The sequence below is a fragment of the Haemophilus sp. UMB1048 genome (assembly GCF_030218125.1).
Classification (GTDB): Bacteria; Pseudomonadota; Gammaproteobacteria; order Enterobacterales; family Pasteurellaceae; genus Haemophilus_D.
In genome coordinates, this window is record NZ_JASOPB010000005.1 from 1 (window position 1) to 57,671 (window position 57,671).

Consider the following 57,671-nt stretch of genomic DNA (forward strand, 5'->3'; position numbering starts at 1 on the left):
GCACGAAACTTGCCAAGAGATGAGTTCTCCCAGATTTAAAATCTGTAAGGGTTGTTTAAGACTAAGACGTAGATAGGCATGGTGTGTAAGCGGTGCGAGCCGTTGAGCTAACATGTACTAATTGCCCGAGAGGCTTAACTATACAACGCTCAAGGGTTTTGGGTGTTGAGAAGACGAAACAAACTCAGAGAAGAAAGAGAAGAAGAAAGTTTTGAAGGTTATCAGCTTGTTTGGTTGTGAGCGCTAGAGATAGTGTGAGAGCAGAAAGAGAGAAAAGTTATTAAAGGAATAATCCTGGCGGCGATAGAGCGGTGGTCCCACCTGACCCCATACCGAACTCAGAAGTGAAACGCCGATGCGCCGATGGTAGTGTGGGGCTTCCCCATGTAAGAGTAGGACACCGCCAGGTACTGAATGTAGAACCCCGAGCTGAATGGCTTGGGGTTTTTGTTTATGGATTTTTATTAAAAACTCTATAGAATGATCTCAATTTTTATTTCTCAATATAAACAATGAAAAATTTTAGATATTTTGCACAACGCTATGTTGACTGGGTTATTCGATTAGGTCGAGTTCGCTTCTCTTTACTTGGCATCGCTATTCTTGCGATTTTGGCTCTTTGTATACAAATCTTATTAAGTACGCTTTTTAGTGATGGTATTCACTGGAGTGATATTGTTCGCTCGATTACTTTTGGTTTATTTACTGCTCCTTTTGTTATTTATTTCTTTACGCTACTTGTTGAGCGATTAGAGCGTTCCCGTTTAGAGCTATCTAAAACACTTGCTCGATTAGAAAAAAATAATCGCGATAAAAGTACCTTACTGGCTACCATTAGCCATGAGTTACGTACCCCATTAAATGGAATCATTGGCTTAAGTCGAATTTTATTAGATGATAAATTAACGGAACAACAACAGAATTATCTGAATACGATTAATCTAAGTGCGGTAAGTTTAGGTCATATTTTTAGTGATATTATTGATTTAGATAAGATCGACTCTAAACGGATTGAATTAAATATTCAACCTTGCGATTTCCATTCACTACTTAATGATTTCTATAATTTTGGTACCTTAATGGCAGAACAAAAGGGGCTAAAGTTTTCTTTAAACCAGGATGAGAATTTACCTAATTGGCTTTATCTCGATCGTGCTCGCATCAGCCAAATTCTTTGGAATCTAATTGGTAATGCGGTGAAGTTTACTGATAAAGGTGAAGTTACCCTAACAGTACAGCAAATCCAAGATAATCAATATCAATTTAGTGTTGCAGATACAGGGGCAGGTATTGCTTCTTGCGAATTGGATAAGATTTTTACCATGTATTATCAGGTTAAAGATAATATTCACCGTTCCGCAGGAAGTGGCATCGGTCTTGCGATTTCTAAGAATCTTGCTCAGTTAATGCAAGGGGATTTAACTGTTGAAAGTGAATTGGATAAAGGTTCTACTTTTTATTTAACGATTATTGCGGATAAAGCCCAAGCTAATGAGATGAATGCTGAAACAGCCATGCAGCATCTTTCTATTTTATTAGTTGAAGATGTTGAATTGAATGTGGTTGTAGCTAAAAGTATTCTTGAAAAGCAGGGGCATTATGTTGATGTTGCCATGAATGGCGAACAGGCGATCCGATTATTTGAGAAAAATACCTATGATATTGTTTTTCTTGATATTAAATTACCAGATATGTCAGGTTTTGATATCGCCCACTATCTACGGAAAAACTACGAAGAAGGGATTTACGATTTTCTCCCGCCTTTAATTGCCTTTACAGCGAACGTGATGCACAGTGAAGAAGAATATCAAGAACAGGGTATGGATGGGGTATTACGCAAGCCACTTTCTTTGGTTGAATTACGTCAGTGCTTTAAAACCTTTTTAGGCGATGATATTGAATGTATCTCTGATGAAGAAGAACTTCCTCAGGTTCAAGAAGGCATCAATATTTCACTTATTGAGTTAATCGGAAAATCTCAAGCTAAAGCTAATGTTGATTTATTTAAACAATGGATGCCGATTTATTTAGATGAATTAGAAACAGCGTATGACGATTATCTTGCAAACTCAGATATGCAACAAACGGTGTCAGATGTCGCACATAAAATTAAAGGTGCAGCCGCGTCGGTAGGACTTGTTAATGTTCAAAATATCGCAAAACAGGCTCAAGATACCTCATTACCAAATTGGACATCCAATATTGCTTCATGGATAAAGCAACTCAGTAATGAATGGCCTCAAAATTTAGCTGAATTAGAAGCCTATTTAGAAAAGTAATTCATGACACGTCATTTTCAAATTTTAGTCAGTGAGAATATGCCGTCTAATTTGCCGGCAAATACCTTGATCATTAATGAGTTTTCTAAAATTCAAAATCTTCTTGGACAAGAGTTTAAGACGATCTTGTTTGATGCGCGGGAAGGTATCTATTTAGAGGCACTAGCCATTGCGGCCGGTACATTGAAAATGAGTGGCGCCTTAATTATCTTGCTATCAAATTGGGGGGAGTTTTATTCTCAAATAGATGAAGATAGTCTTCGTTGGTCAGGTTCGATTGAGGCAATTGCTACGCCAAGATTTATGACATATTTTAAGTATTGTATTCATAAATATGGTTTTCCCGTCCTTTATCATCAAAATGATTTAAAATTTGACCGCACTTTTCAGCAGTCATTTGTCAATCACAATGCGACCTTAGATCAGCAGAAAATCATTGAGCAAATCTTACAAAAAGAATCTGAACTTTACTTTCTTACTGCCAAACGAGGAAGAGGGAAATCAGCTCTAGCTGGCTTATTAGCGAATCAACTGGATACTAAAATTTACCTCACCGCACCGAATAAAAGTGCGGTTAAAATTTTGGCTGAATTTTCACAAAAAGAGATTATCTTTATTGCACCAGATGAGCTTTTCCTTGCTTTGCAAAAGGATCCTTCTTTTTCTGAAAATGCTTGGCTTTTTGTTGATGAGGCGGCAATGCTGCCGATTGCTCAACTTAGCGCTTTTTCTCATCATTTTAAGCATATTCTATTTACGACTACCATCCATAGTTATGAGGGAACCGGGCGAGGTTTTGAGCTTAAATTTAAGCAAAAAATTAACCGCACTTTTTCTGACTTCGAGCTTATTGAACCGCTACGTTGGTCTAAAGATGATGTTTTGGAGGCGTTTATTGATGAGCTTTTATTATTAAATGTAGAGGATGACTTTAAACAAACGCCATACAATAAAAGCAAAGTATGTCAAATTACTGAACGATCACAAGAGGAAATACTTTCTTCATTGTCCCAGTTCTATGGCTTGATGACATTAGCCCATTATCGTACATCACCGCTAGATCTTCGGCGATTGTTTGATGCCAATTCGCAGTGTTTTTTTACCGCTGAAAGTGAGCGAAATTTACTAGGTGCAGTTTGGGCATTAAAAGAAGGCGGGATTGAAGATTCATCGCTTATAGAGGCCATTAATCTGGGCATTAGACGCCCTAAAGGTAATCTTGTCCCGCAAGCACTTTGTTTTCATGCTCAACAACAAAAGGCTTGTGAATTGCATTCTTTACGTATTTCGAGAATTGCGGTTCAGCCTATGTGGCAGCAGCATGGTATAGGTATACAACTCATTAAATATATCACACAAAATGCCGATGTAGATTATTTATCAGTGAGTTTCGGTTATACAAAAGAACTGGCTCAATTTTGGCAGAAATGTGGTTTTTCTCTTGTTCATTTAGGCGAGCATTTAGAAGCGAGTAGTGGTTGTTATTCAGCTATCGCTTTAAAGGGGCTTTCTGCACAAGGGATTGAATTAGAAAAAGAAGCAACGAAATCTTTTCAACGAAATATACCTTTGTCTTTCCATCCGCTCGTTCAGGAATTTAATAGTATATCAGTAGATTGGGAATTGATTGACGAAGATTGGCTCAGCTTAAAAAATTTTGCTTATTTTCACCGCACTTTAGCTTCCGCTTTGCCGGCAATTCGTCGATTTTTAATGAATTTAGATGAAAAAGATTGCCCTTTAATGAGAGATTATTTCATCACAAAACAGGTACCCTATAATAAGAAAAATGGGTTAAAATTATTACGTTCGGAAATTGCACAAAAATTAAAAAAGGAGGCAAAATGAGCGAACAAGAAAAAAAAGGTTGGTTCCGTAAAGCGGTAGATGAATACAATAAATTTTGCAGTGAGCTTGGTTTAGATAAAGGTAGTTGTCGAGGTTGTATGCCACGCATTGAATTTGATGATGATGGTAAGGTAAAAAAAGAGAAACCACTAGAACCACTCAAAAAATAAAAGAAAACAGGGTTAATCAAACCCTGTTTTTTTATACAGATAAATATTGAAAAGTAGAGTGGATTTGCTAAACTAATCAGCTATTCACGCAAAAATGAGATAAAAATTGACCGCACTTATGAAAACAACCTATTTTAATTTTGATATTCCAACTCAGCCCAATGACCATAAAATTCTTGGCAATGTATTAGCGAGTGCAGATGCACTTGCTGTTAGTGAACTTGCAGAGCAATACGATGGATTGACTGTGGTTGTGACACCGGATACCAAAAGTGCGGTTCGTTTATCACAAGTTTTACCGGATTTAACTTCTCAGCCCGTTCAGTTTTTTCCTGATTGGGAAACGTTGCCTTATGATTCTTTTTCTCCTCATCAAGAAATTATTTCTTCTCGTTTAAGTGCGCTATTTCATTTGCAAAATACTAAAAAAGGTATCTTTGTTTTACCGATTAGCACATTAATGCAACGTGTGTGCCCGCCGAAATATCTACAGCACAATGTCCTTTTGATTAAAAAAGGCGACCGTCTTGTCATTGAAAAATTGCGATTACAATTAGAGTCAGCAGGATATCGTTCCGTAGAGCAAGTACTAGAACATGGTGAATATGCTGTGCGCGGATCACTTTTAGATCTTTTCCCAATGGGAAGTGCAGTTCCATTTCGCTTAGATTTTTTTGATGATGAAATTGATTCGATTCGTACTTTTGATGTTGATACGCAGCGAACGTTAGATGAAATTCAATCTATTAATTTATTACCTGCACACGAATTTCCAACTGATGAGAAAGGTATTGAGTTTTTCCGCACACAATTTAGAGAAACCTTTGGTGAAATTCGTCGTGATCCAGAACATATTTATCAGCAAATCAGTAAAGGCACACTAATCTCAGGGATTGAATATTGGCAGCCGCTATTCTTTGATGAAATGGCAACATTGTTCGATTACTTACCCGAAAAAACGTTGTTTGTGGATATGGAAACAAATCAAGCACAAGGTGAACGTTTTTATCTTGATGCCAAACAGCGTTATGAGCATCGAAAAGTCGATCCAATGCGCCCTCTTTTGCCGCCAGAACGTTTGTGGCTAAGTATTGATGCGGTAAATCATGCATTAAAAAATTATCCTAAAATTAATTTTAAAGCAGAAAAAGTGCGGTCATCTGTTCGTCAGAAAAACTTAGCGGTGTCTGCGTTACCAGCCGTGACCATTCAATCACAGCAAAAAGAACCGTTATTCCAACTTCGACAGTTTATTGAACATTTTAAAGGAAATGTTTTATTTTCAGTTGAAACCGAAGGACGACGTGAAACCTTACTGGATTTACTTTCACCATTAAAAATTAAACCTAAACAGATTAAAACCTTATCTGAAGCCAATCAAGACAAGTTTAATCTGTGGGTAAGCCGTCTTGAGCAAGGTTTTATTCTTGATGAGGCTAAACTCGCCGTTATTACTGAACATGAAATTTTAGGCGAGCGAGTACAACAACGTCAGCGTGATAAACGTAAAGCGGTGAATCCAGACACCTTAGTGCGTAATCTGGCTGAATTAAAAATTGGGCAGCCTGTGGTGCATTTAGATCATGGTGTTGGGCGTTATGGTGGCTTAGTGACACTCGATACTGGGGGCTTAAAAGCAGAATATTTGCTGATCAATTATGCGAATGAATCCAAACTTTATGTGCCAGTTGGTTCCCTACATTTGATCAGTCGCTATGTAGGCGGCTCAGATGAAACCGCACCATTACATAAATTAGGTAATGAATCATGGGCGAAAACGCGTCAAAAGGCTGCAGAAAAAATTCGTGATGTGGCCGCTGAATTACTTGATGTGTATGCCCAGAGAGAAGTGAAAAAAGGCTTTGAATTTAAATATGATCGTGAGGAATTCCAGCAATTCGCTGCAACCTTCCCTTTTGAAGAAACGCACGATCAAACCATGGCGATTAATGCCGTCATTTCAGATATGTGCCAGCCTAAAGCGATGGACCGTTTAGTTTGTGGAGATGTAGGCTTTGGGAAGACGGAGGTGGCGATGCGCGCCGCATTTTTGGCGGTCATGAACCATAAACAAGTGGCTGTATTAGTCCCAACAACCTTGTTAGCTCAACAGCATTACGAGAATTTTAAAGATCGTTTTGCTAATCTGCCAGTTAATGTAGAAGTACTTTCTCGCTTTAAAACAGCCAAAGAGCAAAAACAAATCTTAGAAAATTTAGCCGAAGGAAAAGTCGATATTCTGATTGGAACCCATAAATTAATTCAATCCGATGTGAAGTTTTCTGATCTTGGCTTACTCATCATTGATGAAGAACATCGCTTTGGTGTGGGACAGAAAGAGAAAATTAAACAACTTCGAGCAAATATTGATATTTTAACGCTTACCGCAACACCAATTCCTCGCACTTTGAATATGGCGATGAATGGTATTCGCGATCTTTCTATTATTGCAACACCACCGGCTCGTCGAGTGAGTATCAAAACGTTTGTTCGCCAGAAAGATGATTTAATCATTCGTGAAGCGATTCTACGTGAGATTTTGCGAGGTGGGCAAGTTTATTATTTGCATAATGATGTGGCGAGTATTGAAAATACGGCCGAAAAACTGACCGCACTTGTGCCTGAGGCTCGAGTCGTGATTGGTCATGGTCAAATGCGAGAACGTGAACTTGAACGCGTGATGAGTGATTTTTATCATCAACGTTATAACGTATTAGTCTGTTCTACCATTATTGAAACAGGAATTGACGTACCAACGGCAAATACGATCATTATTGAACGCGCAGATAATTTTGGCTTAGCTCAGCTTCACCAGCTACGTGGGCGAGTGGGACGTTCTCATCACCAAGCTTATGCCTATTTGCTAACACCACCGCCGAAATTAATGACGAAAGATGCGAAACGTCGTTTAGAGGCATTAGAAAGTTTAGATAACTTAGGTGCAGGTTTCATTCTTGCAACGCATGATCTAGAAATTCGCGGTGCAGGTGAATTATTAGGGAATGAACAAAGTGGGCAAATTGAAAGTATCGGTTTTTCACTCTATATGGAATTACTTGATGCAGCAGTTAAAGCCTTAAAAGAGGGAAGAGAACCTTCATTAGAAGAGATTACACATCAGCAAGCTGAAATTGAGTTACGTGTTCCAACCTTATTGCCAGATGACTATCTTGGTGATGTAAATATGCGTTTGTCATTCTATAAACGCATTGCAGCGGCAGAAAGTAAACAAGAGTTAGATGAATTAAAAGTTGAATTAATCGATCGCTTTGGCTTATTACCTGAAGCAACTAAAAATCTTTTACAAATTGCTGAGATGCGTTTAATGGTGAAACCATTAAAAGTACTGAGGATTGATGCAGGGGCTCAAGGTGGCTTTATTGAATTTTCACCTTCAGCAAAAGTTGATCCTGAAAAATTCATCAAATTAATTCAACAAAATCCAATTGTTTATCGCTTTGATGGTCCATTAAAATTTAAGTTTGTGAAAGCACTTCCAGAAAATAAAGCGCGGTTAGAATTTGTGATGGATTTGGTGAAGACGCTTACTGAGTAGGGGAGAAATCGTGATAGGTCAAATTCAAAGTACAGGAAGATGACCTATAAGTGTTTTCAATCGCTCTTTCAAACATTAATTAAAGGATGTGATTGAAGTAATCTTTTAGGCTTTCATATTGGAATGTAAATCCGCAATCTAACAAGTGTTTAGGATAGGCATTCTGACTGTCTAAAAGAATGCAAGCGCGCTCGCCTAGAATAGTAGTTAATAAAAATTGAGGCACTTGAGCAAAACAAGGACGATGTAATGCTTGACCTAATAATTGGTTAAAGGTCTTGTTTTTAACAGGATGTGGCGCAGTAAAATTAAATGCCCCTTCGCAAGCATTATGATCAAGTAAAAAGAGCAGGCCTTTTACCATATCCTCTAACACGATCCAGCTCCAATATTGCTCACCATTCCCTAATTTGCCGCCTAATCCAAAGCGATAGAGAGGTAGAATTTTAGCAAAAGCCCCGCCTTTTGGAGAAAGCACTAATCCGGTTCTCACTAAACAGACTCTTGTATTGGCTTGTTTTGCTGCATTTTCCCAATCAATACAAAGCTGTGCGGTAAATTGAGTACTTGGATTTGTGTCTTCAGTGATCACATCTTCGCCACAGTTTCCATAAATTCCAGTTGCAGAACCTGAAATCAGAGCTGGGGGATATTCACTTTGATTAATAAGTTGAACAATCTGCTGTGTTAAATCAATGCGGCTATGACGTAGTTTCTCTTTTTGTTGAAGTGTCCATCTTTTATCGAAGATTGGCTCTCCGGCAAGATTAATAACCGCATCAAAGGCATTTAAGTCTTTGAGTGTTGAAAGTGCGGTCAAATATTGAGGTGTTTTTTCAGGAAAAACAGATTGGGCTTTTTCAATAGAGCGGGTTAATACGGTGACACTATCGCCACGAGACAGTAGTGCCGTAACTAAGGCTTTCCCTACGAATCCTGTTCCACCAGTCACTAAGATATTCATTATAAGCTGCTCTCAAAGAGCGCTTGAATTTGTGCTAAAAGCGCTTTAATTGTTGTATTTTGGGTTGGGGTGACAAATATCGTGTCATCTCCCGCAATCGTGCCTAAAATCCCTTCTGGTTTACCAATGGAGTCTAGTAAACGAGCGATTAATTGAGCTGCACCTGGAGAGGTTTTGATGACGATGACGAAATCATTGTGATCAATATCCAAAACCAAATTTTTTAATGGACTGCTAGTGGCGGGCACACTTAATTCGCTAGGCAAGCAATACACCATTTCCATTTTGGTATTTCTTGCACGAACCGCACCAAATTTGCTTAACATTCGTGAAACTTTTGATTGGTTAATGGTTTGGAATCCTTGATTCTTTAAGGCTTCAACGATTTCACTTTGAGAAGCAAATCGCTCTTGGTTTAGCAGTTCTTTAAATGCTTTTGTTAATTGATCAGACATAGTTATTCTCATATAAGGGAATTTGCATAAGAATTGCATAAAAATTCATTTTAAGCAATTGAAATGAATTTGTTGTTTGAAAAGTTTGAGCTAGATCGCATAATTGAACTTCTCTGTTTGTAATTTAACGGCTAAGACTTTAGAATTCTACCTAGTTAGGATTAATTAATACATGAGGAGTATTTTATGAAAGTTGCAGTATTAGGCGCAGCAGGCGGCATTGGTCAAGCATTAGCCTTATTACTTAAATTACAATTACCCGCTGAAAGTGAATTAGCACTTTATGATATTGCACCAGTGACACCAGGTGTGGCTAAAGATGTGAGTCATATTCCAACAGCGGTTAAAGTGGAAGGTTTTGCGGGAGAAGATCCAACACCTGCACTTAAAGGTGCTGATGTCGTTTTAATTTCTGCAGGGGTAGCACGTAAACCGGGTATGGATCGTTCAGATCTTTTCAATATTAATGCGGGTATCGTGCGTAACTTAATTGAACATGTTGCAAAAACTTGTCCAAAAGCTTGTGTAGGTATTATTACTAACCCTGTGAACACGACTGTTGCGATTGCTGCAGAAGTATTGAAAAAAGCGGGTGTTTACGACAAACGTAAATTATTCGGTGTCACTACTTTAGACGTGTTACGTTCTGAAACATTCGTATCAGAATTAAAAGGTTTAAATGTTTCTCGTACAAGTGTACCCGCTATTGGTGGACACTCAGGTGTAACCATTCTTCCATTACTTTCACAAGTTCAATATGCTGAATGGAAAGAAGAGGAAATTGCACCATTAACAAAACGTATCCAAAACGCAGGTACTGAAGTGGTTGAAGCAAAAGCAGGTGGCGGTTCAGCGACACTTTCTATGGCTCAAGCGGCAGCACGTTTTGCTCGTTCATTAGTGAAAGGCTTAAGTGGCGAAACTGTCGTTGAATGTACTTATGTGGAAGGTGATGGCAAATATGCACGTTTCTTCGCCCAACCAGTGCGTTTAGGTAAAGAAGGGGTAGAAGAAATTTTACCAATCGGTACCTTAAGCAAATTTGAACAAGAAGCTTTAGAAGCAATGTTACCAACATTGCGTGCTGATATTGAATTAGGCGAAAAATTTATTAACGGCTAATTTAATTCTATTTCAGGAGAAGGGGAGCTATATGCTCCCCTTTTTTATACGCAAACGATTGAAAATAAAAAAGTGAAGAAAAAGCGTGATTTAGCTCACAAATTTTAAAATTGCTATTTGCAATACAAAGTACTTTGCCGTATTCTTAAACCACTAAAAACAAGTGCTATTTTTAAATAGCCGACATCTATTTTGCTTTCCGAGTAGTGCCCCAATAGGGGCACTTTTTTTATGTCTATTTTTAGCGAAAGTATAAAAAAAGTGCGGTCGAAAAATACAAGATTTTCTGACCGCACTTTTAAAATGAATGTTAAGCGAAAGAATTATTCAAACATTGCTGAAATAGATTCTTCATTGCTGATACGACGAATTGCTTCAGCAAGCATAGTTGAAAGAGTCAGCACGCGTACTTTACCAAGCGCTTTCATTTCTGGTGAAAGTGGAACAGTATCCGTTACCACGATTTCATCAATCGCATCGCTTGCTAAATGTTGCGCTGCTGCGCCAGAGAATACGGCGTGGGTTGCGTAAGCAAATACGCGTTTTGCACCGCGTTCTTTTAATGCTTCAGCCGCTTTACATAATGTACCACCTGTATCAATCATATCATCCACAAGGATACAATCACGATCTGCAACATCCCCGATAATATGCATAACTTGTGATACGTTTGCGCGTGGACGACGTTTGTCGATAATCGCCATTTCGGTATCGTTTAATAATTTCGCGACTGCACGAGCACGAACCACACCGCCGATATCTGGAGATACAACGATAGGGTTTACAAGGTCGGTTTTCTTCAAGATATCATCAAGTAAAACAGGTGAACCGAATACGTTATCAACGGGTACATCAAAGAAACCTTGGATTTGCTCTGCGTGTAAGTCACAAGTTAATACGCGGTCAATTCCTACAGTTGAAAGTAAATCAGCAACGACTTTTGCAGTGATTGGAACACGAGCAGAACGTACACGACGATCTTGACGAGCATAACCGAAATAAGGAACAACGGCAGTAATACGACCAGCTGATGCACGACGTAAAGCATCAACCATTACAATCAATTCCATCAGGTTGTCATTTGTCGGTGCACATGTAGATTGGATAATAAACACGTCTGCACCACGCACATTTTCATTAATTTGCACTTGGATTTCACCGTCGCTAAAGCGTCCAACGGTGGCATCGCCTAATGAAATGTAAAGACGTTCAGAAATCTTTTTCGCTAGCTCAGGCGTAGCATTTCCAGCAAAGAGTTTAATGTCTGGCATTTTATATAACCTCAGGTTGAGTGTAGATAAATTGGTTGGTCGAGAGTTGTTTCAGCATGGTATGTAATGGTGAAACGTTTAATCCTTTAGCAACAAAGCCGAAAAATTCCTTCGGTTTTTGTTGGAAAACAGCTTGTGCTGATTTTTCATCATCAAATTCAGCAAAAACACAAGCCCCTGTCCCTGTTAATCTGGCTGGTCCATATTGTAACAACCATAGTAGGGCTTTTTCAACTTCCGGATATTGAGTTCGCACAACTTTTTCGCAATCGTTTGCAAACGGTTGGTTTAAAAGCTGTACAAGGGATCTTTTTTCTGTATTGCGTGGCAAATCTGGATCGCTAAAAACCACTGCAGTAGAAATCGCAGTGTCAGGTTTTAGCACCACATAATATTTTTCTTGTGGTTTGCAGTATTGAATTTTTTCACCCACACCTTCTGCAAAAGCGGCTTGGCCATGAACGAAGATAGGCACATCAGCCCCGAGTTTTAGCCCAAGTTCGGCAAGTTCATCAATGGATAAATGGGTTTGCCATAAATAGTTTAAAGCAAGCAGAGTCGTTGCGGCATTAGATGAGCCGCCGCCAATCCCACCGCCCATTGGCAGAATTTTATCTAAATGAATTGTCGCGCCGAGTGTACAGCCTGTTTTTTCTTGTAGGATTGTCGCTGCACGATAGATTAAGTTTTGTTCTAGAGGTAAGCCAGGAATTTCAGGAGAGATTCGGATTTGTTTAGCTTGGCAAATATCAATGGTGAGCCAATCGCCGAAATCAAGAAATTGGAAAAGGGTTTGTAATTCGTGGTAGCCGTTTGGCAGTTTACCGTTTATATAGAGAAATAAATTGAGTTTTGCGGGGCTTGGAAAGCGATTAGGCTTTCCAAGAGAAGTTGAAAGTGCGGTCGAAAAATGATGTGTTTTCATTAGAACGCCCATTCATCCACACGAATTTTTAGGGTTTGTGATGTACTTTTATTCTTTAATAGAATATTTTCAGGCATCGAATTATCCGGATGATAGCTTAGGTAATCGGCTGTCCAAATCGAACCATCAAGTGGGTAGCTAAATTCGGATAAAAGATGATTAGTTCCAACTTGGTAATCCGCGTTATCTGCTGGCTGACCTTTTAACCAATAAGCTAAATGCTCTAATGGCACATCCATTCCGATGATTTCACGTAACAATAATTTGGCATTTTTATCAGATTGTTGATTGCCTTTATTATCTGAAATTGTCATCCCATTTGGATGCATTTCCATAGTTAGCGTCGTTTTGCTGATCAGAGAATAAAGTTTTAACTTATAGGCTTTCGGGTTTTGATATTGCCATTCAAAGCGACTAGAAAAACGCTCTTGTGGACTGATGTAACCAATTTGTCCTTTTGTACTATAAGATTGAATTTGTTTGATTTTTTTGAGGTGCTGTTGCCACGTAATATCGTTCTTATCGATATGTTGAACATCTGTTGGGCGTTCTGCATCAAGGGTACAAGCGGATAAGATCACACTTGCAAATACAGGTGCGAGAAGAGATTTTAATAATTTCATAACAAAATATTTACTAAAAAATTGCACATATTGTAAGGGTTAGTTTACTTTTAGTAAAGCTTGATTAAGCATTTAAGCGAGTTTTCTCGGCTTTCACTGCGGCAATTCTTCGATGCGTTAACTCATCTCGAATACCTTGTTTTTCAAAACCATCGGCAATCACTTGTTGCACATCAACAGCTAGAGCGGCTTGATAAAGTGTTTTGAGATAATCAATTTGCGGGTATTCTTTATTTTCAAATCCAGTTCGCCCGCGAGTATCAGATAAACATACCAATAAAAATTCCTCAAATCGCTGAGGCTTGCGCCAAACATCAAAAGTATTAAAGAGTTTCACTACTGTTTCTGGGCGAAGTTCTAATGCTTTGTGTGCATGCGTGTGATATTCGCAAGTTAATTCGCCTAATTCTTGAAGATAATTAGGCACTCTAAGGCGTTTGCATAATGAACGAGTCGGTTTAATCCCCGCTTTTTCATGTCCATGATGACTAGGCCACATTTCTTTTGGGGTAAGGGCTTTTCCAAGATCATGACAAATCGCTGCAAAACGGACCGCACTTTTATTCAAATTAGTATTTTCAGTAAGTTTAACGGCTTGCTGCAATACGAGCATGGTATGAACAAAGCTATCAATTTCAGGATGATATTTGGCTGGATTCGGTACGCCATCTAAGGCCGCAATTTCAGGGAAGAGCACTTTGAGCGCACCAATTTGATGCAGTGTTTCAAAATAAATTTCAGGATGCGGTTCGTTTAATGCTTTTTCTGTTTCCATCCAAACACGCTCAGCCGTTAGGTGGGCGAGTTCACCTTGTTCAGTGAGTTCAGTCATTAATTTAAGGGTTTCTTCGGCAATAGAGAAACCTAAATGATGGAAACGAGCAGCGAAGCGTGCGACACGTAATACACGAAGTGGGTCTTCAGCAAAAGCGGGGGAAATATGACGTAAAATACGTTGATGAATATCCTCTACGCCATGATAAGGATCGTGCAGCTTACCATCGTTGTCTTGGGCAATGGCATTAATGGTGAGATCTCGACGAATTAAATCCTGTTCAAGCGTAATATCATCTGAAAAATCACAAATAAATCCAGTGTAGCCTTTGCCTGATTTTCGTTCTGTACGGGCAAGCGCATATTCTTCATGGCTTTCAGGATTGAGAAAAACAGGGAAGTCTTTGCCAACTTGTTGGTAACCTTGAGCCAGCAACATTTCTGGTGTTGCTCCCACGACGACCCAGTCACGATCTTTTATTGGTAAACCTAAAAGTTGATCGCGTACAGCACCACCGACAAGATAAATTTCCATTTTACTCTCCCATCAATATATAAAGAAAAGGTAGGCAAATGCCTACCTCAATGATGAATCATGACCAGCTATCACGACGTTTACGTCTAGGTAAAATGTGAGGTAATACTAAGCCAATTAATAAACCTACACCTAATACCGAGCCGCCATAAATAAACCATTGGATCGCAATTTCACGTTTATTCGCATCAAGCATTGCTTCTAAATCACGATTTTTATTTTTCGTCATTTCTAATTCACGTTTAAGTTGTGAATTTTGCTCAAGCAATTCACTGCTTTGTTGTTCCGCTTGTTTACTACGACGTTGAATTTCGTTTGTACGTTGCTGCCAATCTGAATCAACGCGACTCAGCTTCAACGTCAGTTCTTGAACCTGCGCTTTCAATCTTGGATTTTCTTCACGGCTACTTGGCGTAGAACTCAGTTCCGAGGTTAAAATCCATGCCTCGCGATTTTTATTATCACGAATTAGGGTATATTTTCCTTCTTGTCCTAAGACTGTTACCGCTTCGCCAGATTGGATTGCACCCGAGATCTTAAACTGATCGCCTGCACCTTTGCGTAAATATGTGTTCAGATTTTCTGTCACATATTGCGTTTCAGCTTGTACTGTTCCAATGGTTGAGCCTAATAAAACACAAGAAAATAAAAGTTTGCTCACTTTTGACATAATACTTCCTAGATTCGTGAAGGAAGTGCGGTTAGAAAATACAATGAAAAATAACCGCACTTTTAATAATTATACTAATGGAAAATCGCGCGGAGGACGTAGAAAATCATAATCGCGAAGAATGCACCCGCTGGCAACGTCACAACCCATGAACTAATGATGTTACGGATAACCGTTAAGTTAAGTGCCGCAATACCGCGCGCGAAACCGATACCTAAGATTGCTCCCACTAAAGTTTGTGTTGTGGAGATAGGTAAACCGGTACCAGATGCCACTACAACGGTCATCGCTGTTGCAAATTGTGCGGCAAAACCACGGCTCGGAGTTAAATCGGTAATACCTGATCCTACAGTTGCCATCACTTTTTGCCCCATCGCAATCAGACCAACTGCGATACCTAATGCACCTAAAGGTAAAATCCACCAAGCTAATTTTCCACCGCTAAGGATTTGTCCACCATTTTCCACAATTGAGACCACAGAAGAAAGCGGACCAATTGCATTGGCTACATCATTAGAACCATGTGCGAATGCCATTGCACAAGCAGTTAAAAGCATTAAGATACTAAAAATCTTTTCGACTGAACCGAATGCGCCTTTTGCTGCTTTTTCAGTGAATCTTTTACTGCGGAAGTAGAAGTGGCAGAAAATCATACCAATGACACTGATTAGCAATGAAATACCGAGCGTTTCATTTGTTGAAAGATTTAAACCAACGTGTTTTAAACCTTTTGCCATCGTGACGATACAAAGCACAAATACAGTAATAGCCATGTAGTAAGGACCATATTTTTGTGCATTTTTCAGTGGGTTCTCAGTATCAAATATGAGTTTTTGGATACTCGCAAAGATGGTATAGGCTAAAAGTCCCGCAATCACTGGTGTGATAAACCAGCTACCAACAATTCCACCGATTGTAGACCAGTCAACAGAACCAGGACCAATTGTAATACAAGCAAAACCAATTAAAGCACCGATGATGGTGTGGGTACCCGAAACAGGCCAGCCCATTTTAGTGGCAATAAATAACCAAGCACCTGAGGCAAAGAGCGCTGAAAGCATCCCTAATGCTAAGAGATCTGGAGATTCGATAAATTGAGTTGGATCGATAACACCGCTTTTAATGGTTTCAGTTACTTCACCACCGGCTAAATAAGCTCCTGCGGATTCAAAAATCAAAGCAATAACAATCGCTTGTTTTGCTGTAATGGTTCCCGAACCTACGGAAGTCCCCATTGAGTTTGATACGTCGTTGGCACCAATACCAAATGCCATAAAAAAGCCGAATACCGCGGTAATTAAGACTAACCACGAGCCGTATGCATTAATAATTTCCATAGTGAATTTCCTATGTTGTAGTTAATGTCGTCAAAATTAAGAGCGAGCTAGCATTAATTCAATACGAGAGCCAACACGTTGCGCCTGATCGGCTAATACGCCCACCCACTCGATGACTTTATACAAGAACATTACATCAATTGGGTTATAACGACTTTCAATACCTAACAACATTTTACGTAATTGAATTTGCATTTGATCCGTATCATCTTCGATAGAATCTAATTCTTGGATCATGGTATTCACTAATTTAAGTTCACGGCCTTTAAAACCGGTTTCAAGTAATTGATCCATCTCTTCAATCACGCGATGTGCTTGATGAATAGAGTCTAAACTACGTTCAACATATTTTAAGAAACTTTCTTGCATTTCTTCTGGAATGCCGAATTGGCGACCAATCATACGACCTGAAATATCTTTAGCAAAGTTAGCTAATTTGTCTAATTGGGTAACTAATTCCAATAAATCAGTACGATCGATAGGTAAAAATAAACCACGAGGCAATTTCAAACGAATTTCACGTTTTAAACCGTCTGCTTCACGTTCACCTTGAGAAATGTCTAAACGTACTTTTTCTGCTTCATCCCATTGTTTTAAATAGGTATTTTTAAAGAATGGAATTAATAAATCGCAACATTCTGTGACTTTTTTAGAATGTTTTTGCAGAGGTTTTAGAGGAGACTGGGCAAATAATCCGAGAATATTATTCATTGCCATAGGTGTTTTACTCCATAACAAGGGTTAAAATTTCCGTTGCATATTACCTGATTTTATAAGGAAATACACGAAAAAGATCTTGATTTGTACAAAATTATCTGTATATTTAAACAGTTAAAATTGATAAGGAAAAATAAAATGAGTAATGAAGTTGAATTAAAGCTTGCAGTCACCTCTGACGCCTTCGATATCCTAAAAACACACCTCAATCAATTCAATATCTTAGAGCAAAATACGATCTTTCTAGGAAATACTTATTTCGATTATCCCGATCATTTTTTGGCAAAACAAAAAATGGGATTGCGTGTCCGTCGGGAAAATAATGATTTCACACTTACCTTAAAAACTGACGGAAAAGTGGTTGGCGGATTGCATAGTCGTCCAGAATATAATTTATCTATACCTGATGATTCAGTACCTACATCGACACAATTAACATCATTGTATCCATTTGAACATTTGCCTTCCGCTGCATTACAGCCGATTTTCTCAACAGATTTTAACCGCACTTTTTGGTTGATTGCATTTGGTGCATCAAAAATTGAAGTGGCTTTTGATCAAGGGAAGATTCTATCAGGGGAGAAAACACAGCCTATATGCGAAATTGAATTTGAATTAAAAGAAGGGCTTGTTTCAGATCTTTTCTATTTTGTCTCACTTTTACCTTTTGAACAGGATGTGTATTTTAGTTCGGCAAGTAAAGCGAAACGAGGCTATCAACTAGGCAGTAAACAACTTCTGATTGATTGGTTAAATAAATGGCGGGATTTCTTAAAAGAGGAACGTGAGGGAAGTACGGTTGATTCTCGCGAACAATTAAGTGCAGTTATGAAAATGGAACAGCAATTGATTGAGGAAACGCTTTCATTCCCAACGGATGTGTTTGCTTTCGATTTTATGAAAACCGTTGAACGTGTCGGCGCATTTTTCAATCTTTATCATTATTATGATGACAACAAAGCCTTGTTTGAAAAACTGGAAGAAAATCGATCAGCTGAGTTATTAGCTAGTAATCAATTTTTCCTTAATGAAATAAAAGGCTTGATTACCTTTCATAGCGAAACAAAAGATAATTTTAAAACTATTGAGAAGTTAAAAGCGTTATTAAAGAGCCGTGCGTATTTTGAAAGAATGCTTGGTTTAATGATGTTGATGGCGTAAAACAGTTTCTCGAAAGGATAATAAAAATGGCAAAAGCTCCTAAAACCGCTTATGTATGTAATGATTGTGGCGCCGAATTTTCGCGATGGCAAGGGCAGTGTTCTGCCTGTAAAGCCTGGAATACCATTAGTGAAGTGCGGTTAATTTCAGCCTCAAATCCCACAAAAAATGATCGTTTTAGTGGTTATGCAGGAGAAACCCGTGCAAAAATCCAAACACTTTCTGAAATTAGCTTACAAGAAACACCGCGTTTCACCAGTGGATTTAAAGAATTAGATCGCGTGTTAGGTGGCGGGATCGTGCCAGGGAGTGCGATTTTAATTGGTGGGCATCCTGGTGCGGGGAAAAGTACCTTGTTACTTCAAGTGATGTGTGGATTAGCAAAAAATATGACCGCACTTTATGTAACAGGGGAAGAGTCGCTTCAACAAGTGGCCATGCGAGCTAATCGCTTGAATCTGCCGACAGATAAATTAAATATGTTATCTGAAACCTCAGTTGAGCAAATTTGTAATTTAGCAGATCAGCTAAAACCGCAAATTATTGTGGTGGATTCGATCCAGGTTATGCACCTTTCAGATATTCAATCTTCTCCAGGAAGCGTGGCACAAGTGCGTGAATGTGCCTCTTTCCTGACTCGTTATGCGAAAACCCGACAGGTCGCTATCATTATGGTTGGACATGTCACCAAAGACGGCACCCTTGCTGGTCCGAAAGTATTGGAACATGCCATTGACTGTTCGTTATTACTAGAGGGCGAAGCGGATTCCCGTTTCCGTACGTTGCGTAGCCATAAAAACCGTTTTGGCGCAGTGAATGAGTTGGGTGTATTTGGTATGACAGAGCAAGGGCTGCGGGAGGTGAAAAATCCATCGGCGATTTTCTTAAGTCGAGGAGATGAACAAACACCAGGTAGCTCAGTCATGGTACTTTGGGAAGGCACTCGTCCGCTTTTGGTGGAAATTCAAGCATTAGTGGATCATTCCATGCTCGCTAACCCGCGTCGTGTGGCAGTAGGACTAGAACAAAATCGTTTAGCCTTATTGCTTGCGGTATTGCATCGTCATGGTGGATTACAAATGTCGGATCAAGATGTTTTTGTGAATGTCGTTGGTGGTGTAAAAGTCGGGGAAACTGGAGCAGATCTTGCGTTATTGCTTGCATTAATTTCGAGTTTCCGTAATCACCCATTACCACAAGATTTAGTTGTCTTTGGTGAAGTAGGGTTAGCGGGTGAAATTCGCCCAGTGACCAGTGGTCAAGAACGTATTAGTGAAGCGGCAAAACATGGCTTTAAACGAGCGATCGTGCCTTTCGCCAACAAACCCAAAAGTGCGGTCGAAAATATGGAAGTTTTTACGGTGAAAAAACTCGCCGATGCACTTGCCATTTTGGATAATTTCTAAAAAAACGTTGTCCTATTGTTGTCTGATTACTGAAAGTTTTTGATAAATTAGATAGAATATGCGCCGTACATAAGGAAAGGTTATGGAAAAGAAATTAAATAAAGCGTTGGATAGCATTGATATCAAAATCTTAAATGAATTACAACGCAACGGTAAAATCTCTAATATCGATTTATCAAAGAAAGTTGGGTTATCGCCAACGCCTTGTTTAGAAAGGGTTAAACGCTTAGAAAAACAAGGTGTGATTATGGGTTATCGGGCACTTTTAAATCCTGAATTACTGGATGCGCCTTTATTGGTGATCGTTGAAATTACGCTTGTGCGTGGTAAACCGGATGTTTTCGAAGAGTTTAATGCAGCGATTCAAGCACTTGATGAAATTCTCGAATGTCATTTGGTATCAGGTGATTTCGATTATTTACTCAAAACACGTGTAGCAGATATGGCCGCATATCGAAAATTATTGGGTACCACATTATTGCGCTTACCAGGTGTGAATGACACCCGAACTTATGTTGTAATGGAAGAAGTGAAACAAACTAATTATCTCGTACTAAAATAAAAATGATTAAACGAATTACAAAACGATTTACACCGAAACAATATTTAGCAGAATTATTACTCGGATTGACCGCACTTTTAGGTTTATATTTAATCGTGGCATGGTCAAGCTATACGCCATTAGATAACTCTTGGTCTACAGCAAGTTTTCAAACTGAAACTATCAATAAAGCCGGTGCTTTTGGTGCTTGGTTAATTGATGCGTTTTTTGTTTTTCTCGGCTATGTAGGTCATCTCATTCCGTTTGTCATTTTTATCGTACCGATTTATTTACTGAAAACCAAAGCGGTGCATTCTCTCTCTGTAACCCGTATTGCATTACGTTCCTTTGGCTTTATTGCTCTCATCGTTGGCTTAACTATGATGGCAACATTGCTGCTTTCAAATACGAACTACTATCTAGCTGGAGGCGTGTTTGGTGGTAGTCTCGTGGTGAATTTATATCCTACACTCGGTAAGTTTGGCTGTATTTTAGTAGGCTTTATCTGTGCAGTTGTAGGCTTTATTTTCTGTTCCGGTGCATCATTAATTCGTTTAATTGTGAAATTTTATCATTGGCTAACCATGAAAAATCAACCGGCAGAAGAGGAGCATGCAGAACATACTTCTGTAGATGATCTTGAACAAATTGTGATTGAGGCACCTCAACAACTTGCTTTCTCAGATTCTCAATTGGAAACTGAATCTACAGAAAATGAGAAAGAGGACGAGCCTGGAAATGCCTTTGTTAAGCCTGAACAACTAATTAATATCAGTGGGCTATCCTCACTGAGTACTTCAGAGCCTGCAGATGTTGAAAAATTAGAAGATAAGTTTAAAGGCTTCACGGTTGAATCTGACAATTTACCGAATGTGTCAATTTCGGCTACTTCTTCCGTTGAATTGCCAACAAAAGAAGATTTTTCAGCAACATGGAAAAATCCGCAAGTGAATGCTCAAAGTGTGGATGAGTCAGATGACATTTTTGAAGAAAATGTGATGCCAAAAGTGTCACTTAAAACACCTGAAAATACAACCGCACTTTATCCAACTTATGATGAATCTTTAGAATCAGAAAATGATGGTTTAGAAGATGAATTAGCGCGTCAGTTTGCTGCGCAAGAGCAAGCTCGTATGCAAGAAATGGAAGTGCGAGCAAAAGCCTCAAATGCTGAAGATGCATTAAAAGTGATCTTGAATGAGCCGACAGCTTCACCAGTTAAAGCGCGTGAAATTCATATTGAGAATGCAACTGAAACAACCTATAAGCCGTATTCTGATACGCTTATTCATCCTGCATTCCAACAACCAACGAATAAACGTGAAAAACCAACGACACCATTACCAAGTTTAGATTTACTTGAGCATCGTCCAACGCAAGCTCAAGACATTACGCGTGAAGAAATTTTAGACACATCCGCACGCATAGAACAACAATTGAAGAATTTTAATGTCAAAGCAACGGTACAAGATGTGTTAGTTGGCCCTGTGGTGACTCGTTATGAGCTTGAATTACAACCGGGTGTAAAAGCATCCAAAGTAACAAGTATAGATACCGATTTAGCACGTGCATTGATGTTCCGTGCGATTCGTGTGGCGGAAGTGATTCCAGGCAAACCTTATATTGGTATTGAAACGCCAAATGCACACCGTCAAATGGTACCATTGCGTGATGTGCTCGATAGTAATGAATTCCGTTCATCAACATCATTGCTTTCAATGGCTTTGGGTAAAGATATTAGTGGAAAACCCGTTGTGGTTGATTTGGCTAAAATGCCTCACTTGCTTGTTGCAGGTTCAACAGGTTCGGGTAAATCTGTTGGTGTGAATACCATGATCTTAAGTTTGCTTTTCCGTGTGACACCGGATGAAGTGAAATTTATTATGATTGACCCGAAAGTGGTTGAGCTTTCTATTTATAACGATATTCCGCACTTGCTTACCCCTGTGGTGACGGATATGAAAAAAGCGGCGAATGCATTGCGTTGGTGCGTAGATGAAATGGAACGTCGTTATCAATTATTGTCAGCCTTACGTGTGCGTAACATTGAAGGGTATAACGAAAAAATTGAAGAATATGAAAAACTCGATATGCCAATTCCAAACCCAATTTGGAAGCCTGGCGATACAATGGATAAAATGCCGCCTCCATTAGAAAAATTGAGTTATATTGTCGTGATCGTTGATGAGTTTGCGGACTTAATGATGGTTGCAGGTAAACAGATTGAAGAGTTAATTGCTCGCTTAGCACAAAAAGCCCGTGCGATTGGTATTCACCTGATTTTAGCCACACAACGCCCATCAGTAGATGTGATTACTGGTTTGATTAAGGCCAATATTCCAAGCCGTATCGCCTTTACTGTAGCAAGTAAAATTGACTCTAGAACGATTCTGGATCAAGGTGGTGCAGAAGCCTTATTAGGCCGTGGTGATATGTTATATTCAGGACAAGGCTCTTCGGATCTTGTTCGAGTACACGGTGCCTTTATGAGTGATGATGAGGTAGCGCGTGTAGCAGATGATTGGCGTGCACGTGGTAAACCAAATTATATTGATGGCATTTTAGACGGCGCGGATGATGAAGACTCTGGTGAAAAATCAACTGCAAGTAGCGGCGATCTTGATGCATTATTTGATGAAGTCGTTGAGTTTGTCTTAAGCACAGGCAATACATCGACTTCTTATGTTCAACGTAAATTTAGTGTTGGGTTTAACCGAGCGGCTCGAATTATGGATCAGCTCGAAGAACAAGGTATTTTAGGCCCAATGAAAAATGGAAAACGAGAAATTTTAGCTCGACGTTCCGAATATTAATTCTCTTAAGTTTCACTTTACAAAAAGGAAAGTAGAATGAAAAAAACATTATTAAAAATGACCGCACTTGCTGCACTTTTAAGCTCAAGTAACTTTGCCTTTGCTGATGCCGCAGATGAGCTACAAAATCGCTTAAATCAAGTAACGGTATTAAGTGCTGATTTCTCACAAACTGTGACATCTGCTGGCGGTAAAAACGTTCAACAAGGAAGTGGAAAACTTCAAATTAAACGTCCAAATCTTTTCCGTATGGATACCAAATCACCGCAAGAAACACAAATTATTGCAGATGGTAAAACCCTTTGGTATTACGATCCATTCGTACAACAAGTCACCGCTCAATGGGTGAAGGACGCGGTAAATAATACACCTTTTGTTCTTTTAACCAGTAACGATAAAAGCCACTGGAATCAGTATTCAGTGACGCAGAATGCGGATACCTTTGTGTTAAAACCGAAGGCGAAAAATAGTAATATTAAACAATTTGATATTCGCGTAGATACAAATGGTGTGTTAAAAAATTTCAGTACCACAGAAAAAGATGGTCAAACTAATCTTTATGTGTTGCGCAACATTACAAATCAAACCTTAGCTGATAGCTTATTCCAATTTAGCGTACCGAAAGGCGTGGAATTGGATGACCAACGTAAAGGTAAAAAATAATCCATAAGGTGTGAATGATAATCTTCACACCTTTTGCTTATTAAGGAAAGAATATGTCTAATCTTAATTTTGATTTTGCTGAAAATGACTTTCGCCCTTTAGCAGCCCGTATGCGTCCAACAAATTTGGAACAATATTATGGACAGACGCATTTAATTGGGGAAGGAAAGCCGCTTCGTAAAGCAATTCAAGCAGGGCATGTTCATTCTATGATTTTGTGGGGACCGCCGGGTACAGGTAAAACAACACTGGCGGAAATTATTGCTCATCGTATCAATGCAGAAGTTGAACGGATTTCAGCGGTAACAAGTGGCGTGAAAGAAATTCGAGAATCAATTGAGCGCGCGAAACAAAATCGACTTGCAGATCGCCAAACGATTTTATTTGTGGATGAAGTGCATCGCTTTAACAAAAGCCAACAAGATGCGTTTTTACCCCATATCGAAGATGGTACGATTATTTTTATTGGTGCGACAACGGAAAATCCTTCCTTTGAATTAAATAATGCATTGCTTTCTCGTGCGAGAGTTTATCTACTCAAGTCATTGACAGTGGCTGAAATCGAACAAGTTCTACAACAAGCGATTTCTGATCCTGAGCGAGGATTAGGTAAAGAGCGGTTAGTTTTAGAAGAGAATTTGCTACAGGTTTTAGCTGAATATGTGAATGGTGATGCTCGCCTGGCTTTAAACTGCCTTGAACTGATGGTTGATATGGCTTCTGAAACTGAAAACGGTAAAAAATTAGACCGCACTTTGTTGAAAGAAGTATTAGGTGAGAGACAAGCTCGTTTTGATAAACAAGGTGATCGCTTTTATGATTTGATTTCTGCTTTACATAAATCTATTCGAGGCTCCGCAGCAGATGCTGCGCTTTACTGGTATGCGCGAATTATCACGGCAGGCGGTGATCCTCTTTATGTTGCAAGACGTTTATTAGCGATTGCATCAGAAGATGTGGGAAATGCTGATCCTCGTGCAATGCAAGTGGCTCTAGCAGCTTGGGATTGTTTTACGAGAGTGGGCGCTTATGAAGGAGAGAGAGCCATTGCGCAAGCCATTATTTATTTGGCCGTAGCGCCGAAGAGTAATGCGGTTTACAACGCATTTAATGCAGCCAAACAACATGCAAAAGATTTTCCTGATTTCGATGTGCCACCTCATTTACGTAATGCGCCAACGGCTTTAATGAAAGAATTAGGCTATGGTGCTGAATATCGTTATGCACATGATGAGCCAAATGCTTATGCTGCTGGAGAAAATTACTTCCCACCAGAACTGAAAGATACGCAATATTATTTCCCAACTAACCGTGGTATGGAAATTCAAATTAAAGAAAAACTTGAACGTTTACAAGAGCAAGATAAAAACGCATCAAAAAAACGCTATAAATAGTTTCTTCTCAAACGGTAAATATAAAAAAGTGCGGCTAAATTTGGCCGCACTTTTTGTTATCACTTAAAAACGCATTATTTTGCTGCTTTTAACTCTTGGTAATACTGTTCGTAATATTGAATCGCATCACCTACATCATCTTGCCAGTGGCTTTTTTGAAGAATTTCAGCTGTTGGATAAATAGATGGATCTTCAGTGATTTCTTTTGGAAGCACTTTTTTCGCTTCTAGGTTAGCTGTTGGGTAACCGATCGCTAAAGTCAATTTCTCTGCTGCTTTTGCACCTAATAAGTAGTTAATTAACTTGTGTGCACCATCTGGGTTTTTAGAGGTTTTAGGAATCGCTAAAGTATCAACCCAAAGAACAGGACCTTCTTTTGGGAACACCATATTTAATGGTGCTTGTTCTTTTTTAGCGATACGCACAGAGCCATTCCATAACTGACCTAATTCTACTTCACCAGAGATGAAAGAGTTTGCAGGGTTATCAGAATTGAAAGAAAGTACGTTTGGACGTAGTTTTAACAACTCTTCATAAGCTTGTTTAATAATTGCAGGATCTTTGGTATTTGGATCTTGACCAATTTTTAATAACGCAATATTGAATACTTCACGCGCATCATCCAATAATTGGATTTTGTTTGCATATTCAGGTTTCCAGAAATCACCCCAAGAAGTGAAGTCAGAACCTTTATAGGTATTGGTATTAAATGCAATACCTGGCGCACCTAACAACTGAGGAAGTGAGTATTTATTGCCTTTATCATAAGGTTTGTTGAGCCAATCAGGGTCTAATTCTTTGATAACAGGTAATTTACTGTGATCTAATTCTTGTAGCATGCCTTCGCGTCCCATTTTAGATACGAAGTAGTTAGATGGTGCAATCACATCATAACCACCAGCATCACCTTGGGTTTTCATTTTGGCATACATAGTTTCATTTGATTCAAGACTTGCTACGATAACTTTGATACCAGTTTCTTTTGTGAAGTCATCTAAAAGACCATCTGGTACGTATTCAGTCCAAGTATATAAGTACACAGTATCATTTGCTGGAGCCTGTGCTTTTGTAGCATCAGACTTGGCTTCTTTGTCGTTACAAGCAGTTAATGTAGCGGCAACTAAACCGGCAGTAAGCAAACCTGCAAATTTTTTCATTTTTGTTTGTTCTCCGTAAAAGAGGGGTAAAAAACCACCTGCATTAATGCAAGTATAAAAAAACGCCTTGATTGTGCGTCAAGGCGTATTCTATTTGATCTTAAAAGATTTGTGAAACCTTTTTATATCAATGTTTAATGATTATTTTTACGTGCGACTAATTGGCTTAAAATTACTAATCCTAATGAAAGCACGATCATAATCGTAGCTAACGCGTTTACTTCTGGTGTTACCCCTGTTTTTACAAGAGAGAAGATACGCAATGGTAGGATTTCATAGCTTACACCACTTACGAAAGAGGATACAACAACATCATCTAATGAAATAGTAAAGCTTAACAACCAACCAGATACCACTGCCGGTAAGGCAAGCGGTAGGATAATTTTACGCAAAATAGTGACTTCACTCGCACCTAAATCTTTCGCAGCTTCAAGCATTCTTGCATCAAAGCCATTTAAACGTGAGAAAATTGTCACGGTAACATAAGGTAAACAGAATGTTACGTGCGCCAATAGTAATGACCAGAAACCTAACGAAATCCCTACAACCATGAATAAGGCAAGTAGAGAAACCGCCATTACGATATCTGGTGACATCATGACGATAAATAACATACCACTTACCGCTTGTTTACCACGGAAACGATAGCGGTAAAGTGCGATAGCAGTTAAACCACCCACAATTGTCGCTAATGTTGCAGCAAAGAAAGCAATAGTGACAGAGTGGAACGCAGCTTGGATTAAGGTATCGTTATTAAATAAACGCTCATACCAGTTCCAACTAAAACCTTTCCAACTTAAACCATAACGGTCTTCGTTGAAGGAGTTAGTCACCAAAATAATAATTGGGATATACAAATAAGCGTATACCACAAACATAAAAATATTACGTAGTAAACGACTCATTATTCTAACTCCACTTTCTTATTCAACAATTTATTTGCACGATAGTAAACGAAAATCAACAATGCCATTAAGATGGTTAAACCGATACTGATTGCCGAACCGAATGGCCAGTTACGGGAAATTAAGAATTCACTCTTAATTACGTTACCAACTAATAACACTTTCGCACCACCAAGTAAGTCTGCCACATAGAACATGCCCATTGCTGGTAGTAGTACTAATAAACAACCCGCTACGATACCAGGCATGGTTAATGGCAAAATTACACGGAAGAAACGTTGAACCGCATTCGCCCCTAAATCTCTTGCCGCTTCTAATAAACGTCCATCTAATTTTTCAATAGCAGAGTAGAGCGGTAGAATCATAAATGGTAAAAGGAGATACACTAAACCAATGATTACAGCCACTTCGGTATTTAAAATACGAATAGGCTCACTCAAAATCCCCATATCCATTAACATGGTATTTAATACACCTTTCACACCAAGGAATACTTTCATTCCATAGATACGAATAAGTGAGTTTGTCCAGAATGGCAATACCACGAGGAATAACAAAAATGGACGATATTTCGGATTAATTTTGCTGACCATAAAGGCAAACGGATAGCCAATGAGTAAGCAAATAATCGTCGCAATGCCAGACATATACAATGAATTCCACACAACCTGTGCATAAAGCGGATTAAACAGGTTAGTGTAGTTATCTAAAGTAAATGGCAAAGCATAAAAGTCGCTACCATCTCGGGTTAAAAAACTTACGGTTAAAACCAATAAGTTTGGAATTAGCACAAAGAAGATTAACCAACTGAAGATAATTGCAACAGTAATTTTCTGAAATTTATTATTGATTATCTTCATCGTTGAGTACAACCTCCCAACCTTCGTGCCATGTAATACCTACACGTTGACCAACGCTGTGATCCATATGTGGGTCATCTTCGTTAAAGAATTCGCTCACTAATACGCGTTTACCGTTGTGATCAAATTCGACCGTAGACTCAAGTGTCATCCCTTTATAGGTACGATCCACAATGCGACCAATAATTGCATTTGAGTGCTCATTTTCATCAAGCTCTTCAATCACAATATCTTCAGGACGTAATAATACTTGTAGTTTTTGATCTTTTTCAGCTGAGATGCTCGTGTGAATATCGCATACACGACCTTCTACGTTAGCAAGTAGCTCATCATCAGATTTACGCTCAATCACAGTTGCATCAAATACGTTAATTTCGCCGATGAAGCGAGCAACGAATAAGTTAGCTGGATCTTCATAGATTTCACGTGGTGAACCATCTTGTGCAATTTTACCTTTACGCAATAAGACGATACGGTCAGACATGGTGATCGCTTCTTCTTGATCGTGAGTAACGAAAATAAAGGTAATGCCAAGTTGACGCTGTAATTGTTTAAGTTCGTTTTGCATTTGTTTACGTAACTTATAATCCAGCGCAGATAAAGATTCATCAAGTAGCAGCACTTTTGGCTTATTCACAACAGCACGAGCAATCGCGATACGTTGTTGCTGACCACCAGAAAGTTGAGCTGGTTTACGGTCGGCCATTTCTTCTAATTGCACCATACGCAATGCATCCAGAACGCGAGGTTTAATTTCACTTTCTGCCACTTTTTGCATACGCAAACCAAAAGCTACGTTATCAAAAATGGTCATATGCGGGAATAACGCATAACTTTGGAATACGGTGTTAATGTGGCGTTTTTCTGCCGGAACATTAGTAATATCTTCACCGTCCAAAATAATATGACCTTCATCTAATTCTTCTAAACCCGCTAATAAACGCAATACTGTAGTTTTACCACAGCCGGATGGGCCAAGAATTGTGACGAATTCACCGTTATTAATGGTTAGATTAAAATCATTAATAATTGTGTTAGAACCATAGGATTTTTTGATTGAACGAAGCTCAATAATAGGCTTTTGAACCAGATTTTCCACTAGCTTTGGTTTTCTCCCTAATTTCACCAATTTTATTGGTACTGAGTAGAAATAAACCTGCAAAAATGATGCAGGGGCGACATAAAATTGAACGAATATGATATAGCGAATTGTTAATGATGAAAAGGATTTAATCGCGTTTTTAGGAAAAATTTTATTGAAATATTGGCCGCACTTTTTTCAGAAAATTTTATAACTCTTCACTTTCTTGTTATATATCAAGAACTGCAAGGATTTTTGGGATTAGACTAGTAGCAGAACAGAGGAGAATTTCGAAATGGAAGAACAAGATAATAATAAATTATTGGAGCGATTTTTAACTTATGTTGCGTTTGATACGCAATCTAAATCGTCTGCAAAACATTCGCCAAGTTCAGCAGGGCAAATGAAGTTGGCTTTGCATTTGCAGCAAGAATTAATTAAACTAGGCTTACAAGATGTCAATGTGACTAAGCATGCCGTCGTTACAGCTTATTTACCCTCAAATCATCCCGAATTAACACAAACCATAGGTTTTATTTCCCACCTTGATACATCCCCACACTGCAGCGGTAAAAATGTTCAACCTGAAGTGATCGAAAATTATCGGGGAGGAGATATTGCATTAGGTTTAGGGGAAGAGTTTATTAGTCCCGTATATTATCCATTTTTACATCAGCTTATTGGCAAAACCTTGATTGTGACAGATGGAACCACTTTACTTGGTGCAGATAATAAAGCTGGAATCGCAGAAATTATAACCGCACTTTCTGTCTTGCAACGGGAAAATATACCACATTGCAATATTCGGGTTGCATTTACGCCTGATGAAGAAATTGGTTTAGGAATGCATTATTTCCCATTGGAGGATTTCCCTTGTGATTGGGCATATACCATCGATGGAGGAGAAGTGGGCGAGCTCGAGTATGAGAATTTTAATGCAGCAACGGCAAAAATAACCTTTAAGGGACGAGGTATTCATCCGGGGTATGCTAAAAATAAATTGGTGAATGCGCTTACATTAGCTTGTGAGTTTCAACAAGGTTTTCCAAAAGATGATGTTCCCGAAAAAACATCAGGAAAAGAAGGTTTTTTCCATTTAGATGATTTTAAGGGGGATATTGAGAAAGTTGAATTACATTATCTCATTCGAGATTTTGACCAAGCTAGTTTTGAGCAACGTAAGGCATTTATTTATCAACTTGTAGAAAAATTTAATAGAGAGAAAAGCCTGAAAGAGCCGGTAGAATGTGTTATTGAAGACAGTTACAAAAATATGTATGACACTGTCAAAAATGTTCCACAGGCGATTAAACTTGCTGATGCAGCAATGAAAGCTTGCGGTATTACTCCAAATCATAAACCAATACGCGGTGGAACGGATGGGGCATTTTTAGCGGAAAAAGGATTAGCTTGCCCAAATATCTTTACTGGCGGCTATAATTTCCATAGCAAGCATGAATTAGTTACCCTCGAAGGGATGGAAAAAGCAGTCGAAGTGATTATAAAAATAGCAAACTGTAAAGAATTGTAAATCTGTGTAAAGAAAAAGCTTGCATTTGTCAGAATATGTCAATATAATCGCTAGCGTTTTATCGAGATTCCTTTGATAAAGCTAAACTTTAGAGATTTTATTCATAAATTCCTTTTTGGTGCTCCTAAGAAATTAGGAGCTTTTTTTTACCCAAAATTCAGATCTTTACTTCAAAAACGGGTTGCTTCGTTTTTCTTGTCCAATAGTTGTGTAAGGACCATGTCCTGCAATAACAACCATATCATCATTTAATGTAAATAATTTATTCTTGATTGATGAGATCAATGTATCAAAATCCCCACGAGGGAAGTCTGTACGCCCAATGCTGTTTTGGAAAAGCACATCGCCAGTAAAGGCGATATTTTTTTCATGTTCAATAAAGCCAATGTGACCAGGTGTATGACCAGGAAGATGAAGAATTTCAAAGGTAAATGTACCAATTTGAATTTTTTCGCCTTCTTGATTAAACCAGCGATCCGGCGTAAATGCGGAAATATAAGGTAAACCAAATTGTTGAGATTGTTGTGGTAGACTTTCAAACAGAAAGCGATCTTCTTCCTGTGAGCCCCAGATTTCAATGTTAAAATGATCACGAATTGCTTCAGCGGCACCCACATGATCAAGATGGCCATGTGTTAATAAGACTGTTTTTAGGCTTAATTCTAATTCCTCAATACGTTGAATAAGCTTTTCAGCATTACCACCAGGGTCGATAATCGCCGCATTTTTTTCATCATCCCAAATAAGTGAACAATTTTGTTGAAAGGCTGTAACTGGAATAATTTCAATATTCATCTTTTTTCCTTATTATTTATAACAAAAAACCGCACGAAAGTGCGGTCTAAAATTAAACTGTTTTTTATGCACCACGCCATGTTCTTACAGGGCCGGTATCGACGTGAATAAAATTACTGTAAGGATAATATCCCACACCACCGTTCTCTAGATTTTCAGCAGCTTGGCGTAATCTTGCTAAAGACACACCAGGGATTCTAAAATCGATAGCTTGGCCTTTAATATGATAGCTATTGCTTGCTACACCTCGGCTTTGGCGATGACGCATAGCATTTGTTGCCGCACTACGATAGCCACAAATCACATCAATTTGTGCAGTACGTAAGCCCAAATCACTTTGTAAATGATAAAACTTCATGAAGAGATTGGGATCCATACGACGCACTTGGTCTGTACGGCGATCTCTCATAAAGTAATCAAGTTTACCAAGTAGTGAACGACTAAACCCTGTTGTTGCAGAGAATTCACCACTTAATCGTTCATTGGTGTTGACATTATAAAAGCTGAGAATGCGAGGTTTGGGTGTAGAGACCATGGCTAATACCGAAGTTGGCATCATGCTTGCGCCTAAAACAATGCCACCTAACGAAAGCCATTTGCGACGATTTTTGTCAATATTACCCATTTTATAGTCTCTTTTATTACCTATCTTTCACACTAGACAATTTTTGTATTAAAAAGTTCCCTAGTGTAAACCATTTTTAAAGATATTTTTTTACAACCGCCCAATCAATGTCGCTAAAGCTTGCTGCATCATCGTATTTATAAATGTCTGGTAAAACTTGTGTTTGACCGTTTTCTACCCATGCAGTTACATAATATAAGAATACAGGGTCATTTGTACGAATGTTAGCTGATACAGTTTTTTTACTCGCTAAAGCATTACGTTTTTTATCTTCTGACCAGCCAGCTTCTTTTAACAAGATAGAGGCAAGTTGATCTGATTTCTCTACACGCACACAACCAGAGCTTAATGCACGATCTTTTTTGCTAAATAAGCTATGATTTGGTGTATCGTGAAGATAAATCGCATCAGAGCTTGGCATATTAAATTTATAGTTACCTAATGCACTATCTCCTGCTGCTTGACGAATACGGTAAGGGAATTTATTACCAATGCTACTCCAATTAATAGAGTGAGGGTTAATAGCATTGCCTTTGCTATCTAAGATAGAGTAGTTGTGCGCAGTAGCATAGCTTGGGTCACGTTTTAATTTCGGTAAAATATCTTCATTGATTAAACGTGTTGGGGCATTCCAAGGTGGATTCACCACCACGTTACTCAGACGGCTGTACATTACTGGCGTACGGCGTTCATTTTTACCCACAATGACGCGTGATTCTAGAAGCGCTTTACCATCACGATAATATTTCAATTGATAGCTTGGAATATTAACAAAGATTCCATTTTCAAAATCAGGAATAACACGTAAACGCTGAGCATTGAGAGCAAGTTTTTTACCCATTGCAGAAATACCTGAAGCTGAAATCATTGACGGGAGCGATTGTACAGTTTCACGGTATAAACGATTATGATTGGATAATCCATTCACAAAGTAAGAAACAGCATTGTTTTTAACCGCACTTTGCCATTGGTCAATAATTTCTTGATTTGGTAATTCTGGTTTGTAAGCATGCGTTGCATATAACCAACGTTGTGCTTGTTGATTTACGTTCTTGCTGTAATACAAGTAATCAAGGAAAGCATCACTTAACAACACATCGTAGGTAAGGCCGCCAGTCTTTTCAGCGTTATGTAAATTGATTAATGATTGCGCCGAACGTTTAGAAATACCAGACGCTACCATTGCTGCATATTCGCGTAGGAATTGTTTTTCTGCAGCCTTGTCTTTCCACATTAAGTCATATTTATTATCGGCATATAATTTTGCCAAAATTGGTTTGAACTGCAGATTTTGTTCGCCAATTTCATGAGTTAATGACATCTCTAGCATGGTTTGTTTTTCAGCTGCTAGACGAGCTTGGTCTTCTTTGATTTCCGCTTCAAGTTTTGCACGCTCTTCAGGGCTTAATTTAGACATATCAACGCCTTTATTTTCGACTTGCTGAGGTTGCCCAACTGTTTTTGCCCAGTCTGCTAACGCACAACCTGACGTCATCATTGATAATGATAAGACTAATGTGCTTAATTTCATTGTTCCTTTTAACATTACTGTACCTTTAAAAATATTCATAAAAATAACCGCACTTCAGTTTTTTTATCTGCTAAAGTGCGGTCAAAATAATCGTTATTTTGTTGCTTTTGCCGCTTCTTGTTTTATTTCAGCATCCACTTTTTGTTGATTAGCATTGAGTTTCACTAAATCAGCTGCCATTTTTTCCGCTTCTTTTAAGAAGAAATCTGGCGCTTCATAGTCTTTTGGTAAATCATCAATATCTTTTAATGCTTTTTTACCTTCACGTTTAAAACGATCATTGAGATCTTTTAAACGTCTGGCATCATCTTTATCATTTTCTGCTTTGCGCTCTTGGAAATTCAATGATAAGAATTTACGCTCACGGCGTTCATCACGGATCTTAAGATCTTCATTTAAAGCAATAAATTCAGGATCTTTTGCAATACGTTCTAGATGTTTTTCATTTAATGCTTCAACATCTTTACGTGCTTTATTGGTTTCAGAATAAGTTGCCGGCGGAATTTTATCCCAAGGCAATGCGTTATCTTCTTTTTCTTCACCAATTTCTTTGGCATCAATAATTTCAGGGAAATTGATATCTGCTGCCACACCTTTTAATTGGGTTGAACCACCATTAATTCGGTAGAATTTTTGGATAGTATATTGCAACACGCCAAGTGGTGTTTGATCTAAATCATAAACAAAGTTTAATGAACGACTTTGTTGTACCGTACCTTTACCAAAGGTATTTTGCCCAATAATGATACCACGGTTGTAATCTTGCATTGTCGCAGCAAAGATTTCAGAGGCAGATGCACTGAAACGATTAATCATTACCAACAATGGTCCTTTATATTGCTGGGCATTGTCGTCATCTTCGTGTACACGAATACGTTGATAAGCATCACGAACTTGAACCACCGGACCATCAGTAATGAATAAACCACTCAATGCGACGGCTTCTGTTAAAGCACCACCGCCATTTTCACGAAGATCCACAATTAAAGCGCCAATTTTTTTCTTCTCAGCATCTACTAATAATTTTTTCACATCATCAGTTAAACCAATATAGAAACTTGGGATTTTAATGACACCAACTGTTTCACCCTCTACTTTAGAAACAGTGAGTTTTGCTGCTTGGTCTTCAATACGTACTTTATCGCGAACTAAAGTGACAATACGGCTTTTTCCACCTTTTGCAGGTTCAATTTCAAGACGAACTTTTGTTCCTTTTTTACCTTTGATTTTGTCAACGATATCTTCTAAACGCCAACCGATAATATCTTCGATTTCGCCTTTTTCTTGGCCAACACCAATGATTTTATCGCCTGCTTGTAATTTTTTACTGCGTTCAGCCGGTGCACCTGGCACTAAAGACTTGATGCTGGTTTCGTCATCTTCAGATTGTAATGTCGCACCAATTCCTTCTAAAGAAAGGTTCATGCTTTCATTAAAGCTTTTTGCAGTACGCGGAGCAAGATAGCTTGTATGCGGATCGATTTCTCGAGCAAAGGCATTAATATAAATTTGAACAATGTCATCGGCTTTGGTTTGAGTTAATCGACGAATGGCTAAATTGTAGCGTTTAGTCAGTTTTTCTTTAATTTCAGGCCATTTTTTATCTTTTAATTTCAGGCTGATTACATCATTTTTAACACGTTGTTCCCAAAGCTTGTTTACTTCTTCTTCGCTTGTAGGAAAAGGTGCTTTTTCACGGTCGATCTCAATTTGATCATTACCTTTTAAATCAGGTTCTTGATCTAATAAAGATAATGCATAAGCATAACGTTCATAGCGACGTTTCATCATCAGATCGTAAATCGCAAATGCAGCTGAAAGATCGCCCTCATTAAGTTGATCATCTAATTTAGAACCATATTTAGCACGTAAATCATCAATATCTGATTTTAAAAAGGTGTTATGGCTGTAATCTAAGCTTTTAATATAACGATCAAAAATCTTTTCGGAAAAGGCGTCATCAAGCTGGAATTTACGATAATGTGATTGTGTTAAACGTGTCGTTGCACGCTTTGTTGCTAACTGGTTTGCGTCAGTTACGGAAGGAATCGTAATATCGCTTTGCTTTAATTTCGGCTGCACTGCAAATGTGTCAGACGAATGAAGAAATAACGCACCTAAAATTGCTGTCGCAATAAGACTTTTGGTTGTATGTAATTTCATTTAACCTTTCCCGATAAGAAATAAATTATTAGGCAAATAAACGATCTGCGGTGACAGTCATCACTAAACCATTCTCAAGTTCTACGCGTGCGCCATCTTTTTCCACATTTAATACGGTCGCATTTTTCGCTTGTTCTGCTACTTTCACTTTCACTTTGCTACCTGCAGAAAGTGTTGTGAAATCAACCGCACTTAGTTTTACTTGTGGGGCTTTTGGTTTGCGAGTTGCTTGATTTGAATTTGGTTTACGAGCAGGTCGTTTTTGTTGTGCTTTTTTCGCTGCTAATTCTGCTTTGCGTTTTTCTGCAAATTTTGCTTTTGCTTCTGCTAATTGTTGAGCCGCATGAGAAACGTGTTCTGCGTCTAATACACCAGCAGGGTTGCCGTATAAATCCACACGCTCAGCACCTTCGCGACAGCCGTGTAAATAGCGCCAGTTGGAGGTGTATTGACGTAAAGCCTGACGCAATTGAGTTTTGCTGACACATTCATCATCTTTTAATGCTTCAGCAAGATCTTGGAAAAGACCAATTTTTAATGGTTTAGCTTCACCTTCTGCAATAAAGCAAAGTGGGAATTTTTCTATAAGATATGCAATGATCGCTTTTGTATCAGTTAATTTTTGAACGCCTTCAGCATTATTTTCAACTTGGGCTTCAACTTGAGAATCTGTCATTTCTGAGTTTTCCTAGGATAAAAAATAAAAACTTGCACAGTTTACCGCACTTTTATAAGGATTGACAATGGTTGGACAGAATAATTCCGTTTCTAATTCTAATGAATAACTTCACAAATTCCCTTAATTCAGGCTAAAATAGTCCACTTTTATAATTTCTGAAAACATAATGACAAAAACACCTGATTTTACTCATGCCACTTATAGACTAGTGCGTTGCATAGGATGCGATGCAACGGTGTCTGTTTGTCGTCCGCAAGAAGGGGAATACGCGCAATGTCCGCGTTGCCATCATAAATTGCAATCAGGAAGTCGTTGGTCACTTAAACGTTGTTCATTAATCGCCCTTTCTATCTTAATTTTAATGCCATTTGCTTTAGGCTATCCTTTATTGAGCTTAGATTTACTGGGTACTAAAATTGATGCTTCTGTTTGGAAAGGAATTTGGAAAATGGCAGTGGAGGGATATACCTATACTGCATTTATGATTTTTATCTGTGCTGTTTTAATGCCTGTATCTTTTGCGATTTTAGTCATTATGTTGCAGCTTTCTAAATTACTCAAAATTAAGCCTCGTAATGTCTTATTATTTGTGGGATATATTAAGCCTTGGGTCATGTTTGACGTATATTTAGTTGCACTCGGCGTTACCATGTTTAAAGTGCGCGAATATGCCACATTAGAAGTGGATGTGTATTTAATTGCTTTTGTTTTTACTGCACTTTTAACCACTTTATTGTTCATTAAAATTAATTTAGATGACTTATGGCATGATTTTTATCCCGAGCAGAAACCAGTTACCAAAAGTGATAAACCGTTAGAACTTTGTACAGCCTGTGATTACACTTTTTTAAAAGAAGATCAAGAATACGATCACCGTCATCGAGCAATTTGCCCACGTTGTGCATCGCTTATTGAAATACCAGAGAGTGTAAAATTACAACGCGTTTGGGCGACATTAGTGGCGGGGATTATCATGCTTTTCCCTGCAAACTTACTCCCAATATCTGGCGTTTATTTAACAGGAAGTTTGTCACAGGATACCTTGATGTCGGGTGTGATGTCATTTATAAGCATGGGCAGCTATTTTGTTGCTTTCGTGGTATTCTTCGCCAGTATTTTTGTGCCAGTAAGCAAAATTCTCATTATGTTATATTTACTGGCTAGTGTGCATTTTAAATGGCGACATTCAATTAAATGGCAAATGCGGCTATTACATATCGTTCACTTTGTAGGACGTTGGTCAATGCTGGATCTTTTTGTGTTAGCTTTGATGATGTCTCTAGTGACACGCGGACAGATTATTAATTTTACTGTAGGCCCTGCCGCATTTTATTTCGGTGCAGCAGTGTTTTTAACTATGATTTCAACTTCTCAGTTTGATAGTCGATTAATTTGGAAAATTTATGACAGAAAACAATAAACCAGAATCTCAATCTATTGATGAGCAATATAACAATGTAGAAGCGTTATTACGTAAGAATAAACGCATCTCACCGTTTTGGTTGTTACCTTTTATTGCATTATGTATTGGTGCGATTTTATTTTTCCAAATTGTGCAAGAACAAGGAAAGATGATTACGATCACGTTTTCTAATGGTGCAGGGTTGGTTGCAGATAAAACACCGATTCGCTATCAAGGTTTGCAAATTGGTGTTGTGAAGAAGGTTAACTTTACTGACAATATGCAAAAAGTGAAAGTTGAGGCAAGTATTCATTCTGAAGCCACCGATGTGTTAAAGGAAAATACTAAATTTTGGCTTGTGCAACCGAGCGTATCGCTCGCGGGGATTTCAGGTTTAGACTCTTTAGTTTCAGGAAATTACATTACGCTTCAACCAGGTGATGGTGATTCAGAAGATGAATTTATTGCGGAAGAACAAGGGCCTATTGCACAAGTCAATCCGGGGGATTTATTAATTCATTTAATTTCGGATGATTTAGGTTCGATTTCAATTGGGGCTTCTGTTTACTTCAAAAAAATGCCGGTCGGGAAAATTTATGATTACCGCTTCAATAAAGAGAATAAAGTTGAAATTGATGTGGTGATTGATAAAGCCTTTACACGTTTTGTAAAGAAAGATTCACGCTTCTGGAATATCAGTGGTATCAACGCTAACATTAATGCATCAGGTGTGAATGTAGAGATTGATAGTTTAAATTCAGTGGTACAAGGTGCGGTATCATTTGATTCACCGCCAGATAGCCCACAAGCTGTGACTAATAGCCACTATACGCTTTATTCTAACTTGCAAGCAGCTAAACGAGGTATTGAAGTTGAGGTGACTATTCCTGTGACTGCGGGTTTAGATGCAGGGCAAACCTCGGTTTATTATGGTGATGAGCAAGTGGGCCTTCTTTCATCTTTAAGTGCGGATGAAAATAATGAAGAAATTTTAAAAGGCACATTATTAATCGATCCAAACCAAGCTAACCTCTTAAAAACGAATACACGTATTGTGTTAAAAAATCGTAAGTTAGATTTGGGTGATGTGGCTAATCCGAAAAAATTCTTCCGTGGAGATTATTTTGAAATTATTCCGGGTAGTGGAGAAAGCAAAACGCAATTTGATGTGATTCGAGAACATGAGTTATTACTCAAAGCACCGAATACTTTGATTTTAACCTTAACCGCACCAGAAACTTATGGTATTACTGAAGGGCAATCGGTGTTTTATAACAATATTGCTATTGGTCAAATTGTGAAGCAGCACTTAAGTGTTGATGGTGTGAAATTTGAAGCGGCAATTGCGGCGGAATATCGCAATCTTATTCATGAGAACACTCAATTTGTAGCTGCCTCTAATTTTGATGTAAGTTTTGGTATAGACGGATTACGTTTTGAATCAGCAACACCATCAAAATGGCTACAAGGTGGGGTGAGAGTATTACCTAAAAAAGGAAGTGGTGCTCCACATTCAAGCTATCCACTTTATAAAGATATCAGTAGTGCAGAAACGGGTATTACGGGTAACTTAGTGAATCCAAGTATTGTGCTACATTCCACTAATTTGCCAAGTATTAGCAAAGGTTCTGTGGTGCTTTATCGTCAGTTTGAAGTGGGTAAAATTATTAACGTAAGACCGAAAGCCAATAATTTTGATATTGATGTGTATATTTATCCGGCTTATCAAAACCTTCTTACAGATAAAAGTGTATTCTGGGTTGAAAGTGCGGCACAAATTGATATTACGCCGAAAGGCATTAGTATCCAGGCATCACCAGTTGCTCGCTCATTAAAAGGTGCGATAAGCTTTGATAATACGGGTTCGGGTAAAAATAAAACGCTTTATCCAAGTGAACTGCGAGCCAAATCAGCAGGACAAGTGATTACGTTACTCACAGATGATGCAACGGCTTTAAGTAAAGGAATGAGCTTGCGTTATCTTGGTATGAATGTTGGGGAAGTAGAGCAGATTGCCCTTGATCAAAAAACAAATCGTATCACAGCAAAAGCATTAATTAACCCAAGTTATATGGGGATGATTGCAAAAGAGGGTACTGTATTTAAAGTGATTTCCCCACAAATCTCAGCGGGTGGAATTGAAAACTTAGATAGCCTTTTACAGCCTTACATTGATATTGAGTTAGGCAAAGGTCCAGCAAAAACACAGTTTAATTTAGCGCAAACCGCACAACCTCGAAATAAATACAGCAATGGTGTGCCATTTATTTTGGAAACCAGTGATGCGATGAATTTAACGGAAGGATCACCAGTGCTTTATCGTGGTGTTGAAGTGGGAACCGTGCGTAAATTTGAATTGAATTCTTTAGGCGACCGTGTATTGGTACATATTGCGATCACACCGAAGTATCAGCATTTAGTACGTAAAAATACAGAGTTCTGGGTTTCATCAGGCTATGATTTCAACCTTGGTTGGAAAGGGGCCGAATTTAATACCGGTAGTGTACAACAATTGTTGAAAGGCGGTATTTCGTTCTCTACCCCATCGGGTACAATCGTTCAACCGCAAGCGACGGTAAATCAGCGCTTTATGTTACAAGTGAAGAAACCAGCTGAAGCACCGACTTGGAATTCAGGTGCATTACCAGCAAATCAATAAAACATAAAAAGAAATAACCGCACTTCTGAATAATCAAAGTGCGGTTATTTTTTTTAGTTATTTTGAATAGTGTTATAGGTGTTATTGTCCCATATTTTTGACTGATTTTAAAAAGCCTTTGGCTGAAGTATAGACTTCATCTTTGCCCTGAGCATGTAAAATCATATCAGACATTTCTCGGAAAGCGCCTTTCCCGCCTCCAAGTGCAAGCACATAATCCACGGCATTTTGTACATAAGGTGCAGAATCTGCTACGGCAAAAGAAAGGCCACAGGTGGCAAAAGCGGGGAGATCTACGCTGTCATCACCAATATAGGCTGTTTGTTCAGCAGTAACACCAGCTTGTTTCATAAGATCCAAACAAGCACTTTCTTTTTCAAGCTTACCTAAAAAGAACAATTTAATTCCGAGATCGCTAATTCGCTTACGCAGAATCGCCGAATCTCTGCCCGATAATACGGCTACTTGAATGCCTGCATCCATCAACATTTTGACACCAAGTCCATCGCGCACATGGAAACTTTTAATTGCTTCGCCATTTGCATCATAATGGAGTAGTCCGTCAGTTAATACGCCATCGACATCGGTGATGACCAATTTAATTTTCTTTAATTTTTCGTTAATCATTAGCTTGAGAACTCCACTAAGCCCACAACATTATTTTCATCATTGACCACAACAAGAGAGTGAATTTTCTTCTCTTTCATCAAGTCTTCCGCTTTCGCTAAGAATTCATTTTCATGAATAGTTTTTGGTGACGAGGTCATCAATTCTTTCGCGGTCTTATTAAGCGTGTCAGCACCGTTAGCCGTTAATGCTCGGCGAACATCACCATCGGTAATAATGCCTTTAAGTTGTTGGTTTTCCATGACTAATGCCACACCCATACGACCTTCATTCATAATAGTTAAGCAATCAGTGAAGCTGGTATCTGGTGTGGTAATCGGCAATCGAGTTTGCATTTGATCTTTCACTTTGCATAACAAACGACGACCAAGGCTTCCACCCGGATGGAATTTCGCAAAGTCAGCAGGTTGGAAATGACGCGCAGTAATCAATGAAACCGCAAGAGCATCGCCTAAAGCTAAAGTCACTAACGCAGAAGTGGTTGGTGCGAGATTGTTTGGGCAGACTTCACGCTCTACCGTGATATCTAAAACATAATCCGCATGGCGAGCAAGTGTTGAGTTTTTATTGCTGGTTAAAGCAATAATTTTATTACCAAAGTTTTTCAAACTTGGAATGAGTTTATTTACATCATCGGTTTCACCGCTATAAGAAATCAGCATCACAATGTCGATCGGTTTTAACATACCTAAATCGCCATGAAAGGCTTCGGTCGGGTGAAGGAAGAAACTTGGTGTTCCTGTAGAAGCAAAAGTCGCCACCATTTTTTTGCCGATTAGCCCCGATTTACCGATACCACCAATGACTAAACGCCCTTCGCAAGCAAGGATAAGATCCACAACTTGAGAAAACTCATCATCCAAGCGTTGGCTTAGTTGTGCGAGCGCTTGGCTTTCAACAGAAAGCGTTTCTCGTGCGATTTGTAAATAATTCATAGGAAATCCTTATGATAAAAGTGCGGTTGAAAATAACCGTGTTTTGTAGGGCTATTCTAACGGAAGTTATTAAAAATAAGAATGAAAATTTGACCGCTCTTTGAATTCCCCCTATACTACGCCGCGAGTTGGTTAGACAATCGCTGGTTTATTGAAGCCCTTAACCGTGTTCGCACGACCTAGTGGGACAAGTAAACGAGAGGAAAGTCCGAGCTACAAAGGGCAGAGTGCCGGATAACGTCCGGGCGGCGTGAGCCGACGACCAGTGCAACAGAGAGTAGACCGCCGTGAAAACGGTAAGGGTGAAAGGGTGTGGTAAGAGCACACCGTGCCGTTGGTAACAACGTGCAGCAAGGTAAACTCCACTCGTAGCAAGACCAAATAGGAACTCAATGGGTGGCCCGTCCAGAGTTCGGGTAGGTTGCTTGAGCGGCAGAGTAATTTGTCGCCTAGAGGAATGATTGTCCACGACAGAACTCGGCTTATCGACCAACTCAACAAATTCATCAAAAAATGACCGCACTTTTGTTTTTTCATTATCCTACTCGGGATGGAATGAATAAAAGTTCGGTCATTTTCTTTTGTGTTTTACCACAAGCTCATTTGTTCTAAATGGCTTTCTTCCGGTAAATTCACGTGTAATCCCACGAGACGAATGGATTTTCCGTGGCTACGCTGCCAAATTTGTTCCAGTAATTGCTGAAAGCTTTCTAACGATAAAGTTAAGCCTGTTTTTTCTAAGGTCGTCACCTGAAAATCTTCAAACTTTAATTTCACCCCAATTTTGCGAAAAGCGGTTAAAGGGATATTCGGTGCACTTCGTTCAATGCGACGAATAAGTTCGGCATAGAGATTATCTAACAATGCTATACCTTGTTCGAGATGGCTAATATTTTCGGATAAGGTGCGTTCTACACCGATAGATTTTCGTTCTCGATGTGCTTGGATTTCACGATCATCAATGCCATGGCTAAAATCCCAAATTCGTTTGCCCATTTTACCGAAGATATTTAATAGAATAGATTGATCGAGTTTTTGCACATCTTCGCAAGTTTCTAGGCCCATTTTCAATAAACGTTCAGAAGTGACTTTGCCCACACCAGGGATTTTTTTTAATGGCAGTGTTTTTACAAACTGCTCAACTTCATGAGGTTGAATCACAAATTGTCCGTTCGGTTTATTCATATCGGAAGCAATTTTGGCGAGAAATTTAAGAGGCGCCACACCGGCAGAGGCAGTCAGTTTTAACTCATCAAAAATGGCTTGGCGAATTTCTTGTGCGATCCAAGTGGCAGATCCTGAACATTGTGTACAATCTGTAACATCTAAATAAGCTTCATCTAAGGAAAGTGGCTCAATGATAGAAGTATAGCGTTGGAAGATCTGATGAATTTGTGCGGATACCTGTTTATAAAGCGGCATATTGACTGGCACTAAAATCAGATTAGGGCATTTTTTGATAGCTTGTGCTGTCGGCATTGCACTGTGCAGTCCAAATTTTCGAGCTTCGTAATTACAGGTAGTGAGTACACCACGTTGTCGAGAACTTCCCCCCACGGCGACAGGTTTTCCCTGTAGCGTTGGATTTTCACGGATTTCAACAGAGGCATAAAAGCAATCCATATCAATGTGAATAATTTTTCGGGTGGAGTTCATGCTATAAGTGCGGTCAAAATTAGGCGTGTTTTTAGTATATCGAAAAGAAAATAACTGTTCAAGCATACAGTTATTTAAAAGCCCACGTTGTGTGGGCTAGAGAAGAGAATTAACGATCAGAAAGAACAGTTTTGTCACCAAGCTGGATAACGCGTTCAATAGGATAAACATCAATTTTTTCTTGTTGGTTCATAAAGACTTTGCGTGCGTCTTCAGCCAATTGAACAAACGGAATTTGTAAATTAATATTGATGGATTTGCCTGGTTGTAATGGAGTTTCTAAATTGATTTGCATATCTTGACTATAAATAACTTTGCGGTTATTCACATACACGCCCACCCATTGAATATTTTTAATTGGTTTTTGACCAATGTTAGTGATTTCATGTTTGAAGGCACTTAATGCTTGGCCATTTTCGTCAACCACCATTTCACGATTACCAATATTGATGGCAAGGTATTTGTCGATATTATCACTCGCTTTTGCCACTTGTTGAGTTGCTTGTGATGCTTTTGCAGGCGTTGTTTCTTTTGCAATAACTTGTGTGTTAAATGCTAAACATAATGCACCTAATGAAAGTGCGGTCAGAGATTTTAATGTTTTCATTATTCGATTCCTTATAAAAAAGTGGCAAAATTTTACCCTAACTTCTCTGGTTAATAAATAGCTTCTTTTCCTTTCTTAGATTTTTTGATAAACTGCCGAACGATTTTGGGGCTGATTCTGGATTCGACGGGATTAGCGAAGCCCAAGGTGCACGTCGAGGTGCGGTAGGCCTCGTAAATAAACCGCAAAAAAATAGTCGCAAACGACGAACAATACGCTTTAGCAGCTTAATAACCTGCTCATAGCCTTCGCTCCCTAGCTTCCGCTCGTAAGACGGGGATAAAGCGGAGTCAAACCAAAACGAGATCGTGTGGAAGCCACCGTTTGAGGATCGAAGCACTAAATTGAATCAAACTAGCTTAAGTTTAGCGTGTCTGTCCGCATGCTTAAGTGAAATTAAAGACGAGACTAAACGTGTAGTACTGAAGGTAGAGTAATTTCGGACGCGGGTTCAACTCCCGCCAGCTCCACCACAAAATAAACCTATCAAGTCCTATGAAAGACTTTAAAGCCTTGAAAATAATGACTTCAAGGCTTTTTTATTGCGCTTTTAACTTCTATCAAACTCTCGAATTTGAGTAGTACGTTTAATAGTTGGCGCTTATTGATTGGTTAAATTGTTGCATTAGTAAAGTGCTTAGTAATCGGTAAATTATCAGCTAAAGGAGAAAAAATGAATATTTTATTACTAGACGGTGGTAAAGATTTCGGACATTCACATGGTGAGTTAAATCACACACTTCACAAAAAAGCGAAAGAAGTTTTGACCGCACTTGGACACAATGTACAAGAAACTGTGATTGATGCCTGCTATGATGTTGAAGCAGAAATCGAAAAATTCTTGTGGATGGATGCCGTGATTTGGCAGATGCCAGGTTGGTGGATGCACGAACCTTGGACAGTGAAAAAATACATAGACGAAGTATTAACCGCTGGACACGGCAAGCTTTACCACAGTGATGGCCGCCATCGTGTAAATCCAACCGAAGGCTACGGCACAGGTGGCTTGTTGCAAGGCAAAAAACACATGCTTTCGCTTACGTGGAATGCGCCGATTGAAGCGTTCACCCGTGAAGGCGATTTCTTCGAAGGCAAAGGCGTAGATGCTGTGTACATGCCTTTCCACAAACTCAACGAGTTCATCGGCTTGACCCGTCTGCCAACATTCTTATGTAACGATGTGATTAAAAATCCACAAGTAGAACAATACTTAGCAGACTACCAAGCACACTTGGAAAAAGTGTTCGGCTAATTACAAAATGTGAGTTTAGAAGGTGAGTATTTTATCTCACCTTTTTTATTTCAAACGCTTATCAAACTTTTTGATAGGGAGGGGAAGAGGAATAGACTGAGTTTAGATCAAACAAGCGGTTTTAATTTTAAATTGAATTTGCAAAAACATCTAAAAATCTGACCGCACTTTAAAATAAAAAGATCTAAACATCCTCAATTTGAAACTGCTTACGCCAGCGATTCGGTGAAATTTTATGTTTTTTCAAGAAGTGCTGACGCAAGGCGGTATCGCTATGAAATCCACTTTGTTCTGCAATATCTGTAATAGATAAATCTGTGCTTTCCAAAAGCTCTCTTGCTCGTTGTAGCCTTGCTTCAATTAACCATTGATTTAATGACATTCCGGTTGCTTTACGAAAATGTCGGGTGAAAGTGCTACGGCTCATTGACAAACGTTCTGCAAGGCTATCAGTCGAATGAAGTGCGGTCAGATTTTCATTTAAATAAGCAAGCAACGCATTGATATTATGATTAGGTGTGGAACGAGAAATAGGGCGTTCGATAAATTGTGCTTGTCCGCCTTCACGATGAGGAGGGATAACCAGTATTCGGGCAATATGATTGGCAATTTTCACACCATATAATTTACGAACAATAGAAAGACAACAATCCATGGAAGCGGCTGTTCCTGCGGAGGTAATCAGTCGATCTTGTTCTAAATAAATAGGATTTAAATCCCATTTCACCTGTGGAAAGCGACAAGTAAAATCACTATCTCCTAGCCAATGTGTGGTTGCTTTTTTGCCGTTAAGTAGACCACTGCACGCTAACACATAGGCACCATAACATAAACCCACCACTGTCGCACCACGTTGATATGCTTGCCGTAATGCTGTTAATAAAGCCTCACTCGGCATTACTTGAGTATCATGCCATCCAGTCATCACAACAATATCGGCATTATCCAACCATTCTAAACCTCCATCTAAATGTATGTGAAATAGCGAGTTTGTCAGGTTGTCCGAATCGCTAACGATTTTACAGTCAAATAACGGCTTGCCGTTTAAATCCGACATAGAAAAAACGGAATATGCCATCGCAAAATGAATGGGCATCATTTGTTCATACACAATCAAAGCAACTGTGGGTGTATTCATTTTATTCTCCTACTTTGATATGAGCATAACACAGAAATGACCCGATTATTACGTTTATTGATTTATTATCCATTTTTGCGCAATTTTGTTCTCACTATAATATGTTTATTCATTCAATAACGTATAGAAAAGGAAAAACAATGAACTTAAAAACCTTAATTAGCACTACAGCATTGGCTATTAGCGCAAATACTTTCGCTGTAGATCTTGCTTCTAAAAACACTGATAGCTACCAACATATCCGCAATGCTACTGGTCGCCTGAACTATGCAGGGAAAACTTTTTTAATTGACCCGATGCTTGCTGAAAAAGGACGTTATGCAGGCTTTGAAGGGACATTAAATAGCCATTTGCGTAATCCACTTGTGGAATTGCCGATGAAAGCAGAAGATACTTTCAAAGATGTTGATGCCATTATTTTGACTCATACACATGAAGATCATTGGGATGAAGTTGCACAAAAAATTTTACCTAAATCCATCAAAATTTTTGTGCAGCATGAACGGGATGGCGACTTACTCAAAGCGCAAGGTTTTACTAACATAACCAGTTTATCGCTAGAAAAATCGGTGGAGTTTGAAGGTATTATTTTAAATAAAACCGGCGGTTCTCACGGCACAACGGAAATGTACGCTGTACCACAATTAGCTGAGATTTTAGATGAGGCGATGGGCGTAACATTCCAAGCGAAAGACCATCCAACTGTTTACTTGGTTGGTGACACAATTTGGACTGCCGAAGTAAACAAAGCCATTAATCGTTATAAACCTGATGTAATGATTATGAACACCGGTGATGCACGTACTTTAGCTTTTCCGAATGACGGCATTATTATGGGGTTACAAGATGTTGCTCATGCTCGTCAAATGCTACCGAATACAAAACTTATCACAGTGCACATGGATGCAGTAAACCATATGTCTGTTTACCGTAAGGATTTACGCCAATTTGTCCAAGCAAACAAGCTTGAAAATGTAGCAATTCCAGAAGATGGTGAAACAGTGAAGTTTTAAAAACAAGCGGTCAAGTTTTTAGGATAATTCACAAAAAACACCTAAAAGTTTGACCGCACTTTGTTATAAAAAAGCCGTCTGAAATTTCAGATGGCCTTCTTCCCATTGATCCTTTCCACTTTATCATCGGCATCATCACAGATATCATATCAAACCAATTGCCATGATTTATTTGATTACTTATACAACTACTTTATCAGTTAAAGGTAAAGTATATTCATTGAACCTTTTTATTTACGCACACCTTATTGCCTGGTAGCATTGTATATTCTGTAATTATTATCAAAGGTAGATATATGGGCTTATCATTAAAAATGTAAATAATTTAGATATCTATGTAAAAACGGAGAGAATTGTTTTGAATTTAACGATTAGGAACCTAGAAAAATTTAAATGGTTGGTAATATGGAATATATGATATTAAGTCTTCAGGTGCTTTGGGAGGAAATTGGCAAATACGCATTCTTTTTGATTGTCAATGCCTACTGCATTATCAGAATGTATCAAAACCGTCATTGGAAATATTGTGCAGTTGTTTTCATTCTGCTCAATGTCTGGGTAATTTACGGATACTGGATTGATATCATTAATTCGTATCTTTATTGGAATCAATAAGATAGTCAAAAGGCCGTCTGAATGAAACACAAGAAAACAAATATCCTTTTGGGAATAGTAGCAGCAGGTTACCTCAGCATTGTATTGGCAAACATAGGATTAAATAGAATGATTGAAGGCAACGGCAATCCCGAACAGGGAAAAGGCATGGTTTGGGGTGTTAAGATGGCGGAGGCTATATTGGTTAACGCCACACCGGAAAATTCTTCATATTTGACGTTGGGAGCATATGCGGTAGACGTATCTAATAAGTACAGTTCTGATTTTTATTTGCAGAACGGAACGGTCTTGCGAAACTTCTTTGGTACAGGCTCTATCTGGGGTCGAGGAGGATACTTAGGAAGAACGGCAGAGTTTGATTTACTTCCCGAAAGGTTAACTTTTACCTATTTATCCCAGTTTGAAAATAAATTTTATCAGCTGGACGAAGCTCTTCCTACAGACAAGATACGTCCTATGATGGCAAAAAGTTACAGGGTATTTAATAATGCAGTAGAGGATACTGAAACTCCGCGATATGAATCTCCCAATAATTTTGAATTAGCTGTTGCTCCTGGTGGTTGGGTTACGTTGAATTTGACCAGCACTTTTATCCATAAGGAATTAATGTCCTGGCAAGCAAGAGAGATTGTACCTTCTTTGGAAGAGGCTGCTAAACACCACTTTAATGAAATGTGGTATTACGATGTTGAGTTTTATCATGACCCTAAAAGAAGGGCTGAATATTTAGATAGAGTACGTAAAGAACACCCCGATTTCTATCACACTTATATAGCTGGATCCAAAAAGGTCAGTGCAGAATGGTATAAACAAATGCAAACAAAATATCCATGGAATTTGGAAGTTGAAGTGGATGGAGGAGAATGGAATGGCGAATATTATATGGAATTCGCCAATACAGAGCGCTGGACAGCCATAGGTAAGGAGAGAATCGAAGAAGAGAAGAATACAATGAAGGCAATTCCGACTTACATCAGGCTATGGTTAATAGATAAGGAAACAGGTAATCGGTGGGGTATTAGATTGCATCCATTTAAGACTGAAGAACAAGAACAGAATGATTATAAAATCATATACGATGATGCTCGACTAAACGGGTTATACAAGATATTTCAACAGGCGTTCCCCGGAAGGAACCAAGCGCACAATATCAGTACGCCTTCAATAAATCAGTTTGCCACGTTGAAATTGAAATTTGATGATCATTTTGAATTAACCGAAGCATATCTTCAAAAAGATGGACAAAAATTTGTATTGCCAGATGCTAAGCTCCATCAACGTTATGAAATCAACAATACTGCTTATTACTAATATTATTAGGAAAATACGGCTTTGATAACTTTATCGGTCATGAAAACCAATCAGTCGAGGAGAACTTCTGCCTGCCGAACAGGTCAGTGCCAAGAGGGATGATAACGGCAATCCCATTTTTCGGGAAGATACTGTTTGGCGGCCACTCAAGTGTGAAGATAAAGGTCAAGTCCGCTTTAGTGAAAAAGAATTGGAAGAGCTTCAAAAGTAAAATATAAACGAAACGATAAAAAGGTCGTCTGAAATCATATCGGGTTTTCTGTTTCAGGAAAACCGCCTGCCGGAAAACTTGACCGCGATGCAGAATATCGCTATTTTTATGGACAAACCCGATGAAGGCGAAATCATCGCGCTGGCGGCGAAAGTCGGGCTGACTGCGGGCGATTTGAACAAATATCCGACCGAATTGTCCGGCGGCATGGCGAAACGGGTAGCATTTTTGCGCCTGCTGCTGTGCGGCTGCGACCTTGCCTTGCTGGACGAGCCGTTCGTCGGTTTGGACCGCGATTTGCGCGATATTTTGGTCGCCATGCTGGTGGAAAAAATCGAGTGGCAGGGCATGGCGTGTATGCTGGTAACGCACGACCGCTTCGAAGCCGCACGCCTGAGCCATGAAATCATGCTGCTTTCCACTAAGGGCATGAACGTGCAAAACGTGATTACCCTGCCTACGCCGCTGTCCGAACGCGATTCGGCTTTTGAAGAAGCCGTGGTGGCAAGAGAGTTTCAGGGGATTCATTATTATGAGTGATAGGAATTTAAATTTCTGACAAACCTTGCGGTTCGTTGCCCTCTCCCTAGCCCTCTCCCACGGGGAAAGGGGATCAGGTTTCTCAAAATCAGAGAGCCGTAGAATTGGGAATCAGATGTCAGGTAAACCTGAAAATGTTCAGGCTCGACAGCCCAATTCCCTCTCCCCGTGGGAGAGGGCTAGGGAGAGGGTAAGCAAGCCGCAGGCTTGCCTCTTTAGCGAAAGATACGAATCTGTTATCCGAACGCGATTCGGTTTTTGAAAAAGCCGTGGTGCCAAGGGGGCAGGGGATTCATTATGAGGTGCTTTATGTTTTCGACTGTGATTACTGCTGCTGTTTTATATATTGCTACAGCAGTAGATTTGTTGGTAATACTATTAATATTTTTTGCTAGAGCAAATACTAGAAAAGAATATCGAGATATTTATATCGGACAATATTTAGGTTCTGTAATTTTAATATTAGTTAGTTTATTTCTAGCTTTTGTTTTGAATTATGTTCCGGAAAAATGGGTGTTGGGTTTATTAGGTTTAATACCGATTTACTTAGGTATTAAAGTTGCTATTTACGACGATTGTGAGGGCGAAAAAAGAGCTAAAAAAGAATTGGATGAAAAAGGGTTGTCAAAATTAGTCGGTATTGTTGCTTTGGTTACAGTTGCTAGTTGTGGTGCAGATAATATTGGACTTTTTGTTCCTTACTTTGTGACTTTAGATCTTGTCGACTTATTAGTTACTCTTCTTGTATTTTTAATATTGATTTTTGTTTTAGTATATACAGCACAAAGATTGGCTAATATTTCAGGTATTGGTGAAATTGTAGAGAAGTTTAGTCGTTGGATAATGGCTGTTATTTATATTGGTTTAGGGTTATTTATTATTATTGAAAATAATACAATTCAAACAATAATATCAATAATATGAATGATACGGGCATTTGAGTATCTGACAAACCTTCGGCTTGCTTCTTCAATACAAGATACAACCCTGTCCGCCCAATAAATCCATATCCGAAAGCATCTTCATGCAGAATTAAGCCAAACCATGAATAAGTTTTTCACCCATCCCATGCGGCCGTTTTTCGTCGGTGCGGCGGTGCTTGCCATACTCGGCGCGTTGGTGTTTTTCATCAGCTCCGGTGCCGTCATTTTGAAATGAAACCAAATCAAAGCCGATTGAACCATCGTCCACTTGGGTACGACCATCACGTCCGCCGGTTGCTGTTGCTGATGTTTTGTAGAAAATTTTCATAATGTTTTCCTCATTTAATGTTGGTTAATATGGTTTGGCGTACCGCCGTTAAAAGTGAGTTCATTATATTGAACGGCAATATTAAGTGTTATATGATTTATCCAAATTACTTGCCTATTCCTACAAAATTATGTTCTCAACTGAAATGATAGAACGATTATTAAAGGTTATTCCACATAACGAACTCTATTCATCATCGATTAAAGGCTTATTTCTTCGCCATTCAGATCAACCATTTTGTTACGAAGGTATTATTCAAGAGCCGAGCATTTGCATCGTGTTAAGCGGAGAACGTGAAGTGCAGCTAGGCTAACAATGCTACCGATTTGATGATCAACATTTTATGTTTTGCCCAGTAAACATACCGATGCGTGGCGAGATTAAATATGCAGAGCCGCAAAAGCCGTTTTTAGTGATGTCGATGAAAATTGATATTGAAAGCGTTAGCAAGATTTTATTAGCAAATCCAAACCTTGCAGATGATGTCCAACAGGGCGACGAGGGTTTTGCACAATGGCATTTGGATGAATCTCTCAAAAATGCTGTTGAACGCTTATTACTCTTGCACGAAAATCCAAAAGATATTGGGTTTCTTGCACCGCTTATCCAACAAGAAATATATTATCGACTCCTTACAGGCGAACAAGGTGGCAAATTTAAAGCCATGGTAAGCAATGGATCGCACACCAAAAAAATCGCCCAAGCCACCCATTATCTGCAACAACATTTTAGTGAAACCATCACTGTGGAAACCTTGGCAAATCTAAGTGGCATGTCATTATCTGGATTTCATAGTCATTTCAAGAAGATAACCAGCCTTTCACCGCTACAATATCAAAAATCATTACGTTTGATGGAAGCCAGACGACTGATCGCACAAGAAGGGCGAGGCATTACCAAAACTGCTTACCAAGTTGGCTACGAGTCACCTAGCCAATTCAGCCGTGAATACAAACGGTATTTCAGGCATGCGCCCAAGGGGGATATTAAATAGATGGGGCTTAAAGATAGGTTTAAAAACACCTAAAAATTTGACCGCACTTTATGATAAAAAAAATCTGAAACGTTAATTTCAGACGTTTTTTATTTAACCAAGATTTTGTGAAAAACATTAAAAATGAGATAATTCTCAGACCTTTTAAGAGGTGTTATTTATAAAAATATTTGGAGAAAGCATGGAACACAAACTTGAGGATATCATTGCGATTTTTAATCAATGTTTTGAAGAAGAATATAATACGCGATTGGTTAAAGGTGGGGATGAGCCGATTTACATCCCTGCAAATGATGAGGTGCCTTATAACGCCATTTACTTTGCGAGAGGCTTTTACAGCAGTGCATTACATGAAATTGCCCATTGGTTAGTGGCGGGGAAAGAACGCCGTAAATTAGAAGATTTTGGCTATTGGTATGAGCCGGATGGCCGTTCAGAAGATCGTCAGCGTGATTTTGAAAAGGTTGAAGTGAAGCCTCAAGCATTGGAATGGATTTTAGCCACTGCAGCGGGATTTCGTTATTTTGCCAGTGCGGATAATTTGAATGGCAATCCAGGCGATACGCAACCATTTAAGCAAGCGGTATATGAACAAGTAAAAACCTATGCAGAAAAAGGCTTACCAAAACGCGCAGAAACCTTGCGTCATGCATTGGCTCAATTTTATGGCACTGAAGATCGAATTGATTTAGCGAAATTTGATGTGACTCGCATCTAAAGTGCGGTCATTTTTAGGCAGATTTTGCGTCTGTCAATTTTCCTTAAAATCGGCTAAAATAGGCCGATTTTATTTTTGGCTTTAACTTTATAAAAATATGAAAGATTCTATTATTGCAAAACTTGAAAGTTTAAAAGAACGTTATGAAGAATTAGAGGCATTGCTAGGCGATGCGTCGGTGATTTCGGATCAGGATAAATTCCGTGCGTATTCTAAAGAATATTCACAACTTGAAGATGTAGTGAAATGTTTTAATCGTTGGAATCAGCTTAACGCTAACATTGCTGAAGCAGAATTGATGTTAGATGATCCTGAAATGAAAGAAATGGCAGAAATGGAAATTGAAGAATCCAAAGCCGAAATTGAAGAAGTGGAGCAACAACTTCAAATTCTTTTATTACCGAAAGATCCAAATGATGAATATAACTGCTATTTAGAAATTCGTGCCGGTACAGGTGGTGATGAAGCGGGTATCTTTGCCGGCGATTTATTCCGTATGTACAGCCGTTATGCAGAAAGTAAACGCTGGCGTGTTGAAATGCTCAGCGCAAATGAAAGCGAGCAGGGCGGTTATAAAGAAGTGATCGTGAAAGTAAGCGGTGATGGCGTGTATGGTCAGTTAAAATTTGAATCAGGCGGCCATCGTGTACAGCGCGTACCAAAAACGGAAAGCCAAGGTCGTATTCATACTTCAGCTTGTACTGTTGCGGTTATGCCTGAATTACCTGAATCTGAAATGCCGGAAATCAATCCAGCAGATTTACGTATTGATACCTACCGTTCGTCTGGTGCGGGTGGTCAGCACGTTAATACAACAGACTCTGCGGTACGTATTACCCACATTCCAACGGGTATTGTGGTGGAATGTCAGGATGAGCGTTCACAACATAAAAACAAAGCAAAAGCGATGTCTGTATTGGCTTCACGTATTGTTCAAGCGGAGCAAGAACGCCAAGCTGCAGAGCAAGCGGATACTCGCCGTAATTTATTAGGTTCAGGCGACCGTTCTGACAAAATCCGTACTTATAACTACCCACAAGGTCGTGTAACAGATCACCGTATCAACTTAACGCTCTATCGCTTAGATGAAGTGATGAACGGCAAAATTGACGAGCTTATTCAACCGATTATTACTGAATATCAGGCAGATCAATTAGCGGCGTTATCTGAGAGTAATTAATGACCTATCAACAATGGCTTGCCGATGCTGCGCAAGCCTTAAATCAGGTAAATCTGACAGAGAATGGCAAAGTTGATGCGTTAGTGCTACTGCAACACGCAACGGGCAAATCAAGAACGCAAATTTTAGCTTTCGATGAAACGGAAATTGATGAAAAAGTGCGGTTAAAATTGACCGCACTTTTAGATCGTCGTTTAAAAGGCGAACCTATCGCTTATATCCTCGGTGAAAAAGAATTCTGGTCCTTGCCTTTAAATGTATCTGAAGGAACATTAATTCCTCGCCCCGATACCGAAATTCTCGTAGAAAAAGCATTGCAAATTGCGTTAGAAAAACTGGAAGAAAATCCACCGCACTTTCGTATTCTCGATCTTGGAACCGGCACGGGTGCCATTGCGTTGGCGTTGGCTTCTGAGCTTTTTCCTATTTGTCAAAAAAAGGCTATTCAATTGGATGTTATTGGTGTTGATTTAATGCCAGATGTCGTCAAATTAGCGCAATCCAATGCCGAAAAAAATCAGCTCAAGGTACAATTTTTGCAGAGTCTTTGGTTTGAACATGTTGAAGGGCAGTTTGATATTATCGTCAGTAATCCGCCTTATATTGATGAAACCGATGAGCATCTTTCTCAAGGTGATGTGCGTTTCGAGCCTCGTTCGGCGTTGGTGGCGGGTGAAAATGGTTTAGCTGATTTACGTCATCTTATTGAGTGCGTACCAGTACATTTAAAAGATAACGGCTATTTATTGTTAGAGCATGGCTGGAAACAGGGAGAAGAAGTGCGGTCAATTTTCTGGCAAAATCATTGGCAAGGGGTTGCAACCATACGGGATTATGGCGACAATGAGCGTGTAACGTTGGGATATTGGAAGTGGTAATGAAATACGATCAAAAAGCCTTGTATGCTGAACTGACTCATTTTTATCTGAGCATTTGTGAGAAAGAGCAACTTGATGAGCCTCGTTTAAGAGGGCTTGTGGGAAACTTAGTGCGTAAAGCTCGCCAAGCTATTCCAGAAGAATGGGATGATAAAGCTAAAATTCATCAATTATTACAGCTATTTTATGGTGATTGGGGATTTCATTGCGATGCGGACAATTATTTCTATGCTCGCAATTTATACCTTCCGTATATTTTAGAAGAACATGAAGGCATGCCGGTGAGTCTTGGTGCCTTAATCCTTTATTTGGCTGCAAGTTTAAAATTGCCGATTTATCCCGTAAATTTTCCGACCCAACTCATTTTACGTGCAGAAGTAGAGGGTGAAGTAGCATTTATTGATCCTTGGAGCGGAAAATACATTTCAGTGGATGAATTGAAAAAACTCTATGAAGGCGCCTTTGGTTTTGGGGCTCAGATTCAACCTGAGGATTTAGCCCGAGCAGATATTCCGATGCTGACAGCACGTTTCCGTCAGCTTGCTAAAAATGCCTTAATTCGTGAAGAACAAAACGATTTGGCTTTTAATTATATCCAATTCTTGTTAGCGGGAAGAAAAGATCCTTATGATATTCGCGATCGTGGCTTAGTGTTGGCGCAAATGGGTGCTTATCCTTCAGCCATTGAGGATTTAGAATATTTTGTGGATCAATGTCCAAATGATCCCACTTCTTCGCTGTTAAAAACTCAACTTTTAGAACTGAAAGGCGAAGCATTGAAAGATGCCAATGCCATCCATTAAAAAGGAAATATTATGCAAAATAAAATTGTAAAAATTGGCAATATTGATGTCGCAAATGACAAACCTTTTGTACTTTTCGGCGGAATGAACGTGCTTGAAAGTCGCGATATGGCAATGCAAGTTTGTGAAGCTTACGTGAAAGTAACTGAAAAGTTGGGCGTTCCTTATGTTTTTAAGGCATCTTTCGATAAAGCTAACCGTTCTTCAATTCATTCTTACCGTGGTCCAGGCATGGAAGAAGGTTTAAAAATTTTCCAAGAGTTAAAAGAAACCTTCGGCGTGAAAGTGATTACCGATGTGCACGAAATCTATCAATGTCAGCCTGTTGCAGATGTGGTAGATGTGATTCAGTTACCGGCATTCTTAGCTCGTCAAACTGATTTAGTCGAAGCCATGGCAAAAACCGGTGCGGTAATTAACGTGAAAAAACCACAATTCTTAAGCCCAGGTCAAATGGGCAATATCGTCGATAAGTTTGAAGAATGTGGTAACGATAAAATTATCCTTTGTGATCGTGGTTCAAACTTTGGCTACGATAATTTAGTGGTGGATATGTTAGGCTTTGGTGTAATGAAAAAAGTGTCTAAAGGTAGCCCTGTCATTTTTGACGTGACTCATTCATTACAATGTCGTGATCCGTTTGGAGCTGCTTCAGGCGGCCGTCGTGAACAAGTGACTGAATTAGCCCGTTCTGGTTTAGCAATTGGCATTGCAGGCTTATTCTTAGAAGCTCACCCAAATCCAAATCAGGCAAAATGTGATGGCCCTTCTGCATTGCCACTTTCAGCATTAGAAGGTTTTGTCTCACAGATGAAAGCCATTGATGATTTAGTGAAGTCTTTCCCTGAATTAGATACGTCTATTTAATAGAGAAGTGCGATTGAAAACAGCGTTGTTTTTGACCGCACTTTTGTTCTATTAAAAGGAGAAAATAATGAATATCGTATTTTTAGACAGCACCGCAATTCCAAAACATATTCCTATTCCTCGTCCAAGCTTTCCGCATAACTGGGTAGAGTATGAATATACTTCTGCGGAACAAACTATTGATCGAGCAAAAGACGCAGATATTATTATCACCAGTAAAGTGATTTTAAGCCGAGAGGTCTTGCAACAATTACCTAAATTAAAACTCATTGCTATCACTGCAACAGGCACCAATAACGTGGATTTAGACGCGGCAAAAGAATTGGGTGTGACGGTTAAAAATGTGACGGGTTATTCTGCCACGACCGTACCTGAGCATGTGTTGGGGATGATTTTTGCGTTAAAACATAGCTTGGCTGGCTGGCAGCGAGATCAAATCACTGGAAAATGGACTGAGAGTAAA

At 39.0% G+C, this 57,671-nt stretch carries 49 protein-coding genes, 2 rRNA genes, 2 other RNA genes and 1 pseudogene (1 of these 54 running past the window's edge); 30 read left to right on the forward strand and 24 right to left on the reverse strand.

Annotation, left to right across the window (positions count from 1 at the left end; genetic code table 11):
• From QP437_RS05460 to mfd, 6 genes are all read left to right on the forward strand, one after another.
• A 23S ribosomal RNA gene (locus QP437_RS05460) occupies nt 1–142 on the forward strand; the annotation flags it as partial.
• A gap of 151 nt (nt 143–293) precedes the next feature.
• Nucleotides 294–409: ribosomal RNA gene (rrf, locus tag QP437_RS05465) — 5S ribosomal RNA — on the forward strand.
• A 103-nt stretch (nt 410–512) separates the two neighbouring features.
• Nucleotides 513–2,279: an ATP-binding protein gene (locus QP437_RS05470; protein WP_285267219.1), complete on the forward strand. Its 1,767-nt coding sequence runs from the start codon at nt 513–515 to the stop codon at nt 2,277–2,279.
• A 3-nt stretch (nt 2,280–2,282) separates the two neighbouring features.
• Nucleotides 2,283–4,127 (forward strand): tRNA(Met) cytidine acetyltransferase TmcA, encoded by a 1,845-nt coding sequence (locus tag QP437_RS05475; RefSeq protein WP_285267220.1) that lies wholly within the window; start codon nt 2,283–2,285, stop codon nt 4,125–4,127.
• A complete protein-coding gene (locus tag QP437_RS05480) occupies nt 4,124–4,297 on the forward strand; it encodes a DUF5363 family protein (RefSeq protein ID WP_014065161.1) in 174 nt (57 codons plus the stop codon). The genes QP437_RS05475 and QP437_RS05480 overlap by 4 nt, the downstream gene beginning before the upstream one ends.
• Before the next feature lie 118 nt (nt 4,298–4,415).
• A complete protein-coding gene (mfd, locus tag QP437_RS05485) occupies nt 4,416–7,853 on the forward strand; it encodes a transcription-repair coupling factor (RefSeq protein ID WP_285267221.1) in 3,438 nt (1,145 codons plus the stop codon).
• Between the two features lie 79 nt (nt 7,854–7,932).
• On the opposite strand, the gene QP437_RS05490 is transcribed toward mfd, so the two are convergent.
• Together QP437_RS05490 and argR are read right to left on the reverse strand one after the other, a co-directional pair.
• Nucleotides 7,933–8,817, reverse strand: a complete 885-nt coding sequence (locus tag QP437_RS05490; protein WP_285267222.1) for a TIGR01777 family oxidoreductase — start codon at nt 8,815–8,817, stop codon at nt 7,933–7,935.
• Nucleotides 8,817–9,272 carry a transcriptional regulator ArgR gene (argR, locus tag QP437_RS05495; RefSeq protein ID WP_285267223.1) on the reverse strand — a complete coding sequence of 152 codons (456 nt, stop codon included), beginning with the start codon at nt 9,270–9,272 and terminating at the stop codon, nt 8,817–8,819. Before argR ends, QP437_RS05490 begins: the two co-directional genes overlap by 1 nt.
• 186 nt (nt 9,273–9,458) lie before the next feature.
• Between argR and mdh the strand changes: the two genes are divergently transcribed.
• Nucleotides 9,459–10,394, forward strand: coding sequence for a malate dehydrogenase (gene mdh / locus QP437_RS05500; protein ID WP_285267224.1), 936 nt, complete (start codon nt 9,459–9,461; stop codon nt 10,392–10,394).
• A 323-nt stretch (nt 10,395–10,717) separates the two neighbouring features.
• On the opposite strand, the gene QP437_RS05505 is transcribed toward mdh, so the two are convergent.
• The 7 genes from QP437_RS05505 to QP437_RS05535 form a co-directional block, all read right to left on the reverse strand.
• The gene (locus QP437_RS05505; protein ID WP_005698775.1) at nt 10,718–11,665 is read right to left on the reverse strand and encodes a ribose-phosphate pyrophosphokinase; all 948 of its coding nucleotides are present in this window, start codon (nt 11,663–11,665) and stop codon (nt 10,718–10,720) included.
• A gap of 1 nt (nt 11,666) precedes the next feature.
• The gene (ispE, locus tag QP437_RS05510) at nt 11,667–12,590 is read right to left on the reverse strand and encodes a 4-(cytidine 5'-diphospho)-2-C-methyl-D-erythritol kinase (RefSeq protein WP_285267225.1); all 924 of its coding nucleotides are present in this window, start codon (nt 12,588–12,590) and stop codon (nt 11,667–11,669) included.
• Entirely contained in the window at nt 12,590–13,213 is a 624-nt protein-coding gene (gene lolB, locus QP437_RS05515) for a lipoprotein insertase outer membrane protein LolB (RefSeq protein WP_111315675.1), read from the reverse strand. Before lolB ends, ispE begins: the two co-directional genes overlap by 1 nt.
• Before the next feature lie 64 nt (nt 13,214–13,277).
• Entirely contained in the window at nt 13,278–14,522 is a 1,245-nt protein-coding gene (locus tag QP437_RS05520) for a multifunctional CCA addition/repair protein (protein WP_285267226.1), read from the reverse strand.
• Between the two features lie 58 nt (nt 14,523–14,580).
• Nucleotides 14,581–15,192, reverse strand: a complete 612-nt coding sequence (locus tag QP437_RS05525; RefSeq protein WP_285267227.1) for a TIGR04211 family SH3 domain-containing protein — start codon at nt 15,190–15,192, stop codon at nt 14,581–14,583.
• A 74-nt stretch (nt 15,193–15,266) separates the two neighbouring features.
• Nucleotides 15,267–16,529 carry an inorganic phosphate transporter gene (locus QP437_RS05530; RefSeq protein WP_285267228.1) on the reverse strand — a complete coding sequence of 421 codons (1,263 nt, stop codon included), beginning with the start codon at nt 16,527–16,529 and terminating at the stop codon, nt 15,267–15,269.
• 36 nt (nt 16,530–16,565) lie between these two features.
• On the reverse strand, nt 16,566–17,246 hold the full coding sequence (locus tag QP437_RS05535; RefSeq protein ID WP_285267229.1) for a TIGR00153 family protein: 681 nt from the start codon (nt 17,244–17,246) through the stop codon (nt 16,566–16,568).
• Between the two features lie 138 nt (nt 17,247–17,384).
• On the opposite strand from QP437_RS05535, the gene QP437_RS05540 reads away from it, so the two are divergent.
• From QP437_RS05540 to QP437_RS05565, 6 genes are all read left to right on the forward strand, one after another.
• Nucleotides 17,385–18,407 (forward strand): inorganic triphosphatase, encoded by a 1,023-nt coding sequence (locus tag QP437_RS05540; RefSeq protein ID WP_285267324.1) that lies wholly within the window; start codon nt 17,385–17,387, stop codon nt 18,405–18,407.
• Between the two features lie 26 nt (nt 18,408–18,433).
• Nucleotides 18,434–19,813: a DNA repair protein RadA gene (gene radA / locus QP437_RS05545; protein WP_285267230.1), complete on the forward strand. Its 1,380-nt coding sequence runs from the start codon at nt 18,434–18,436 to the stop codon at nt 19,811–19,813.
• 82 nt (nt 19,814–19,895) lie between these two features.
• Nucleotides 19,896–20,375, forward strand: a complete 480-nt coding sequence (gene lrp, locus QP437_RS05550) for a leucine-responsive transcriptional regulator Lrp (RefSeq protein WP_005695827.1) — start codon at nt 19,896–19,898, stop codon at nt 20,373–20,375.
• A 2-nt stretch (nt 20,376–20,377) separates the two neighbouring features.
• Nucleotides 20,378–23,167, forward strand: coding sequence for a DNA translocase FtsK (locus QP437_RS05555; RefSeq protein ID WP_285267231.1), 2,790 nt, complete (start codon nt 20,378–20,380; stop codon nt 23,165–23,167).
• A 36-nt stretch (nt 23,168–23,203) separates the two neighbouring features.
• Nucleotides 23,204–23,830 (forward strand): outer membrane lipoprotein chaperone LolA, encoded by a 627-nt coding sequence (gene lolA, locus QP437_RS05560; RefSeq protein WP_111315665.1) that lies wholly within the window; start codon nt 23,204–23,206, stop codon nt 23,828–23,830.
• Between the two features lie 53 nt (nt 23,831–23,883).
• Complete coding sequence (locus QP437_RS05565; protein WP_285267232.1) at nt 23,884–25,224, forward strand: replication-associated recombination protein A; 1,341 nt, start codon at nt 23,884–23,886, stop codon at nt 25,222–25,224.
• Between the two features lie 74 nt (nt 25,225–25,298).
• Here the strand turns inward: QP437_RS05565 and QP437_RS05570 are convergent, their stop codons facing one another.
• From QP437_RS05570 to potA, 4 genes are all read right to left on the reverse strand, one after another.
• Nucleotides 25,299–26,381, reverse strand: coding sequence for an extracellular solute-binding protein (locus tag QP437_RS05570; RefSeq protein WP_178164277.1), 1,083 nt, complete (start codon nt 26,379–26,381; stop codon nt 25,299–25,301).
• 134 nt (nt 26,382–26,515) lie between these two features.
• The gene (potC, locus tag QP437_RS05575; protein ID WP_054419951.1) at nt 26,516–27,286 is read right to left on the reverse strand and encodes a spermidine/putrescine ABC transporter permease PotC; all 771 of its coding nucleotides are present in this window, start codon (nt 27,284–27,286) and stop codon (nt 26,516–26,518) included.
• Entirely contained in the window at nt 27,286–28,146 is an 861-nt protein-coding gene (gene potB, locus QP437_RS05580) for a spermidine/putrescine ABC transporter permease PotB (RefSeq protein ID WP_005695833.1), read from the reverse strand. Before potB ends, potC begins: the two co-directional genes overlap by 1 nt.
• Entirely contained in the window at nt 28,130–29,245 is a 1,116-nt protein-coding gene (gene potA / locus QP437_RS05585) for a spermidine/putrescine ABC transporter ATP-binding protein PotA (RefSeq protein WP_054419954.1), read from the reverse strand. The genes potB and potA overlap by 17 nt, the downstream gene beginning before the upstream one ends.
• 277 nt (nt 29,246–29,522) lie before the next feature.
• Between potA and pepT the strand changes: the two genes are divergently transcribed.
• Complete coding sequence (pepT, locus tag QP437_RS05590; RefSeq protein ID WP_285267233.1) at nt 29,523–30,758, forward strand: peptidase T; 1,236 nt, start codon at nt 29,523–29,525, stop codon at nt 30,756–30,758.
• Between the two features lie 165 nt (nt 30,759–30,923).
• Here pepT and QP437_RS05595 read toward each other — a convergent pair whose 3' ends face one another.
• The 5 genes from QP437_RS05595 to proQ all read right to left on the reverse strand — a co-directional run bounded on the left by QP437_RS05595 (nt 30,924) and on the right by proQ (nt 36,548).
• Complete coding sequence (locus QP437_RS05595; protein ID WP_065244860.1) at nt 30,924–31,553, reverse strand: MBL fold metallo-hydrolase; 630 nt, start codon at nt 31,551–31,553, stop codon at nt 30,924–30,926.
• A gap of 64 nt (nt 31,554–31,617) precedes the next feature.
• Nucleotides 31,618–32,178, reverse strand: a complete 561-nt coding sequence (locus QP437_RS05600; RefSeq protein WP_054419961.1) for a YcbK family protein — start codon at nt 32,176–32,178, stop codon at nt 31,618–31,620.
• 76 nt (nt 32,179–32,254) lie between these two features.
• Nucleotides 32,255–33,724 (reverse strand): L,D-transpeptidase family protein, encoded by a 1,470-nt coding sequence (locus QP437_RS05605; protein ID WP_285267325.1) that lies wholly within the window; start codon nt 33,722–33,724, stop codon nt 32,255–32,257.
• Between the two features lie 78 nt (nt 33,725–33,802).
• Nucleotides 33,803–35,872, reverse strand: a complete 2,070-nt coding sequence (prc, locus tag QP437_RS05610) for a carboxy terminal-processing peptidase (protein ID WP_285267234.1) — start codon at nt 35,870–35,872, stop codon at nt 33,803–33,805.
• Nucleotides 35,873–35,900: 28 nt separating this feature from the next.
• Nucleotides 35,901–36,548 carry an RNA chaperone ProQ gene (proQ, locus tag QP437_RS05615; protein WP_285267235.1) on the reverse strand — a complete coding sequence of 216 codons (648 nt, stop codon included), beginning with the start codon at nt 36,546–36,548 and terminating at the stop codon, nt 35,901–35,903.
• Between the two features lie 169 nt (nt 36,549–36,717).
• Between proQ and QP437_RS05620 the strand changes: the two genes are divergently transcribed.
• Nucleotides 36,718–37,971 carry a paraquat-inducible protein A gene (locus QP437_RS05620; RefSeq protein WP_285267236.1) on the forward strand — a complete coding sequence of 418 codons (1,254 nt, stop codon included), beginning with the start codon at nt 36,718–36,720 and terminating at the stop codon, nt 37,969–37,971.
• Nucleotides 37,955–40,612: a PqiB family protein gene (locus QP437_RS05625; protein ID WP_285267237.1), complete on the forward strand. Its 2,658-nt coding sequence runs from the start codon at nt 37,955–37,957 to the stop codon at nt 40,610–40,612. Before QP437_RS05620 ends, QP437_RS05625 begins: the two co-directional genes overlap by 17 nt.
• An 81-nt stretch (nt 40,613–40,693) precedes the next feature.
• Here the strand turns inward: QP437_RS05625 and QP437_RS05630 are convergent, their stop codons facing one another.
• Together QP437_RS05630 and QP437_RS05635 are read right to left on the reverse strand one after the other, a co-directional pair.
• On the reverse strand, nt 40,694–41,236 hold the full coding sequence (locus QP437_RS05630) for an HAD family hydrolase (protein WP_080351303.1): 543 nt from the start codon (nt 41,234–41,236) through the stop codon (nt 40,694–40,696).
• A 2-nt stretch (nt 41,237–41,238) separates the two neighbouring features.
• Nucleotides 41,239–42,174: a KpsF/GutQ family sugar isomerase gene (locus QP437_RS05635; protein ID WP_005698585.1), complete on the reverse strand. Its 936-nt coding sequence runs from the start codon at nt 42,172–42,174 to the stop codon at nt 41,239–41,241.
• A 124-nt stretch (nt 42,175–42,298) separates the two neighbouring features.
• Here QP437_RS05635 and rnpB point away from each other — a divergent pair.
• Nucleotides 42,299–42,675, forward strand: an RNA gene (rnpB, locus tag QP437_RS05640) — RNase P RNA component class A.
• Nucleotides 42,676–42,762: 87 nt separating this feature from the next.
• On the opposite strand, the gene dinB is transcribed toward rnpB, so the two are convergent.
• Both dinB and QP437_RS05650 read right to left on the reverse strand, forming a co-directional pair.
• The gene (gene dinB, locus QP437_RS05645; RefSeq protein WP_065244868.1) at nt 42,763–43,830 is read right to left on the reverse strand and encodes a DNA polymerase IV; all 1,068 of its coding nucleotides are present in this window, start codon (nt 43,828–43,830) and stop codon (nt 42,763–42,765) included.
• A gap of 109 nt (nt 43,831–43,939) precedes the next feature.
• Complete coding sequence (locus QP437_RS05650; protein WP_178164254.1) at nt 43,940–44,437, reverse strand: hypothetical protein; 498 nt, start codon at nt 44,435–44,437, stop codon at nt 43,940–43,942.
• 107 nt (nt 44,438–44,544) lie between these two features.
• Here QP437_RS05650 and ssrA point away from each other — a divergent pair.
• Nucleotides 44,545–44,910, forward strand: a transfer-messenger RNA (tmRNA) gene (gene ssrA, locus QP437_RS05655).
• Nucleotides 44,911–45,110: 200 nt separating this feature from the next.
• Nucleotides 45,111–45,689 carry an NAD(P)H-dependent oxidoreductase gene (locus tag QP437_RS05660; RefSeq protein WP_285267238.1) on the forward strand — a complete coding sequence of 193 codons (579 nt, stop codon included), beginning with the start codon at nt 45,111–45,113 and terminating at the stop codon, nt 45,687–45,689.
• A 184-nt stretch (nt 45,690–45,873) separates the two neighbouring features.
• On the opposite strand, the gene QP437_RS05665 is transcribed toward QP437_RS05660, so the two are convergent.
• Nucleotides 45,874–46,827: a GlxA family transcriptional regulator gene (locus QP437_RS05665; protein ID WP_065244870.1), complete on the reverse strand. Its 954-nt coding sequence runs from the start codon at nt 46,825–46,827 to the stop codon at nt 45,874–45,876.
• Between the two features lie 140 nt (nt 46,828–46,967).
• Here QP437_RS05665 and QP437_RS05670 point away from each other — a divergent pair, with 140 nt between their 5' ends.
• The 4 genes from QP437_RS05670 (at nt 46,968) to QP437_RS05685 (ending at nt 51,441) form a co-directional block, all read left to right on the forward strand.
• The gene (locus QP437_RS05670) at nt 46,968–47,840 is read left to right on the forward strand and encodes an MBL fold metallo-hydrolase (RefSeq protein ID WP_285267239.1); all 873 of its coding nucleotides are present in this window, start codon (nt 46,968–46,970) and stop codon (nt 47,838–47,840) included.
• A 636-nt stretch (nt 47,841–48,476) separates the two neighbouring features.
• Complete coding sequence (locus tag QP437_RS05675; protein ID WP_265469642.1) at nt 48,477–49,766, forward strand: DUF2931 family protein; 1,290 nt, start codon at nt 48,477–48,479, stop codon at nt 49,764–49,766.
• 247 nt (nt 49,767–50,013) lie between these two features.
• Nucleotides 50,014–50,517: an ATP-binding cassette domain-containing protein gene (locus tag QP437_RS05680; RefSeq protein WP_336620759.1), complete on the forward strand. Its 504-nt coding sequence runs from the start codon at nt 50,014–50,016 to the stop codon at nt 50,515–50,517.
• A gap of 309 nt (nt 50,518–50,826) precedes the next feature.
• Complete coding sequence (locus QP437_RS05685; protein ID WP_049371213.1) at nt 50,827–51,441, forward strand: CadD family cadmium resistance transporter; 615 nt, start codon at nt 50,827–50,829, stop codon at nt 51,439–51,441.
• Between the two features lie 108 nt (nt 51,442–51,549).
• Here QP437_RS05685 and QP437_RS05690 read toward each other — a convergent pair whose 3' ends face one another.
• A complete protein-coding gene (locus QP437_RS05690) occupies nt 51,550–51,768 on the reverse strand; it encodes a hypothetical protein (protein ID WP_070582287.1) in 219 nt (72 codons plus the stop codon).
• Nucleotides 51,769–51,898: 130 nt separating this feature from the next.
• Between QP437_RS05690 and QP437_RS05695 the strand changes: the two are divergent.
• The 7 genes and pseudogenes from QP437_RS05695 to QP437_RS05725 all read left to right on the forward strand — a co-directional run.
• Nucleotides 51,899–52,762 (forward strand): annotated as a pseudogene (locus tag QP437_RS05695) (AraC family transcriptional regulator N-terminal domain-containing protein).
• Nucleotides 52,763–52,943: 181 nt separating this feature from the next.
• A complete protein-coding gene (locus QP437_RS05700) occupies nt 52,944–53,480 on the forward strand; it encodes an elongation factor P hydroxylase (RefSeq protein ID WP_005698563.1) in 537 nt (178 codons plus the stop codon).
• A 97-nt stretch (nt 53,481–53,577) separates the two neighbouring features.
• Nucleotides 53,578–54,660 (forward strand): peptide chain release factor 1, encoded by a 1,083-nt coding sequence (gene prfA, locus QP437_RS05705; RefSeq protein WP_285267240.1) that lies wholly within the window; start codon nt 53,578–53,580, stop codon nt 54,658–54,660.
• On the forward strand, nt 54,660–55,538 hold the full coding sequence (prmC, locus tag QP437_RS05710) for a peptide chain release factor N(5)-glutamine methyltransferase (protein ID WP_285267241.1): 879 nt from the start codon (nt 54,660–54,662) through the stop codon (nt 55,536–55,538). The genes prfA and prmC overlap by 1 nt, the downstream gene beginning before the upstream one ends.
• On the forward strand, nt 55,538–56,341 hold the full coding sequence (locus QP437_RS05715; RefSeq protein WP_285267242.1) for a SirB1 family protein: 804 nt from the start codon (nt 55,538–55,540) through the stop codon (nt 56,339–56,341). The genes prmC and QP437_RS05715 overlap by 1 nt, the downstream gene beginning before the upstream one ends.
• A gap of 12 nt (nt 56,342–56,353) precedes the next feature.
• Nucleotides 56,354–57,208 (forward strand): 3-deoxy-8-phosphooctulonate synthase, encoded by an 855-nt coding sequence (gene kdsA, locus QP437_RS05720; RefSeq protein ID WP_049367492.1) that lies wholly within the window; start codon nt 56,354–56,356, stop codon nt 57,206–57,208.
• Nucleotides 57,209–57,275: 67 nt separating this feature from the next.
• Nucleotides 57,276–57,671: the 5' end (the start) of a 2-hydroxyacid dehydrogenase gene (locus tag QP437_RS05725; protein ID WP_285267243.1), read on the forward strand. 552 nt of this gene lie beyond the right edge of the window; 396 of the gene's 948 nt are visible here — the first part of the coding sequence; its start codon is at nt 57,276–57,278; the stop codon falls past the right edge of the window.

Bases quoted from the DNA above. Each gene is read 5' to 3' on its own strand.
- QP437_RS05470 (WP_285267219.1), top strand. From the start codon at position 513: ATGAAAAATTTTAGATATTTTGCACAACGCTATGTTGACTGGGTTATT.
- QP437_RS05475 (WP_285267220.1), top strand. From the start codon at position 2,283: ATGACACGTCATTTTCAAATTTTAGTCAGTGAGAATATGCCGTCTAAT.
- QP437_RS05480 (WP_014065161.1), top strand. From the start codon at position 4,124: ATGAGCGAACAAGAAAAAAAAGGTTGGTTCCGTAAAGCGGTAGATGAA.
- mfd (WP_285267221.1), top strand. From the start codon at position 4,416: ATGAAAACAACCTATTTTAATTTTGATATTCCAACTCAGCCCAATGAC.
- QP437_RS05490 (WP_285267222.1), bottom strand. From the start codon at position 8,817: ATGAATATCTTAGTGACTGGTGGAACAGGATTCGTAGGGAAAGCCTTA.
- argR (WP_285267223.1), bottom strand. From the start codon at position 9,272: ATGTCTGATCAATTAACAAAAGCATTTAAAGAACTGCTAAACCAAGAG.
- mdh (WP_285267224.1), top strand. From the start codon at position 9,459: ATGAAAGTTGCAGTATTAGGCGCAGCAGGCGGCATTGGTCAAGCATTA.
- QP437_RS05505 (WP_005698775.1), bottom strand. From the start codon at position 11,665: ATGCCAGACATTAAACTCTTTGCTGGAAATGCTACGCCTGAGCTAGCG.
- ispE (WP_285267225.1), bottom strand. From the start codon at position 12,590: ATGAAAACACATCATTTTTCGACCGCACTTTCAACTTCTCTTGGAAAG.
- lolB (WP_111315675.1), bottom strand. From the start codon at position 13,213: ATGAAATTATTAAAATCTCTTCTCGCACCTGTATTTGCAAGTGTGATC.
- QP437_RS05520 (WP_285267226.1), bottom strand. From the start codon at position 14,522: ATGGAAATTTATCTTGTCGGTGGTGCTGTACGCGATCAACTTTTAGGT.
- QP437_RS05525 (WP_285267227.1), bottom strand. From the start codon at position 15,192: ATGTCAAAAGTGAGCAAACTTTTATTTTCTTGTGTTTTATTAGGCTCA.
- QP437_RS05530 (WP_285267228.1), bottom strand. From the start codon at position 16,529: ATGGAAATTATTAATGCATACGGCTCGTGGTTAGTCTTAATTACCGCG.
- QP437_RS05535 (WP_285267229.1), bottom strand. From the start codon at position 17,246: ATGGCAATGAATAATATTCTCGGATTATTTGCCCAGTCTCCTCTAAAA.
- QP437_RS05540 (WP_285267324.1), top strand. From the start codon at position 17,385: ATGAGTAATGAAGTTGAATTAAAGCTTGCAGTCACCTCTGACGCCTTC.
- radA (WP_285267230.1), top strand. From the start codon at position 18,434: ATGGCAAAAGCTCCTAAAACCGCTTATGTATGTAATGATTGTGGCGCC.
- lrp (WP_005695827.1), top strand. From the start codon at position 19,896: ATGGAAAAGAAATTAAATAAAGCGTTGGATAGCATTGATATCAAAATC.
- QP437_RS05555 (WP_285267231.1), top strand. From the start codon at position 20,378: ATGATTAAACGAATTACAAAACGATTTACACCGAAACAATATTTAGCA.
- lolA (WP_111315665.1), top strand. From the start codon at position 23,204: ATGAAAAAAACATTATTAAAAATGACCGCACTTGCTGCACTTTTAAGC.
- QP437_RS05565 (WP_285267232.1), top strand. From the start codon at position 23,884: ATGTCTAATCTTAATTTTGATTTTGCTGAAAATGACTTTCGCCCTTTA.
- QP437_RS05570 (WP_178164277.1), bottom strand. From the start codon at position 26,381: ATGAAAAAATTTGCAGGTTTGCTTACTGCCGGTTTAGTTGCCGCTACA.
- potC (WP_054419951.1), bottom strand. From the start codon at position 27,286: ATGAGTCGTTTACTACGTAATATTTTTATGTTTGTGGTATACGCTTAT.
- potB (WP_005695833.1), bottom strand. From the start codon at position 28,146: ATGAAGATAATCAATAATAAATTTCAGAAAATTACTGTTGCAATTATC.
- pepT (WP_285267233.1), top strand. From the start codon at position 29,523: ATGGAAGAACAAGATAATAATAAATTATTGGAGCGATTTTTAACTTAT.
- QP437_RS05595 (WP_065244860.1), bottom strand. From the start codon at position 31,553: ATGAATATTGAAATTATTCCAGTTACAGCCTTTCAACAAAATTGTTCA.
- QP437_RS05600 (WP_054419961.1), bottom strand. From the start codon at position 32,178: ATGGGTAATATTGACAAAAATCGTCGCAAATGGCTTTCGTTAGGTGGC.
- QP437_RS05605 (WP_285267325.1), bottom strand. From the start codon at position 33,724: ATGTTAAAAGGAACAATGAAATTAAGCACATTAGTCTTATCATTATCA.
- prc (WP_285267234.1), bottom strand. From the start codon at position 35,872: ATGAAATTACATACAACCAAAAGTCTTATTGCGACAGCAATTTTAGGT.
- proQ (WP_285267235.1), bottom strand. From the start codon at position 36,548: ATGACAGATTCTCAAGTTGAAGCCCAAGTTGAAAATAATGCTGAAGGC.
- QP437_RS05620 (WP_285267236.1), top strand. From the start codon at position 36,718: ATGACAAAAACACCTGATTTTACTCATGCCACTTATAGACTAGTGCGT.
- QP437_RS05625 (WP_285267237.1), top strand. From the start codon at position 37,955: ATGACAGAAAACAATAAACCAGAATCTCAATCTATTGATGAGCAATAT.
- QP437_RS05635 (WP_005698585.1), bottom strand. From the start codon at position 42,174: ATGAATTATTTACAAATCGCACGAGAAACGCTTTCTGTTGAAAGCCAA.
- dinB (WP_065244868.1), bottom strand. From the start codon at position 43,830: ATGAACTCCACCCGAAAAATTATTCACATTGATATGGATTGCTTTTAT.
- QP437_RS05650 (WP_178164254.1), bottom strand. From the start codon at position 44,437: ATGAAAACATTAAAATCTCTGACCGCACTTTCATTAGGTGCATTATGT.
- QP437_RS05660 (WP_285267238.1), top strand. From the start codon at position 45,111: ATGAATATTTTATTACTAGACGGTGGTAAAGATTTCGGACATTCACAT.
- QP437_RS05665 (WP_065244870.1), bottom strand. From the start codon at position 46,827: ATGAATACACCCACAGTTGCTTTGATTGTGTATGAACAAATGATGCCC.
- QP437_RS05670 (WP_285267239.1), top strand. From the start codon at position 46,968: ATGAACTTAAAAACCTTAATTAGCACTACAGCATTGGCTATTAGCGCA.
- QP437_RS05675 (WP_265469642.1), top strand. From the start codon at position 48,477: ATGAAACACAAGAAAACAAATATCCTTTTGGGAATAGTAGCAGCAGGT.
- QP437_RS05685 (WP_049371213.1), top strand. From the start codon at position 50,827: ATGTTTTCGACTGTGATTACTGCTGCTGTTTTATATATTGCTACAGCA.
- QP437_RS05690 (WP_070582287.1), bottom strand. From the start codon at position 51,768: ATGAAAATTTTCTACAAAACATCAGCAACAGCAACCGGCGGACGTGAT.
- QP437_RS05700 (WP_005698563.1), top strand. From the start codon at position 52,944: ATGGAACACAAACTTGAGGATATCATTGCGATTTTTAATCAATGTTTT.
- prfA (WP_285267240.1), top strand. From the start codon at position 53,578: ATGAAAGATTCTATTATTGCAAAACTTGAAAGTTTAAAAGAACGTTAT.
- prmC (WP_285267241.1), top strand. From the start codon at position 54,660: ATGACCTATCAACAATGGCTTGCCGATGCTGCGCAAGCCTTAAATCAG.
- QP437_RS05715 (WP_285267242.1), top strand. From the start codon at position 55,538: ATGAAATACGATCAAAAAGCCTTGTATGCTGAACTGACTCATTTTTAT.
- kdsA (WP_049367492.1), top strand. From the start codon at position 56,354: ATGCAAAATAAAATTGTAAAAATTGGCAATATTGATGTCGCAAATGAC.